The organism is Streptococcus sp. AS20 (genome assembly GCF_000524255.1).
In the GTDB taxonomy this organism is placed as follows: domain Bacteria; phylum Bacillota; class Bacilli; order Lactobacillales; family Streptococcaceae; genus Streptococcus; species Streptococcus constellatus.
The window spans coordinates 1-57,671 of record NZ_JANS01000005.1 but is presented as its reverse complement, the minus strand read 5'-3'; the positions used below and the strand labels follow the sequence as shown (position 1 = coordinate 57,671).

At 38.3% G+C, this 57,671-nt stretch carries 57 protein-coding genes and 2 pseudogenes (1 of these 59 running past the window's edge); 4 read left to right on the top strand and 55 right to left on the bottom strand.

From position 1 onward, the window contains the following. The 32 genes from HMPREF1514_RS01260 to HMPREF1514_RS01105 form a co-directional block, all read right to left on the bottom strand. Window positions 1-122 carry the 5' end (the start) of a head-tail adaptor protein gene (locus HMPREF1514_RS01260; protein ID WP_037596734.1) on the bottom strand. The gene continues 223 nt to the left of window position 1, outside the view, so the window shows 122 of its 345 coding nt (coding positions 1-122); its start codon is at window positions 120-122; its stop codon lies beyond the left edge, outside the window. After that, window positions 122-403 carry a head-tail connector protein gene (locus HMPREF1514_RS01255; protein WP_008282402.1) on the bottom strand — a complete coding sequence of 94 codons (282 nt, stop codon included), beginning with the start codon at window positions 401-403 and terminating at the stop codon, window positions 122-124. The genes HMPREF1514_RS01260 and HMPREF1514_RS01255 overlap by 1 nt, the downstream gene beginning before the upstream one ends. 8 nt (window positions 404-411) lie before the next feature. Continuing rightward, window positions 412-1,593 (bottom strand): phage major capsid protein, encoded by a 1,182-nt coding sequence (locus HMPREF1514_RS01250; RefSeq protein WP_037596731.1) that lies wholly within the window; start codon window positions 1,591-1,593, stop codon window positions 412-414. 13 nt (window positions 1,594-1,606) lie between these two features. Beyond that, on the bottom strand, window positions 1,607-2,290 hold the full coding sequence (locus tag HMPREF1514_RS01245) for a head maturation protease, ClpP-related (protein WP_037596730.1): 684 nt from the start codon (window positions 2,288-2,290) through the stop codon (window positions 1,607-1,609). Then, complete coding sequence (locus HMPREF1514_RS01240) at window positions 2,283-3,545, bottom strand: phage portal protein (protein WP_037596729.1); 1,263 nt, start codon at window positions 3,543-3,545, stop codon at window positions 2,283-2,285. The genes HMPREF1514_RS01245 and HMPREF1514_RS01240 overlap by 8 nt, the downstream gene beginning before the upstream one ends. A gap of 87 nt (window positions 3,546-3,632) precedes the next feature. Further along, window positions 3,633-5,225: a terminase large subunit gene (locus tag HMPREF1514_RS01235; protein ID WP_037596727.1), complete on the bottom strand. Its 1,593-nt coding sequence runs from the start codon at window positions 5,223-5,225 to the stop codon at window positions 3,633-3,635. Next, window positions 5,222-5,695, bottom strand: a complete 474-nt coding sequence (locus tag HMPREF1514_RS01230; protein WP_037596725.1) for a phage terminase small subunit P27 family — start codon at window positions 5,693-5,695, stop codon at window positions 5,222-5,224. Before HMPREF1514_RS01230 ends, HMPREF1514_RS01235 begins: the two co-directional genes overlap by 4 nt. 49 nt (window positions 5,696-5,744) lie before the next feature. Next, window positions 5,745-5,960 carry a DUF4314 domain-containing protein gene (locus tag HMPREF1514_RS01225; protein ID WP_037597235.1) on the bottom strand — a complete coding sequence of 72 codons (216 nt, stop codon included), beginning with the start codon at window positions 5,958-5,960 and terminating at the stop codon, window positions 5,745-5,747. 24 nt (window positions 5,961-5,984) lie between these two features. Then, a complete protein-coding gene (locus HMPREF1514_RS01220) occupies window positions 5,985-6,242 on the bottom strand; it encodes a hypothetical protein (RefSeq protein WP_232216465.1) in 258 nt (85 codons plus the stop codon). A gap of 89 nt (window positions 6,243-6,331) precedes the next feature. After that, the gene (locus HMPREF1514_RS01215; RefSeq protein ID WP_002904803.1) at window positions 6,332-6,556 is read right to left on the bottom strand and encodes a hypothetical protein; all 225 of its coding nucleotides are present in this window, start codon (window positions 6,554-6,556) and stop codon (window positions 6,332-6,334) included. After that, a complete protein-coding gene (locus tag HMPREF1514_RS01210) occupies window positions 6,531-7,799 on the bottom strand; it encodes a site-specific DNA-methyltransferase (protein WP_037596718.1) in 1,269 nt (422 codons plus the stop codon). Before HMPREF1514_RS01210 ends, HMPREF1514_RS01215 begins: the two co-directional genes overlap by 26 nt. A 9-nt stretch (window positions 7,800-7,808) precedes the next feature. Continuing rightward, window positions 7,809-8,231, bottom strand: a complete 423-nt coding sequence (locus HMPREF1514_RS01205) for a helix-turn-helix domain-containing protein (RefSeq protein WP_037596717.1) — start codon at window positions 8,229-8,231, stop codon at window positions 7,809-7,811. A 211-nt stretch (window positions 8,232-8,442) separates the two neighbouring features. Next, window positions 8,443-8,808, bottom strand: coding sequence for an HNH endonuclease signature motif containing protein (locus tag HMPREF1514_RS09085; RefSeq protein WP_037596715.1), 366 nt, complete (start codon window positions 8,806-8,808; stop codon window positions 8,443-8,445). A gap of 385 nt (window positions 8,809-9,193) precedes the next feature. Next, entirely contained in the window at window positions 9,194-9,859 is a 666-nt protein-coding gene (locus tag HMPREF1514_RS01195; RefSeq protein WP_232216470.1) for a DUF3800 domain-containing protein, read from the bottom strand. Window positions 9,860-10,279: 420 nt separating this feature from the next. Continuing rightward, window positions 10,280-10,510 (bottom strand): hypothetical protein, encoded by a 231-nt coding sequence (locus HMPREF1514_RS01190; RefSeq protein ID WP_232216464.1) that lies wholly within the window; start codon window positions 10,508-10,510, stop codon window positions 10,280-10,282. Between the two features lie 148 nt (window positions 10,511-10,658). Next, window positions 10,659-10,886 carry a DUF7678 domain-containing protein gene (locus HMPREF1514_RS01185; protein ID WP_000267706.1) on the bottom strand — a complete coding sequence of 76 codons (228 nt, stop codon included), beginning with the start codon at window positions 10,884-10,886 and terminating at the stop codon, window positions 10,659-10,661. 113 nt (window positions 10,887-10,999) lie between these two features. Further along, window positions 11,000-11,350, bottom strand: coding sequence for a type II toxin-antitoxin system PemK/MazF family toxin (locus HMPREF1514_RS01180; RefSeq protein ID WP_037596707.1), 351 nt, complete (start codon window positions 11,348-11,350; stop codon window positions 11,000-11,002). Between the two features lie 11 nt (window positions 11,351-11,361). Beyond that, window positions 11,362-11,850: a hypothetical protein gene (locus HMPREF1514_RS01175; RefSeq protein ID WP_037596705.1), complete on the bottom strand. Its 489-nt coding sequence runs from the start codon at window positions 11,848-11,850 to the stop codon at window positions 11,362-11,364. Beyond that, a complete protein-coding gene (locus tag HMPREF1514_RS01170; protein ID WP_037596704.1) occupies window positions 11,843-13,195 on the bottom strand; it encodes a DEAD/DEAH box helicase in 1,353 nt (450 codons plus the stop codon). Before HMPREF1514_RS01170 ends, HMPREF1514_RS01175 begins: the two co-directional genes overlap by 8 nt. After that, the gene (locus HMPREF1514_RS01165) at window positions 13,146-13,457 is read right to left on the bottom strand and encodes a VRR-NUC domain-containing protein (RefSeq protein WP_037596702.1); all 312 of its coding nucleotides are present in this window, start codon (window positions 13,455-13,457) and stop codon (window positions 13,146-13,148) included. Before HMPREF1514_RS01165 ends, HMPREF1514_RS01170 begins: the two co-directional genes overlap by 50 nt. A gap of 243 nt (window positions 13,458-13,700) precedes the next feature. Beyond that, window positions 13,701-16,055 (bottom strand): virulence-associated E family protein, encoded by a 2,355-nt coding sequence (locus HMPREF1514_RS01160; protein WP_037596700.1) that lies wholly within the window; start codon window positions 16,053-16,055, stop codon window positions 13,701-13,703. Between the two features lie 10 nt (window positions 16,056-16,065). Beyond that, window positions 16,066-17,997, bottom strand: a complete 1,932-nt coding sequence (locus HMPREF1514_RS01155; protein ID WP_037596698.1) for a DNA polymerase — start codon at window positions 17,995-17,997, stop codon at window positions 16,066-16,068. Window positions 17,998-18,032: 35 nt separating this feature from the next. Continuing rightward, entirely contained in the window at window positions 18,033-18,566 is a 534-nt protein-coding gene (locus tag HMPREF1514_RS01150; protein WP_037596696.1) for a DUF2815 family protein, read from the bottom strand. Between the two features lies 1 nt (window position 18,567). Continuing rightward, window positions 18,568-19,710: a DUF2800 domain-containing protein gene (locus HMPREF1514_RS01145; protein WP_051426764.1), complete on the bottom strand. Its 1,143-nt coding sequence runs from the start codon at window positions 19,708-19,710 to the stop codon at window positions 18,568-18,570. Then, window positions 19,694-19,993 carry a hypothetical protein gene (locus HMPREF1514_RS01140; protein WP_037596690.1) on the bottom strand — a complete coding sequence of 100 codons (300 nt, stop codon included), beginning with the start codon at window positions 19,991-19,993 and terminating at the stop codon, window positions 19,694-19,696. The genes HMPREF1514_RS01145 and HMPREF1514_RS01140 overlap by 17 nt, the downstream gene beginning before the upstream one ends. A 15-nt stretch (window positions 19,994-20,008) precedes the next feature. After that, the gene (locus HMPREF1514_RS01135; RefSeq protein ID WP_037596687.1) at window positions 20,009-20,476 is read right to left on the bottom strand and encodes a DUF7768 domain-containing protein; all 468 of its coding nucleotides are present in this window, start codon (window positions 20,474-20,476) and stop codon (window positions 20,009-20,011) included. A 218-nt stretch (window positions 20,477-20,694) separates the two neighbouring features. After that, window positions 20,695-22,470: an XRE family transcriptional regulator gene (locus HMPREF1514_RS01130; protein WP_232216463.1), complete on the bottom strand. Its 1,776-nt coding sequence runs from the start codon at window positions 22,468-22,470 to the stop codon at window positions 20,695-20,697. 755 nt (window positions 22,471-23,225) lie between these two features. Beyond that, complete coding sequence (locus HMPREF1514_RS01125; protein WP_037596681.1) at window positions 23,226-24,056, bottom strand: hypothetical protein; 831 nt, start codon at window positions 24,054-24,056, stop codon at window positions 23,226-23,228. A gap of 37 nt (window positions 24,057-24,093) precedes the next feature. Beyond that, window positions 24,094-24,897 (bottom strand): class I SAM-dependent methyltransferase, encoded by an 804-nt coding sequence (locus HMPREF1514_RS01120; RefSeq protein ID WP_037596679.1) that lies wholly within the window; start codon window positions 24,895-24,897, stop codon window positions 24,094-24,096. Between the two features lie 23 nt (window positions 24,898-24,920). Continuing rightward, a complete protein-coding gene (locus HMPREF1514_RS01115; protein WP_037596676.1) occupies window positions 24,921-26,258 on the bottom strand; it encodes a YcaO-like family protein in 1,338 nt (445 codons plus the stop codon). Then, on the bottom strand, window positions 26,240-26,878 hold the full coding sequence (locus tag HMPREF1514_RS01110; RefSeq protein WP_037596673.1) for a hypothetical protein: 639 nt from the start codon (window positions 26,876-26,878) through the stop codon (window positions 26,240-26,242). The genes HMPREF1514_RS01115 and HMPREF1514_RS01110 overlap by 19 nt, the downstream gene beginning before the upstream one ends. Before the next feature lie 170 nt (window positions 26,879-27,048). Then, a complete protein-coding gene (locus HMPREF1514_RS01105) occupies window positions 27,049-28,257 on the bottom strand; it encodes an MFS transporter (RefSeq protein WP_037596670.1) in 1,209 nt (402 codons plus the stop codon). Between the two features lie 390 nt (window positions 28,258-28,647). Between HMPREF1514_RS01105 and HMPREF1514_RS01100 the strand changes: the two genes are divergently transcribed. Continuing rightward, window positions 28,648-29,490: a helix-turn-helix domain-containing protein gene (locus HMPREF1514_RS01100; RefSeq protein ID WP_037596667.1), complete on the top strand. Its 843-nt coding sequence runs from the start codon at window positions 28,648-28,650 to the stop codon at window positions 29,488-29,490. A 303-nt stretch (window positions 29,491-29,793) separates the two neighbouring features. Then, window positions 29,794-29,958 carry an Rgg family transcriptional regulator gene (locus HMPREF1514_RS09790; protein ID WP_332252747.1) on the top strand — a complete coding sequence of 55 codons (165 nt, stop codon included), beginning with the start codon at window positions 29,794-29,796 and terminating at the stop codon, window positions 29,956-29,958. A gap of 171 nt (window positions 29,959-30,129) precedes the next feature. Here HMPREF1514_RS09790 and HMPREF1514_RS01095 read toward each other — a convergent pair. From HMPREF1514_RS01095 to HMPREF1514_RS01010, 18 genes and pseudogenes are all read right to left on the bottom strand, one after another. Further along, window positions 30,130-30,942, bottom strand: a pseudogene (locus HMPREF1514_RS01095) (recombinase family protein); the annotation flags it as partial. Between the two features lie 398 nt (window positions 30,943-31,340). After that, complete coding sequence (locus HMPREF1514_RS01090) at window positions 31,341-33,032, bottom strand: TaqI-like C-terminal specificity domain-containing protein (RefSeq protein ID WP_037596664.1); 1,692 nt, start codon at window positions 33,030-33,032, stop codon at window positions 31,341-31,343. Window positions 33,033-33,099: 67 nt separating this feature from the next. Next, window positions 33,100-33,651 (bottom strand): hypothetical protein, encoded by a 552-nt coding sequence (locus tag HMPREF1514_RS01085; RefSeq protein WP_037596661.1) that lies wholly within the window; start codon window positions 33,649-33,651, stop codon window positions 33,100-33,102. Window positions 33,652-33,965: 314 nt separating this feature from the next. Further along, complete coding sequence (gene rlmD / locus HMPREF1514_RS01080; protein ID WP_037596658.1) at window positions 33,966-35,321, bottom strand: 23S rRNA (uracil(1939)-C(5))-methyltransferase RlmD; 1,356 nt, start codon at window positions 35,319-35,321, stop codon at window positions 33,966-33,968. A gap of 73 nt (window positions 35,322-35,394) precedes the next feature. Continuing rightward, the gene (locus HMPREF1514_RS01075; RefSeq protein WP_037596655.1) at window positions 35,395-36,729 is read right to left on the bottom strand and encodes an LCP family protein; all 1,335 of its coding nucleotides are present in this window, start codon (window positions 36,727-36,729) and stop codon (window positions 35,395-35,397) included. A gap of 12 nt (window positions 36,730-36,741) precedes the next feature. Beyond that, window positions 36,742-37,575 (bottom strand): prephenate dehydratase, encoded by an 834-nt coding sequence (gene pheA, locus HMPREF1514_RS01070; protein ID WP_037596652.1) that lies wholly within the window; start codon window positions 37,573-37,575, stop codon window positions 36,742-36,744. Continuing rightward, window positions 37,572-38,048: a shikimate kinase gene (locus HMPREF1514_RS01065; protein ID WP_003068583.1), complete on the bottom strand. Its 477-nt coding sequence runs from the start codon at window positions 38,046-38,048 to the stop codon at window positions 37,572-37,574. The genes pheA and HMPREF1514_RS01065 overlap by 4 nt, the downstream gene beginning before the upstream one ends. Continuing rightward, entirely contained in the window at window positions 38,041-39,324 is a 1,284-nt protein-coding gene (gene aroA / locus HMPREF1514_RS01060; protein ID WP_037596650.1) for a 3-phosphoshikimate 1-carboxyvinyltransferase, read from the bottom strand. The genes HMPREF1514_RS01065 and aroA overlap by 8 nt, the downstream gene beginning before the upstream one ends. A 111-nt stretch (window positions 39,325-39,435) precedes the next feature. Beyond that, a pseudogene (locus HMPREF1514_RS09605) lies at window positions 39,436-39,602 on the bottom strand (L-lactate dehydrogenase); the annotation flags it as partial. Between the two features lie 174 nt (window positions 39,603-39,776). Beyond that, complete coding sequence (locus HMPREF1514_RS01050; RefSeq protein ID WP_003073067.1) at window positions 39,777-40,115, bottom strand: YlbF/YmcA family competence regulator; 339 nt, start codon at window positions 40,113-40,115, stop codon at window positions 39,777-39,779. 11 nt (window positions 40,116-40,126) lie between these two features. Next, window positions 40,127-41,233: a prephenate dehydrogenase gene (locus tag HMPREF1514_RS01045; RefSeq protein WP_037596644.1), complete on the bottom strand. Its 1,107-nt coding sequence runs from the start codon at window positions 41,231-41,233 to the stop codon at window positions 40,127-40,129. Window positions 41,234-41,243: 10 nt separating this feature from the next. After that, window positions 41,244-41,624, bottom strand: coding sequence for a DUF1634 domain-containing protein (locus HMPREF1514_RS01040; RefSeq protein WP_037596641.1), 381 nt, complete (start codon window positions 41,622-41,624; stop codon window positions 41,244-41,246). Further along, a complete protein-coding gene (locus HMPREF1514_RS01035; protein WP_003068574.1) occupies window positions 41,621-42,457 on the bottom strand; it encodes a sulfite exporter TauE/SafE family protein in 837 nt (278 codons plus the stop codon). The genes HMPREF1514_RS01040 and HMPREF1514_RS01035 overlap by 4 nt, the downstream gene beginning before the upstream one ends. After that, window positions 42,457-43,623 (bottom strand): chorismate synthase, encoded by a 1,167-nt coding sequence (gene aroC, locus HMPREF1514_RS01030; protein ID WP_037596639.1) that lies wholly within the window; start codon window positions 43,621-43,623, stop codon window positions 42,457-42,459. Before aroC ends, HMPREF1514_RS01035 begins: the two co-directional genes overlap by 1 nt. 33 nt (window positions 43,624-43,656) lie before the next feature. Further along, a complete protein-coding gene (gene aroB / locus HMPREF1514_RS01025; protein WP_037596637.1) occupies window positions 43,657-44,724 on the bottom strand; it encodes a 3-dehydroquinate synthase in 1,068 nt (355 codons plus the stop codon). 10 nt (window positions 44,725-44,734) lie between these two features. Then, window positions 44,735-45,589, bottom strand: a complete 855-nt coding sequence (locus tag HMPREF1514_RS01020; protein WP_037596634.1) for a shikimate dehydrogenase — start codon at window positions 45,587-45,589, stop codon at window positions 44,735-44,737. Then, window positions 45,579-46,256 (bottom strand): type I 3-dehydroquinate dehydratase, encoded by a 678-nt coding sequence (aroD, locus tag HMPREF1514_RS01015; RefSeq protein ID WP_006268264.1) that lies wholly within the window; start codon window positions 46,254-46,256, stop codon window positions 45,579-45,581. Before aroD ends, HMPREF1514_RS01020 begins: the two co-directional genes overlap by 11 nt. Beyond that, on the bottom strand, window positions 46,253-47,416 hold the full coding sequence (locus tag HMPREF1514_RS01010; RefSeq protein WP_037596630.1) for a class I SAM-dependent rRNA methyltransferase: 1,164 nt from the start codon (window positions 47,414-47,416) through the stop codon (window positions 46,253-46,255). The genes aroD and HMPREF1514_RS01010 overlap by 4 nt, the downstream gene beginning before the upstream one ends. A 245-nt stretch (window positions 47,417-47,661) precedes the next feature. On the opposite strand from HMPREF1514_RS01010, the gene HMPREF1514_RS01005 reads away from it, so the two are divergent. Further along, a complete protein-coding gene (locus HMPREF1514_RS01005) occupies window positions 47,662-49,833 on the top strand; it encodes an LTA synthase family protein (RefSeq protein WP_443030962.1) in 2,172 nt (723 codons plus the stop codon). 61 nt (window positions 49,834-49,894) lie between these two features. Here HMPREF1514_RS01005 and HMPREF1514_RS01000 read toward each other — a convergent pair whose 3' ends face one another. From HMPREF1514_RS01000 to rpiA, 4 genes are all read right to left on the bottom strand, one after another. Next, window positions 49,895-50,650 (bottom strand): hypothetical protein, encoded by a 756-nt coding sequence (locus tag HMPREF1514_RS01000; protein WP_037596626.1) that lies wholly within the window; start codon window positions 50,648-50,650, stop codon window positions 49,895-49,897. Continuing rightward, window positions 50,650-51,360: a purine-nucleoside phosphorylase gene (gene deoD / locus HMPREF1514_RS00995; protein WP_020997945.1), complete on the bottom strand. Its 711-nt coding sequence runs from the start codon at window positions 51,358-51,360 to the stop codon at window positions 50,650-50,652. The genes HMPREF1514_RS01000 and deoD overlap by 1 nt, the downstream gene beginning before the upstream one ends. A 181-nt stretch (window positions 51,361-51,541) precedes the next feature. Next, window positions 51,542-52,351, bottom strand: a complete 810-nt coding sequence (locus HMPREF1514_RS00990) for a purine-nucleoside phosphorylase (protein WP_037596624.1) — start codon at window positions 52,349-52,351, stop codon at window positions 51,542-51,544. 222 nt (window positions 52,352-52,573) lie between these two features. Beyond that, window positions 52,574-53,257 (bottom strand): ribose-5-phosphate isomerase RpiA, encoded by a 684-nt coding sequence (rpiA, locus tag HMPREF1514_RS00985; protein WP_003068551.1) that lies wholly within the window; start codon window positions 53,255-53,257, stop codon window positions 52,574-52,576. Window positions 53,258-53,604: 347 nt separating this feature from the next. On the opposite strand from rpiA, the gene mnmE reads away from it, so the two are divergent. Further along, a complete protein-coding gene (mnmE, locus tag HMPREF1514_RS00980) occupies window positions 53,605-54,978 on the top strand; it encodes a tRNA uridine-5-carboxymethylaminomethyl(34) synthesis GTPase MnmE (RefSeq protein WP_037596621.1) in 1,374 nt (457 codons plus the stop codon). A 187-nt stretch (window positions 54,979-55,165) separates the two neighbouring features. On the opposite strand, the gene HMPREF1514_RS00975 is transcribed toward mnmE, so the two are convergent. Then, on the bottom strand, window positions 55,166-57,671 hold a 2,506-nt coding region (locus HMPREF1514_RS00975), incomplete at its 5' end, for a GBS Bsp-like repeat-containing protein (protein ID WP_037596619.1).

Sequence of the window (57,671 nt, the reverse complement as noted above, 5' to 3'; positions counted from 1 at the left end):
ACCTTGCAGGAACACCACCTAGAAAACAATGGTTGCCACTGACTGTTTTCATTGCCAATAGCATCTTGCACAATGACTCGTTTTTCAAAGAAAACCCGTTTGCTTAATGGAGCTATCTTCATCAGAACACATCCCTTCTGTGAGCAGAAAGAAGAGCCTTGAGGAGTTCTACCAAACTCTCCTGCCCTCCTTCTTCTCGGTGCTCGTAAAGATAAGCTGTCCCAAACAAAACAATCGTCTGAAGGAAGTCAACTTCTTTCTCCTCCGTCACTTCCTCCAGATTCTTTCGTAGGATACTGGAACACAACTCTTCACTGGCAGAAATCATGACTTGAATCAAGTGGTCATCCTCTGAGTGTTCAACCCTTAGATAGTTCTTTGCTTCCTCCAAACTAATCTTCATGAGAAGCCTCATTTCATGGTCAAAACTTTAACCGCTTCATTCAGAATTAACTTACCATCCACACGCTGACTAGCAAGGAAGCCAACTTGACCACTTTCTGCATAGAGCTCATTCAGACGCTTAAAGGAACGTCCTTGACGGTCCGCAATCCAGTAGTAAGAAAAGTCACCGAAAGCCAAAACTTTCTTACCTGTATCAATCGTTGGTACAAAGCTAGAGGTGAAATAAGGACGATTCAGAATCATATCTGGTACACCAGCTTGAACAGATGGCTGCCAGATATAGTTGCCATTATTGTCCTTGAGTTTCCGTAAGGCTTTGACAGTCGAATCGTTCAAAATCCATACTGCATTTTTCCGATAAGGTGATTTAAGCGAGTGATACAAATCCATGACATCGTCAAAGGTAATGGTCGCACCACCACTAGTCGCCCCTTCAGTGACCGTTTGAAAAATTCCAATTGGCTTACCTGTTCCATCACCAATCAGAAAAGCTTCTTCTTCCTTCACACCAATACGACGAGCAAATTCATTAGCCATATAGCTTTCCAAATCAAAGACGGAATCATAGAGCAGCTCATCAGAAATCTTAATGGCTGTTCCAACCTTATGGGAACCAAGCGTTACTTGACTAAAGGTATCTTCTGATTCCTTGAACTTAGAGTTCTCATCCATCCAAGTGGCTTCACCGTTCCCTGACACAACTGGAATCTTCCGCTCCCCGCTTGAAGTCTGAATGACCGTTGCAAGACTCCGCATGAAGTTTTCTTCTTGAAGAGCCTGAATCAGGCGTTTCTCATATTCATCTGGAACCAAGTAACCGCCACGTGAGTCGTCTCCAATACTGAGGATATTTTCGATATCATAGAAGTTTTTCTTGCGGATATTGTTCCAAAAAGCTGTGTTATAGGCTTTAGAGGAACGTCCGCCTTTTGGATTTCCTCCGCCTACAGTTGGATTGGCGACAATGGCTTGACTAACCGGACTGGCTAATTCCTTGTCCAGTGCTTCCTGCCGCTCCAAGCGTTCAATCTCTTTACCAAGGCGAACAACCTCATCTTCCATTTCTTCATAACGGGCCGTATCTTCTACAGAAACCAGCCCCTTATCATCCCGACAGGTATCCAGAAAGCTTTTTGCTTTCTCCCATACCTGCGCTCGTTTTTCTCGCAATTGTAAAATTTTACTCATGGTTATTCCTTTCTTATTTCAAGAGTGACAACCGTTTCTCTAACTGAGAAACTGGTGTTTTGGGCTGAGGTTTTTTATCAGCCAATTTTAAAAGCAGCTGGTTGGTCACCGCTGCTCGACTAAACATCATACTTTGAACCGTCCCATCTTCATGAGGTGCAGGCTCATACAAAATAGAATCCGCAAACCCAAGTTCAAGAGCCTTCTTAGCATTAAACCAAGACTCAGCATCCATCAAGTGGGACAACTGTACCCGGGATAAGCTAGTTTTGATTTCGTAGGCATTGAGAATGGACTCTTTTACTTCCGATAACATCGCAATGGCCTTCTCCATTTCTTTGGAGTCCCCAATTGCGACCGTCATCGGATTGTGAATCATCATCATAGCTACCGGACTCATATTGACGGTGGTTCCTGCCATAGCAATGACACTGGCTGCCGAAGCTGCAATGCCATCAATATTGACGGTCACGTCATCTTTGTAGTCCATTAACATGTTGTAGATTTGGGCTGCCGCAAAGACATCTCCACCCGGTGAATTAATCCATAAGGTTAATGGCCCGGTGCCACTCATGAGTTCATTCTTAAAAATTTGCGGAGTCACATCATCATCCACCCAGGATTCACTAGCAATCGTACCATTTAGATGCAGCACTCGCCCCATTTCATTCTCGCTGAAATTCCAAAATTTATTCATGGCTCTCTCCTTTTTGATTTGTTTTCATAAATCCTCCTGCATCTTTTAACTTGGTCATATTGCCATTAATGAGATAAAGGTCACCGCCTTCTTCTGGCGGGATAGGGTTAAGTTCTTCTAGTTCTCGGATGTCGTTGGTCGATAGCCAGCCGTTTTGTCGGCCAATCGCATAGCCGTTCATTCGACTTTGGTAATCCCCACGAAGCAAGCCATCCACATTGAATTTAATGAAATGGGTCTTCTTTTCTTCCGGCAGCAGCAAACTTTTCTTAAGGGCTTGTTCAAACCGAACGACCCAAGGGTCCAGAGTATATTTGACAAACTCAAGAGATTGTTGCTCAATATTCGAAAAACTGGACTTCTCTAAATCTCCTACCATGTGCGGTGGTATCCGAAAGAGACGCGCAATCTCATTGATTTGAAATTTACGGGTTTCCAAGAACTGTGCTTCTTCAGGCGGTATCCCAATTTGCTTATAGCTCATCCCTTCTTCCAGGACAGCTACCTTATGAGCATTTCGTGTCCCCTGATAGACTGCATTCCAGGAATCTCGGACCTTAGCAGGGTCTTTTAAGATACCCGGGTGTTCGAGAATTCCACCGGGGTTAGCACCGTTGCCAAAGAAACTAGCGCCATATTCTTCACAAGCAAGCGTCATACCCACCGCATTCTTCGCCAGAGCAATCGGAGAATAACCAATCAGACCATCAAACCCTAATCCCGGAATATGAAGCACTTCTTCTTGCGATAAAACAATGCTTCCCTTTTCCTGAAAATTAGGATTATCTTCCTCATAGCGATTGTAAACATAAAAGAGCTTACCCTTTTCACTTCGGTGAACACTCATCTGATCCGGCAGCAAAGGATACAGTCCAATCACCTGACCTGAACGGTCACGAAGAATCTGAGAATAGGCATTTCCCCAGATCAAGAGATGGCTCATCAAGGTTTCCCGAAAGACAAAAGATGTCATGTCAGGATTCGGCTCATCATGCAAAAGCGTGTAAAGGACATGTTCCGTATCCTTTGCTTTTCCTCCTTCGGTGTATCGATAAACATGGAGAGGTAAAGATGCAATGGTCTCTGACAGAATCCTTACGCAGGCATAGACCGCTGTCGTTTGTAATGCCGTCCGTTCATTGACCGTTTTCCCACTCGTGGTTCGACCAAAGAGTAGCGAAAAGTCATTCCCTTCATACTTATTTTTGGGCTCTCCCCTCTGTCGTTTTAGTCCTAATTGTTCCAATATTCCCATAGTCATCTCCTTCTCTAGGCATGAAAAAAAGCACCTCGCTTGAGACGCTTTACATTCATTCTTTCAATTGTAGAAAATCTAATAAATTTAAAAGGATAAGATTCCTCGCTCATCATAAATACTACCGTCATTCTTTTGATGTCGAATGCACCTGTCTAAAGCCATAATGGTTGCGACAATCCCGTCAATCTTTTCGACAGATTTTTCTTTATCAGGCTTAATATTTCCGGCTGGGTCCTGTCTCATGACTACGTTTTGGGCCATCCATTTTAGGACCGGATGACCTCCATGCTGGATTTTACCTTCCATCATGAGTTTATAGTACTCTTTGGAAGGTGGACTCATGTCCTTATAGCCCTGACCAAATGGAACCATTATTAAGCCCATGCCCTCCAGGTTCTGAACCATCTGTGTCGCATTCCAGCGGTCATAAGCAATTTCTCTGATGTGGTAGATAGTGGAGAGTTTTTCAATGAACCGTTCAATAAAACCGTAATGAACGACATTCCCTTCTGTGGTAAGAAGAAAGCCTTGCTTTTCCCAGACATCATACAACACATGATCTCTTCTGGACCTGAGAGCTAGTGTATCCTCAGGCAACCAAAAGAAAGGTAGAACCTGATAGTTCTCACCTTCATGTCTAGGTGGAAATATCAGTACAAGAGCCGTAATATCTGAAGTGGAAGATAAATCCAGACCAGCATAGCAATCCCTGCCTTTTAAACTCTCCACATCAATTTCCTGGCTCCCTTTATCATAGATATGTTCCGGAATCCAAGTCACTGCTGAATTGGTCCAGATATTGAGTCGCAGCTGCTTGAATATATTCTCTTCTGCTGGGTTATCTAAGGCATTCAGATAGGCTTCCCGAACCCGGTCAATTCCAATTGTATGGCCGAGTGAAGGATTAGCCTTTAGCCAGTTCTCTTCATCGTTCCAATCATCTTCTTCTGAAAGGCCATAGACAACTGGATAAAAGCTACTATCTTTTTTTCGCCCCTTTAGTATATCTAAGGCCTTGGTATGCAGTTCATAGCAGATGGAGTTTTTGTCATTTCCTGCTGTCGTGATAATAAAAAAGAGGGGCTGCTCCCTGGCATCACCACTCCCCTTGGTTAAGACATCGTATAAATGGCGATTGGGCTGAGCATGAATTTCATCAAAGACTAAACCTGATACATTGAGTCCATGCTTGGTTCCAGTTTCAGCCGATAACACTTGATAGAAGCCTGCATTGGAATAATTGATGATACGTTTAGTGGCACCCATGACTTTGGAGCGTTTTTCTAAAGCCCTGCTCATCAAAACCATTTGCTTGGCCACATCAAAAACAATAGAAGCCTGATTTCGGTCACAAGCCGCTCCATACACTTCTGCACTGGCTTCCCCGTCTGCGTATAAGAGATAAAGAGCAATCGCAGCAGCCAGTTCAGACTTCCCATTCTTTTTGGGAATCTCTACATAGGCCATCAGGAACTGTCGATTCCCATCTTCCTTTACTATACCAAAAAGGTCACGTACAATTTGTTCCTGCCATGGTAATAATAAGAATTTCTGTCCCGCCCAGCGCCCTTTGGTGTGGCAGAGATTCTGAATGAAGGTTACTGCCCGGTCTGCCTTTTTCTCATCATAATGAGAAGTTGGAAGCATGAAGGGAGAAGGGATATAGTGATACGTCATAAGCGCCCTCCAAGTAAATCTTCCATTTCATCTCCTGACCCCACTTCTGTATTCATTGAAGCCAGCCGTGTTCTGGCAGATGGAGTTAAACCAAACTGCTCACAGAACTTGAGCATGATTTTGAGATTGGTCTGAGAAATGGAAACCTGTGGCACTTGTTGGAGATAGCCATTGGGAGTTTTGATGATAGAGCCGTGTTTTGAAAGAAACTCTTCTGCTTCCTTCCAGCGTGCATAAGCTTGGCAGTAACCCGCAAAAGCCGTCATATCCATATCGGTTAAAAGTCCCAACCCTTCCAGGATTTTGCCCATACGCTTCCATTCTTTTTTGGCATCTTCTTCAAGCCAAGAAGGGCATCTAGGAGCTTTCTTCTTAGGCTGAATTTCATTCTTTGGGAGTGGACGCTTGCCAGGATTCCCTTCTAAGATTTTTAAACTAGTTGGTTTGGGCTTTCTGCCCTTCTGTGCCATGCCCTCACCTCCTTCAGCCCACAAGAAAAAAGCCCGAAGGCTTTATTTCTTATGAATCGATTTTCTCGACTTCATCAATACCATGCAACACATGGAGTTGCCTTCCATTGTCCCATTGAACAATCAAGGAACCAATATCATCCACATCCTTGACTGTTCCGAGTGTACCGATAGGCACTGCGTTCGGGTCCTCCATTTTGAGAAGCCTTACCCGAGTCCCAGCAGCATACCGTTTTTTTAATAATTCTACAATCTTCGCATTCACCATTTCGCTATCTCCTTACTTTCTCTAAGTGAAAGAAACATCTTTCCAGATACGATGAGTATCCTCAACAATCAGCTGCATTTCCAGATCAGTTATTTTTCTACTCATATCGGTTTCTTGAATGGAAGTTAGTAAGTTATGAACCTGGGTAGCTTCTTCCTGTTCTACACTGTCCAACTCTCGTTCTTGAGTCAAGGTTATAAATCCTTTGGATAAGAGGTCTAAGCGATTGTGGGCTTGTTCCAAGATGAGGTTGGCTTCTGCACTTGAATAGAGCATCATATGTTTCTCCTTTGGGGGATTTAATTTGGTCAATGGTATAATACCTCTAATCTGCATATTTATCCAGTTATAATAGATAATTATTATGCTTAATTTTGAAATTTTGATTCGAGTTCTTTCATCGCTTGGTCCAAATACTCTAGTTCCAAACATCCAAATTGTCTAGTCTTACGAGCACGCTCTATAGCGTTCCTCAATTCCTGTACTCCAGGAGAATCTTGTGATAAGTCAACCAATTGTTCAGACAGTCCCTTGAGATATTGGAGGGCTTCTGTTTCCGTCACCTTCTTATGCTTCGCTTGTTTCCTTCTCATACTCACTAACTGCTTCTTCAAAAGCTAAGGTCTTGCCCTCACGGATTAGCTGCACATCTGACTTTTCCGTCGCTTCCATATAACGTTTGACAATAACATCCACAAACTTCTCATCCAATTCAATACCATAACAAACCCGACCGGTCTGATCAGCCGCAATTAAGGTAGAGCCACTGCCTAAAAATGGGTCCAGGATAAGTGTCCCTCGCATGGAAGAATTCTGAATCGGATAAGCCATAAGCTGAACAGGCTTCATAGTCGGATGCTCTTTGCTGGATTTTGGACGGTCATATTCCCAAATGGTCGTCTGCTTTCTATCAGAAAACCATTGGTGTTTTCCTTTTTGTTTCCAGCCATAGAGCACAGGTTCATGTTGCCACTGGTAAGGGCTTCTACCTAATACCAGGGCATTCTTTTTCCAAACGCAACAACCGCTCAGATAAAAGCCAGCGTCCTTAAAGGCCTTTCTGAAGTTCAGCCCTTCTGTATCCGCATGGAAAACATAGATGGAAGCATCATCCTCCATGGACTGTTCTACATTGACAAACATGTTAAAAAGGAACTGAAAGAAATCTGCATCGGACATATCATCATTTTTGATTTTACCCGCTGTTTCTTCCACATTAACATTGTAAGGAGGGTCAGTTACGACAAGGTTGGCCTTCTTATCTCCCAGGAGAAGCTGATAAGTTTCTGGCTTTGTAGAATCACCACAAATCACTCGGTGTTTCCCAAGATGCCAGATATCTCCTTGTTTCGAGATAGTCGGCTTTGTCAGCTCCCCATCTACATCAAAGTCATCTTCTTTCACTTCCTTGTTGTGAACTTTAGAAAATAGCTGATCGATTTCCGGGACTTCAAAACCGGTTAGGTCTAAATTGAAATCCGCATCTTGCAAGTCCACCATCAGGTCTGCGAGAAGTTCTTCATTCCACGCGCCTGTGATTTTATTTAAAGCAACATTCAGGGCCTTTACCTTATTCTCATCATCAATCCGAACCTGAACACATTGAACTTCTTTATAGCCTAAGTCAGATAAGACGGTCAGTCGTTGATGACCGCCAATCACAGTACCATCGTAGTTAACAATAATCGGTTCAACATAACCAAACTCCACAATGGACTTCTTGATTTTTTCGTATTCCTTATCACCTTTTTTCAACTTCTTTCGTGGGTTATAAGCTGCAGGTTTTAATGTCCCAATGGGTAAAGTGACCCACTTCATATCTTGTGTAACTTTCATACTACCTCCTTAGTAAAAACGAGATTGAATATAGCAGGCATGGCTGCAAAACTTCCGGTTCGCATTGCCGTATGATAAAAAAGACTTACCGCAATGTTGGCAAGTCAATTCATAGTAAGCTGTATTTTGTTTCTGGTGTAACTCTGGATGGTCCTGCCACCAGTATCTCCGACAGGCATCCGAACAAAACTTCTTAGGTCGCCCAGTTCCTTTGGGGATAAAGGTTTCTTTACAGTGAAGGCAACAAGGAAGGCCACTGGCTTGGTCTTTTATCATCTTTGTGACGGCATTTCGATAGCCCAAAAGTTCTGGGTTTCGTTTGCAGTAATTGCGAACAGAATCCCTAGACAAACCGACTATCTTTCCAATTGATTGGTATCCCAAACCTTCAGAACGTAGTTTTCTAATCTGTTTTCGTTGAAAATCGTCCATTTCTGCCTCCTTTCTTTACTGAAATATCTCTAACCTTTTAAAACATAAAACGAAAGAAAAATAAGCCATAATATCTTGTTACAGCTTGTTTCTCAGTTATTTATTTCTTCAAAAAATATACCCCTTTTGCATTTTGCGAAAATGCACGTTTGAGGGGGCCACGGTCTTTTGAGAGGCAGTTGACAGAGGTTTTATCCCCCCCTCCCCCTCACTAAAAATCATATCCATAAATTGGAGTATGGTCTTCGGTCATGGTTTTATGGTCATGACAGGATTTACAAAGAGGTTGCCAGTTGCCCTCATCCCAGAACAATTTTTGATTTCCTCGATGTGGAACGATATGGTCCACCACCGTCGCCCGCCTGTAACGATTCCGATTCAGGCACCGTACGCAAAATGGATGAATCTTCAAGAAACGAAGTCTGGCTTTGTTCCATCGTGAATCGTACCCTTTTGCCTTTGTGGACTTTACTTCCAGTGAATGAAGGTGGCTATGTTCCTCACAATACTTAGAACCGTAAGGCACTAGGCTTGGACAGTTTGAATGCTTGCAAGGCAGAGCGGGTCGTCTTGGCATGGCCTTCACCCCTCTCTATATTCTTTCACATCTTAATCATATCACAACATTTCGTGCAAAGCAGTACCGACTTAGTACCGTATTAGTTCCGGGGTAGTTCCGCATTAGTTCCACCCTAGTACCAGGATAGTTCCGTCTTTTCGATTTTTACAATTTTTACTTGACAAATAAAAAGAGTTCTATCTCGCAAAAGATAGAACTCTAAATATTATGATTCACTTTACTCCTTGAATAGTAATAAAAAAGCACCACTGAGGGTGCCCCATCTGAAGGTGACGTACTTAACATACGCTTAATTGCTATAATCACATTTCAGATGTTTAAACAGTGTAACAATACCTGTGACTATATTATACAGCACATGCATTACTTTATCAAGTGAAAACTACGGTAATTTTAAAAATGTATGATTTGGTATATTTCTCAATCCTATTAATTTATTTTCATAAGAGTTCCAAATTCTATTAGCAAGGATATCCGCAGCTTGTATTAAATAATCATTTTCAGAAACGCAAGATTTGGTGTGAACTATAAACTCTCCCTCTAAAATAGGTCGATGGAAAATACCATAATTAAAGTTTGTAATGCCGTGTCTCAATTCTTCTAAGATACCATCGCCAAGTCCATATAATCCATTTGTGGCAAAACCTTGCTGGTCTATATTTACAAAAAGCTCAATATCATCATTTTTATCAATCAATTCTTGATGTAGCATTTCTTTGAATAAATTTTTTACTACTCGTTTTAATGCATAATCCTTGAATCGCTGTCTTGATTTCTTATCTATCATAATAGAGCTTTTAATCTCTGATAGTTTAACTACAACTGAAAAACTAATCTCGTCCTTTAAAACTTTATAAAGTGCGTTTTTATGTTTCCGTTCAACATTTGAAGCCTTCAATTCTCCACTAACATGTGTTGATTTTTTAATTTTTGTATTTAGTGTTCGGTAACGTTTTTTTGCTGAAATCTTAGCTTCATCTGAAATAAAACAAAAACCCGCATATACAAAATAATTGTGATTAGAATGAAATACTCCTGAATCATCGATAAAAATTGAAATTTTCTTTAACTATTTTTCCTCATTACATAATATCTATCTAATTATATCATAAAAACGCCTTGAATTAATAGAAAAATCACTGTGCTTCAAGTAAAACAAATAAAAAAATATGGCCTACAGCAAGCTGTAAGCCATTTATTTTAGTCGGTTTATTCTGGTGTTTGCCACCCGCTTGGCTCTTATGTCCAAGATTAAATATCGGATTTAATTTTGGTGTCCGCCACCCGCTTGGCCCTTATGTCCAAGATTAATATCAGATTGACCATGAGCCGACCACTCAAATTAAAAATTCTCATTTCACACTCGGTTAATTTTTGTTTACCAACAAGTCAGAACCGTCACTTGTCTCATCAAAGTGATGACATGAGAATATCTCATCTACATCATATTATACGTTAAGTAGACCTATTACGCAAATGAAAAACAATCCAAAGAACAACGAACCATGCGCCTGTAATAATTCTCCATTATGTATGCTGCCATATCTGAGATGGCTTCCTTTGTCACTGGCATAACCTGCATGTTGTAGGTTTGTTGATTATAAAGTGTTAAAAATTGAACCTTGATATGGTAGATATAAACTCTTGAAGCAAATAAGGTAGATAGGATTTCAACTTCTAAGATTTTCAAGTGTAGCACCTCTTTCTGTTGATATTTCTAGTATAACTCAAAACAACTGATCAGGGATTGCTATCCTCTCAAATGTACAAAAAATGCCTGAAATGACCATTTTTTGTATATCAGACATTTTTAAGGCAGAAACTTCAAATATTTCTGCGCTCTATATTTAAGCTGGAAAACGTTCTAGAATCTGGTCCAAAATTTCTTCTAGGCTTTCATCTTCCGGATACATTTCCCAACCTCTGTCGTAACTAATGACTTCCTCACCGTCTACGTCCACTCCCAGTTTAAAGATGCGTCCGTTGTCTATTCCATCCTCGAAGGGTTCAGTGCTTACCTTTGCTAGGTAAACCACCTTTCGATTGTGACTTGTAAATATTCCTTCTTGCCACATGTTTCTGCCTCCTTTATTTTTTTAATGGCTTTACCCCTTTTCTTTTTTGTAAGTGTATGTTAACGTACTACTCTTTATTTATCAAGTGATTAGCGAAGATTATTCAAAAATTTTTAAACTCCTATCTGCACCCGTAAAGCCCGGTCAATCCGCACCAGCCAGGCCTCTTCTCGAATGGTCATGACCTTATTTTTTAACTGAAATTTATCCACCGTAAGAACCTGCTCTGCCAAAACCAAGCTGGACCACTTGAGCCCTTTGAAAACTTTCTTAGGGAGGTAGACGTGAGTAGGCAGGTGCTTTTTCTTATAAATCTGCTTGGTTAGGGGAACAACCGTAACCAAATGAGAATGGTCATTAGCCTTATTATTGCTGACGACGATGGCTGGTCGAATCCCCTGCTGGATGTGACTGTTTTTCTGATTTCCAAAATCTACATAATATATATCGCCTCGTTTGCACATATGGTTCTCCTCTAACTAAGTAAAAAATCTTCTAGTTGCTGGTTTCTGATAGCATAAATCAAACGGAGTTCCTTAACAGCCTTCTGCTTCCATCTACTAATAGTACTCCGGCTGATATGGTACTTGACCATAAGGTTGTCCCAGCTTTCTGACTCAATAACTAAATCCGTCACAAATTCTGCCAAATCATCCGGAAGCTGACTGACAGCCACTTCAAAGAAATGCAATTCCTGAACTAAACGGCAGTAGCGCTTTGATAAATATTGATAAAGCTCCCGATTGGCTTTTTCTGTTTCTTCCTTGTAGGACAAAGCAATGACCTCACTGCGATAGGGATTCTTACCGGTTTGCACCTTTGGTTCATCAGACCGACCATAGACCATGGTGTCCAGCATCTCGTTTTCTGAGATGCCGACAAACTGGTCCAACTGGCTGCGTAAGAGCTTCATCTCCTTTTCCAGGTTCTTGTAATCATAGAAAAGGCTCTCTATTTTATCCATCCGCTTCCTCCTCTCTCAATTCATATTTGACGGCATCAATCAGGGATTGCTGAGAGATGTCCTTTTCTTTCAATCGTTTCATGACTTGTTCGTCCATTGTGCTCTTTGTAATGATGTGGTGAACAACCACCGTTTCTTTCTGTCCCTGACGCCAGAGCCTGGCATTAAGTTGCTGGTACAGCTCCAAAGACCAAGTTAAGCCAAACCAACAAATGGTATGGCCGCCGGCTTGAAGATTAAGCCCATGACCGCTGCTTGCTGGGTGAATCAAGCCAAGGGGAATCTTTCCCTTGTTCCATTCCTCAATATCCTGATTGCTTTGAATCACTCTAGCTTCTGGAAAGCGTTCCTTGATGCGTTTCAAATCATGCTGGAACCAATAAGCGACTAACAAAGGCCGGCCATTCATACTCTCCACCATTTCTTCAAGAGCCACTAACTTCTGATCATGCAAGAGTACAGTATCCCGATTCTCATCATAAATCATGCCATTGGCCATCTGCAGTAATTTATTCGAAAGGCTGGCACTGTTTACGGCATCCAGCACCTGTCCTTTAAGTGAAACCACCATTTCTGCTTTGAACTCCTTATAAACCGCCAGCTCTTGCTCCGACATCTCAACTAGAACTACATTGTCCACTCGTTCTGGCATATTAAGATAATCGACTGCCTTCATCGAAATCGTCATATCCGCTATCTTGTCATAGATGGCTTCTTCTGCGCCATCCTTTGGCTTATAGGAAAAGATAACCTGACCGTTTCGTTTGTCGGGGTCAAAATACTGATTGCGAAAAGCTGTGATGAAGCGTCCTAGACGCTGTCCGCCATCTAAAATCCCAATCTCAGAAAATAGATCCATAATATTTCCAGGGGTTCCAGTCAAACCGACCATGCGCTTGATTCTAAATCGAACTTTCCTAAGAGCCTTGAAGCGTTTAGCCTGATAAGACTTAAAGCTAGATAGTTCATCAATCACTACCATATCAAAATCAAAGAGTTGATTCTGAATCAACCAGACGACATTTTCTCGGTTGATGGTATAAATAAAGGCTGCGCGTGTTAAAGCGGCCCTTCGCTCTGTTTCACTGCCAATGGCAATGGAAATATCCAGCCCCCTTAAATGTTTCCACTTATCTAGCTCACTCTTCCAAGTATGACTGGCTACTCGAAGCGGGGCAATGACCAGGACTTTTCTGACCTCAAATGAATCCAATATCAAATTCCACAATGCCGTTAAGGTAATCACGGTCTTTCCCAATCCCATATCAAGAATCAAACAAGCTGTCTCATGCTCCTCAATGAATCGAGTCGCTACCTCTTGATAAGGATGTGCTTTGTATGTCATCTAGTATTTCTCCAATCTTTCCTTTATCGTTCAATAAATAAACTAGAAAACCTAGCTTTCTTAACTGCTCCATGCGCCTGACCTGAATCTTTCTGGGCTTTTCTCCTGGGGCTTTTAACTCCACAAAACCAAGCCTGCCTTGAGGTAAAATCACGATTCGATCAGGCACCCCTACCAAGCCAGGCGAGACAAACTTCATGGCAAGACCACCCCGCTTCTGACTTTCTAGTCTCAGTTTTTCTTCAATTTCTCTTTCTCGCACTTCTTCTCCTCCCAGGGTTTCCGATAGGGGTTGCCAAAAGGGTTCAAACTCCTTACGCGCGTACGGGTGCCCATTACCCCTATTTTACTAGTAGTAACACTACTCTCTTAGAAAAGATAGGCAACTAAGGAAACTAGTACTAGAGAAACCACTATTGGCAATAGCTTTGAGCAGTTTCCCATTTGGTTGCTAAAAGGTAAAATCGAAAACCTGTGGAAACCAACTAACGGTTCCCAAGTTGCCTTACGGCACCCGGACAAACGCACGCTGAGTGCCATACAGGGAAAATTTCATCTTACCAGTCGTGTTTCCAGTGTACTTATTCCAGCCACCGATTTTATTTAGAATCCCTTCAATCTCATAGGAATCAGCCTTTTTGATATTCTGCCGTTCCTTGCCAAAGCACTCACACCAAATTTCCATAATGCAGACCCGCTCACGTGGCTCTATCCCTTTCAAAGTCTGACTGCCAAAGTCGCTCCCAGCCAAGAAAGTCCGCCTCTCATATAAATCCATCTTAGCCCAGGTATCGGGCAATAAGGTATCCAGGTACTCAGCTACAATGCCTTCTCGGTCGTCTGATTCCATAGCTTCCTGCCGCTCCTTATTTGCTTCATTTTCTGCTTTTCCTTTTAGAAATAGCTCTTCTCCTGACTCATAGTAGACCTTGGCTTCCGCCCATAGCTGGTCCACATCAACCAGTTCCCAGGGCTTTAACTGACTGGCATCTGATACTCGAATCGGCCAAAATCGTCGATTTCCGGTCACATCCCGAAGAAACCCACCTTCAGAGTTCGTGGAACCCACAATAATGCAAGTGCGTGGGTGACTTTCGACATTCACCCCATAGGCTTGACGGAACTTATCATCCTGTCGAGATATAAAGGATTTGACGGTCTCCACATCCGTTTTTCGAATTCCTGTCATCTCAGAAATTTCTAGAATCCAATAGCCCTGGAGCTTTTCTGCCGCAGTCTTATCCCGCATGTCTGAAATCGCCAGAGAATCCGAGAACCACTCTTTTCCTAGCTTGAGAAAGAAGGTTGATTTTCCTATCCCCTGAGGTCCATTTAGTACAAGAATAGAATCAAATTTAATACCTGGTTCATAAATTCTTGCTATCGCAGCCACCATGGTTTTTCTCATGACAGCTCGTGTATAAGTTGTGTCCTTTGCCCCAAGGTAAAGAATAAGAAGTGAATCAATCCGCTCAACCCCATCCCAGACCAAGGGTTCTAAATACTCCTTAATGGGATGGTAGAGCCGGTAAGAAGTCACCACAGCTAAAAGAGCATCCTTGAACTTGGTAGGTGACCAAATACCATAGACACGCTCAAAGTAGAGTTTGGCATTAGCTAAGTCCGAATCATTCCAGCCTGGGCGTGACCGTCTCCAAGGTAGCTCTCCAATCACATCAATGACATTCTTGAATTCGTTGTAGACAATATTTTGAAGGTTGGGGTCAAAATGGAGAATGGTCGCAATGTTGGATAAGGTATCCTTAACCTGGCCAGTCTTATCCAGCTCCAAGCTCGCCTGCCAATTCTCCGTATCAGCGAATTCTAGAGTCGCATCTGCTAAGCGCTCTTTTGCCAGTGTCTCCTTGGTCACATCATCTTTTAGGACAAAGTCCTGCATAGCCTTATAAGACGGTTGCTTAGCTGAATCTTTCTTTTCCTCATCATCCTGATCACCAAAGAGATGCAGGCGAACCAGGTCAAAAGCCGATAAAAGCCTGTGACCATAAGGGTCGGTCGCATGATGGCTATATGCAAATTTGTCATCATAAAGAACAACCCCAGCACTAGTTGTGGCATGAATATAATCAAAACGACCTGGAATGTTGGAAGGTTTGTAAACATCTCCTAGAAATTTTTCAATTGCTTCTGTAATGGTGTAGGTTCGGTTAAAAGCCCCAATCAAACCAGATTTCCCAAGAGGGTCTGCTTGTTTGGCAATGGACCGCTCCAGCAGCTTGTTCTGCCGGCTGGATACAGGCCACTCAGTCGTATCTTTCCAGTTCTGATAGCGTGCTAGAACCGTGTCCGGACTGAGAAAGTCACCCTCCAATTTTCTGAAGACAAATTCTCCATCTTGCGAGGTTGAAGGCCAATACATGAGGCGACTTGGTTCATAGGTTGTATCATCAAATAGCTCCATACCGATATCTTCAGCCACTTTTCTGGCAACAGCCTGGTATTCCTCAGCCGTTACTTCCCGAGATAAGGGGATAATCAAACGTAGCCTTGGATGCTCTTTGGTATGTTTATGCGTTGAATAGAAATAGGCAAAGAAAGAAAAGAAGAGTTCGACTTCATCCATAATGCCAGGTGTCGCAAAATCCATATCTAACGTCAGAGCCGAGCGAGACAACACCGCATCTTTCTTTCGTCTTCCTTTGTCAAGCTTTCCTAAAACAAAGCCGCCGACATCTTTAATGTTATCTTGTTTTGATTTCACTAGTTTCTTATACTCTGCAACGGTCTCAGCCGTTCGGATAGTGGTTGAAATGCGGGCTTCAAACTGCTCCAAGCTATAACTGGTTTGCGTCCAAATCTTATCAGTTCGTTTGTTTCCTAATGAAATGGTAAGTTCCATTCTTTCCTCCTTAATCTTTCTTATAAAATTCACAGGCATAGCCGTCGGCTCGTAAAGGCAGACCTTCGGCCCAGTCTGGCTTTGTGGCAAGTAGCTGGCAGACTGTTGCCACACTCTCTTCTCTCACTTCTACCACCACTTCATCATGCACATGAAGAACAATAGTTAATCCCTTTTGCTCGAGCTGCACCATGCCATAGGCCAATAAATCTCGGGCGATACCCTGAACAATATTTTCCACTAACTTTGGTCCATAGGTCTCAAGCCTTGTCCATTTCTTACTCTCTCCAATCCCTTCATAGGTCAAGCCGGGCTTGCCAAATGCGTTCATTCCCATGCGAGGTTTAACATAGGCTAATTTACGACCTGAAGGCAACGTAATAAAGAGCATTCCCGATTGATAACTAATGACTAGATTCTTTATTCTCCTTGCTTCTCTTGTTTCATAAACCTGCTTAGCAGCCCTGTCTATTTCCCACCAAAAAGCTACAATATGTGGATTGGCTGACCGCCACTGATTGACGAGTGGCTGCAGCTCCTCTTCTTCCAATCCCATTTCCAGCGCCCCCATAGCAGTCAAAGCGCCGACTGACCCACCATAACCAAGAGCCAGTTCTGCAATCTTACCTTTTTGACGAAGATGACTATTGGCCCCATGCTTTTCAACTGGTACTCCAAACATAGAAGATGCGGAAGCGCAATAGATATCCCCGCCCTGTTCAAAGACTTCTAACCGCCAAGATTCCCCAGACAGCCAAGCCAGCACTCGGGCTTCAATCGCCGCGAAGTCAGCAACGATAAACTGATGACCTGTTTTAGGGACAAAGGCAGTCCGGATGAGTTCAGAAAGGACACTCGGGACATTCTCATAGAGAGTATCCAAGGTTTCAAACTGCCCTTCTTTGACAAGCGTTCTAGCAAGGGACAAATCCTTGAGTTTGTTCTGAGGGAGATTTTGTACCTGGACTAACCGTCCAGCCCAGCGGCCGGTACGGTTTGCCCCATAGAATTGCAGGAGACCGTGTACCCGACCGTCAGAGCAAACACAGCGTTCGATAGCCCGGTATTTCTTGACGGAGGTCTTGGACATCAAGAGACGCAGCTTTAACATTTCAAGGACTTCACCATCTGCTTCTTTGAGATATTTCGTCACCTCTTTCTTTCCCAGCGAATCCATGAAGATTCCCTGCTCTTTCAGCCAGCCTTTTAATTGAGAAACGGAATTCGGATTTTCTAGGCCACTTAGCTCATAGGCGCGCTTCGTCACTTGCTCCTTATAAGAGAGGTCACAAAGAATGGCCTGTTCAACCAACTCCTGGTCTACTTCTATGCCTCGGTCATTAATTTCCTGATCCAACTGATAGAGAAGCTGCTCACTATCAAGCAAGGAATAATTTCTTAAACGCTCTCTAATAGCTTGTTCCACCTCTACATCTCGCTTGCAGTAACGTTTAAATAATTCCCAGTCCTCAGGGGCATGATGGGGAAAATTTCGTTCACGCATGCCATTTGATTTCGTTCCTTTACAGGGCAGACAGAAATAGCGAATCAGTCTGGCTCCTTCTTTCATCTTTTGTTCTTCTATGTTGAGAATTCGGCCGACTCCTTCAAGGGATAATGGTAGGCCTAGACTTGCTGCAAGCACTGCCGTACAGGACCAGGACTTAGCTGAGAGATGCTCTCCTAGAAACTTGGAAAGACAGACCCTCTCAAAGTTGGCATTGAAAGCTGTTTTTATAATGGCTTCATCTAATAGAGCTAAGAGTATCTTCTCCGGAATCTGCTCTCCCTGAGCCAAGTCTACCACCTGCGTTTCGTTTTCATCCTCCTTATAGGCAAAGAGCAAAATCTCAAATGCCAAGCTATCCACATAGCGATAGACACCGCATTTTGTTAAGTCTACATCTGAATAAGTTTCAATATCAATGCTTAGAGTTTTCATCCGTCCTCCAATAGGTAAAGAGGTGGAGACCCACCTCAGGCTAGAAAGTCGTCATCATCAACGGTTCCGAATTCATCTTCTGCTCGAACTCGGCCACCTAGTGGCTCTCCGTCTTTCAGTTTTTGAATGTTTCCAAGGCCAGCTGCCACCCCACGATTGCCATTGGAATTAAAGCCATAAAAGGTCACAGAAACCCGACCATAACAACCTGAATAGACTTCCGCCTGATCCAGGATTGGTTGAACCTGCTGGTCTACGACCTGCGGCTTTTGTTTGGAATTACAGTTAATGAAATAACTATTGACATAAGCTTCATCATCCGGCCGGTCAATATCTCCATCTCGGAGTGGAAGTTTCAAATTGGCTGGAATCTTCCCTCCAAATTTTGAAATGGCTTCTTGCTTTGCTTGTTCCACGGCTTGTTGGATTTTCTGAATCGTGGCCTTATCGCTCTTTGGAATAATAACTGATACAGAATATTTCGGTTCTGAACCATTGATAGATTGCGGTTCCCATACATTAGCATAGGACAGACGACCCGGTACAATGACTTTTGTTTCTTTTGACATATTAGTTTCCTCCAAATTCAGCTGCTGCTGGAATATATTCTTTTCGTTTATCACTTTCAGGAACAAGAGTTAACTTGCCCTGAGGTTTACGGACCAAGTGACCTAATACTCGATTAAATTCTTTCTTGCCCATTCGTTTCTCCAGTTCAGTTAGAGAAACTAGACTTTGTTTATAGATATCGGTGATTCCCTCTGCTTTCGCAAGTTTGGCTACCTCATCCTCGTCGGTAAATTGACGGATAGAGCGACCTTCGACCAGTTTAAATCCATTCCATGATTTATGAGAATTAATGGCCACCTTGGTCGCAAAGTCTTTCACCTCTGTTGCCCATTTGACGAGGTCATCCACATGAAGAAGAATTTCTTCAATTTCCCTATCCGTCAAAAGATGAGGGGAAGCTAACTGGAATCGTTCAAGCTCTTTATGATAGTCCATCCGTGCCCTAAGAACGGCATTACAAGGAGAGAACTGACACCAAGGACCGTAGGTGATTTCTCCTTCTCCTTTAAAGGCCAATTCAGCCTTTGGTTTCAGCTCCGTCTCAGCCCACTCTACCAAATCTTCTCGCTGTAAAATGGCAGTTGAGATATTACCTTTTCGTGGCTGAAAAATGGTCATTTTGACATCCTCAATATCATAGAGAGCATCATAGAGTTCCAAGGCTCCCAGAGCATAGAGTTTCATCTGCGGATTGTTCTCGGCTTCAACTAGCACCCCTTTGCCATACTTAAAGTCCACGACATGAAGGGTGTCGTCTGCCACAATGACGCAGTCAGCAGTCCCAAAACCTTCTGGAACATAACGGGAAAAGTCAACTTTCTGCTCAATGAGAATAATTGTATCACTCGTTCCTTGTTTCAGTTGTTCTAATTCATCTAATATGAAGGCGACATAGTCCTCCGTAGCTTGTTCCATCTCAAGAGTCAGCTCACCTTCCGGTTCTTCTGCTTCTATCTGAAGTGCGCTTCTCAGCTTATACTCAGCTAGAGCATGGGCCAGCGTCCCCTCTTCTGCCGCAGGATTAGTCTTGTGTTCAAAGAACTCCTCCAAGCGAGCAAGAGGCGGCACCGTCAGCCAACGATGGCTTGAAGATGCTGATAATAGTGCGTGTTGTTTTTCTGCCATATCATAGTCCTTTCGCATCTTCTAACAGAGAAGGATAATGCTTCTCTTCTACCGCCGAGAGCTTGTTAGCCCCGTACTGTTGAAGCAAGTCCCGCACCTGTTCTGTTTTCCCAGCTCGGGACTTCTCAGCCAGAACTTTACGGATATCCTCAATAGTAACAGTTTGTGCGACAGGCTTTTCTACTTCTTCTAATGACTTCTCAACGGTCTCTAGACTGAAAGAGCCACTTAGCTCCTCTAAGCTATCTGCCAACAAGCGTAAGTTCTCCACTACAATTTCTAATTTTTTCATTTGAGCCATGCCATTTCTCCTTTCTTACTCTAGGAACATGCTGGGAAACTTAGACCAGACAGATTCTTTTGTACTCCTTTGAGTACCTTCTCCAGCATACCGGACCTTGTGTCCACTGCACTGAATCGCAAATAGGGACTCAACCCGATCATCAATGTCCATGGTATAAGGATTGATAGGCTGACCATTCTCATGGAACAGTCGAAAGGGTTTCCCTAGCTCTTTTGCTGTATCAATCTCATACTTCATTCCTTGAGAGATGGTGGGACCATAGACCCAAATCTCATCGCACCGCTTTAAAAGCTCCTGCCCCATGGTTAGCCCTTGAATTCGCTCTTCAGGATTTCGGTCATTTAAGAACTGTGTCAAAAGTAAATGTGGAGCAAGGGGCACATAACCAGCTTTGGAAGCTTGCTTAGAATAAGCAATGGCCTTCTTTTCATTTTCTGCAACATTCCCTCGGTAGGGTGAACAAATAAATACTGTTTTCATTCGAAAAATCCGTCCTTCATCATTTTTTGGAGTTACTATCGATGGCCATCTCCAACTCACAAGACTAGTATAGAACCATTTGGCGAAAGACAACAGAGCAAAAAATGAAGGGTTTTAAACGGAAGAATGTAGTTTTAGAGGTCTCCACTTACATAAAAAGACTATTAAAACGCAAAAAAAGAACCCCTCAAAAAATGAAGGGTTCAAAAGAAAAAATTTTAAATTGTCTTCATATTCATGGATTCTAACATTTGGTTGACTTCTTCCACTGATAGATGATAACAATTTCTTAGAATCATTTTATAAGCACAATGGTGAGGAACCAGGTCGTTGAAACGGTGTGTACTCTTACCAATGAGATCAAAACTAAAATCTGGATAGAGTTTTAATGCGATACACACAGCAATTATTTTCTCTAATTTACCATTTTTTCCATGAAGAGTTTCCATTTTTTCAATAGTAGAGACACTGACACCGCTGTATTCTTCTAGCTTTTCTCGAGTGCAATTCTTTCGTTTCCGATGAAAGCGCATGGTTCCACAAAAATGATTGGGAAGGGATTCCATTATGCGGATTATCTCAGGAAAAATCTTACCTGTGTACTCAGGAATTGGATGAGCATCAATTAAATATTCAGAGAAGTCCAGCTCCACTTTTAGCTCTGGATAATTTCCTCGATACAAGATGTAGTCATTGAAGTCCTTTGGACTAATGCTTCTCTTGCCCTTGTAGTGAATATCAAATACCAGGCAACATTCATCCATATGGGAATAAGCGTAATCCGTCATCTGGTAAACACCCAGCTCCGTCATTTTGACATACTTCTCATTGTTTAGGCAGAAATGGGAATCTACATAAACGTATTTCCCTGAATCCATTATCGTTCTAAACTTTTCATTCTTAAAGTTCAGAAAGCACGCATTGTTAAAAGAGATGGTAAAGGTCTGATTGTTTTGAATCGCATCCGCTTCACAGGTATAGCTTTTGATGTATTCATTACCCACATACTTATAGATGCCTTCAAACTCAGTATAGCCAAGCTGCATCATTCGAATTTTAACAGCCCAACGAGACACTTGAAAGAATTGAGCTAAGTCATCAATCACCTGTTCAAACATGGTGATTCTTTCGTCTTCATCAAAAACTAAGGAATACTTAAGAAACAGTTCTTGCACCATCATTTTCGTGGTTTTCCTTGGCATTAGAATCCTTGCTGCAATGCCATTGGCCTGCCATTCCATCCAGTCATAAGCACTCCACTTACCTTCTTTAATAGCTGAGCGATTTAAACGGCTGGAAATCTTCATATCTTGACTACCAAACAAACTCTTATACTCATGATGAGTACGATGCAATAGCCAATGGACGCATTCATGAATGATCGTGTTATTAAAGCTGCCTTGATTTCTAAGACCTCTCACTTGGGGATCGACCAATACTGTTCCAGCTTTTACAGTCCGTTCTACCTCCTGGTCATGATTATAGAAAGTCACTAGACTATCCTTGAATACTGTTTCGCCAAAAATTGACCCATCTAAGGAAAGAATTCCCTCTTCAATTACAATTCCAATTTGCTCAACAAAGTCATAAATAGGTAAAGCCATAGGAGCATTTAGCATTTCAGGACAATATTTTTCTAAAATACTTTCTGCAATTTTGTCCATATCCTTAGACCGTACATACGGGACAAATTCTTTTGAATAATAAGGAATAGGACCTTTTTGCTCTGTCTTTACATACGGTTTAATATTGACAATGCTAAACTGATGTACTCCATTTTCCAGTAGAAATTTAATCTTCACCCTTAACCAAAGCTCAGTGCTGTCTTTATCATACCCGTACCGAGTATAGCCGCCAATTTCTAGATCTCCAATAACTAGAAGTTCAGATACAATAAAGTCCCCTTCCTTATTAACGGTCAGAACATTTTCAACGGAGAATTCCTCTAATTTCGCATAATTAACTTGGTTAAACAGAAACGTATATAGATCCAAAGATCGCCTGTTTTCAGATACATACGATCTGATTTTATTAAAAAACTGATTATAAAATTTATCCTGGAGAAAACTCTTAAACGACATAAAAACCTCTCTTTCATAAAAATCTTTCTCCCATATAATTTTTATATTTTCTATTTCACAGTCCAAACGAAAACTGCTTTTTTATTTAGTTGCCAAGTATAATTATATCAAAAAACAATCCATATACTAACTAGTTTGGTAAAATTATTTAAATTGAGACAGAATAAACTGAATCGCCCTCTTAGGATTTCGAATCAATTTTATATACTCAGCTTCCTCAGCCGCAATTAGTTTTATTCTTAAAGCATCCGTATCTTTTTTGATATCATCATAATAGGCCTTAACTTGTGGAGTCAGAACAACAACGTCATAGTATAGTATAATTTCATAATGAGAATCTTGCAGAAGAAATATTAACTCCCAGCTCCTCAGTTCCTTCTTTATAGGAATTTGCTAACATCGCAGAAGTTTCCGTACTCGTACAAAAAAACTAAAACTTTTAACTCTTTCTCTAAAAAATGGATGACCATCTGGTCACTTAAATCATTTCCTTTAATGCTATGAAATCCTTCTATGCTAGTATTTAGTATGTTCCCCGTAGCAAGCCCCCTCTCTCTACTTTCTCAACTACTTTATCCATGAAGAATCACTTTCTATAAGGTATATACTTGATTTGGAATGTCCGATAGCAATACTTGGATAACTTTACTTTTCTGGTCATAACATTTTTAAAACTGATATAAATTATCCAAAAAGCTTAAATTTGATCCAGGAATAATAGAAAAAATTACCTCATTCACTCCAAATACTTCCAATTCTCTTAGATACAATTTCAGAATTTCCTCTGTCATAACTAAGATATCTCTATCTTCAAACTGAATAATTTCTATTTTCTTCACTGCATTATTAATACTAATAGGTAAAAACATAATTAGTTTCTTGTTCTTTATTTTTTGTTTCAGCTTAGAAATATCCTCTAAATTACTTAACCAAATAATATTACTATCAATCAATTTGTCAAATTTATTAACCATGTCAATATTTTTTGTAGCTATAGCTAATCTAGGAATCTGTTTTAAAGCACCCATAGAATAGTAATGATTCTTTAGATTGATACGTCCATCCTGTTCCAAATTATTGAAATGATGATTATATTCAGTCAACCAAAATTCAAGGTTTAAACTCTTTTCACTCCATGAAATATTTGAATCTTTAAACAATAACTCTTTCTCTCCACTGCCAACTCCTATAATTAAATTTTCTGTATTAACTAAGTTGCCCAAAGTTATTAATTCTCTAATAGTTAACATAATATTTCTAAAAGAAGTGTTTAGAACTCCAATACCTAATTTTAAAAATCCATATTTAGATAATACATACTGAATAGCTAACAGGGGGTCCATGGCTATGCCTTCATCGCTATCTCTTTTCTGAGTTGCCGGTAAATCTCTAAACCAAATCCTTAACTCATTGATGTTCTTTAGCTGATTTAGGCGATTCAGCTCATCATCTATATTAAAATTCCTATCCAAAGTAGGTAACATAATTCCATATTCCATTTTTATACAATCTCCATTCAATGTTCACTCTGATAAATTATAGTATTTGATTTTTATAAAACGAATTTCCAACTTTTGCAATAAATACTACTTCCGATTCATCAGCTAAAGCTACATAACTCTCTATTTCTTCTATCATTTGTAAATAGTTGTCAGGTAACATATCTTGTTTTAATCGTTTAAATAATTCATTATTTTTCTGAAAATTCCAATAAGATTGTAAATTAGAATAGCGTATAGAATATTTCTTTGATTTATGAGAAACACGTTGCAATGTACATTCTACAATACTATTCTGAATATGTTTTTCATATAAATATTTATTTTTCATGTTGAAGAACCGTTTGGCTTTTTCCAGTACCTTACCCTCATTTGCGTACCTATTAATAATTTCATTTATATGTTTTATATTTAATAGACTATCATTTGGTTCCCATTCACAAATTCCAAAAATTCCATCTGGTTCCAGTATTTGTGAAACATTTTCCAATATTTTTTTTCTATCAAAAAAATGAATAGCAAACATTATCATTACCGCATCAAATTTCTCTGTATTAGTTGAAAAAAAACGATTAATATCCTCTACTTTGAAAGTAATATTTGAATATTGTAATTGATTTAACTTTTCTTTTGCATACGCTATTGACTTTTTATCAATATCAATTCCAACTATTTTGCAAGGCGAATCGACAGTACTAGATAATATAAATGCTTCTAATCCTACTCCACAAGCTAAAATAAGTACATTTTGTGGATGATATTGAGCAAATTGTTGTACGAATCCATATCTAGCGTCATGTAATGCGTATTTCCAATCTTTAAAAGTAATACTATTATCCAAAATAGAATGCCTCCTTATCCATTTTAGCTATGAGGTAATGGAAATAAATTTGGTAACTTATTACCTAAAGTTTGTTGTAATCTCTTGTTTCCTAGCAGAGGAAAAGCTGTAGGCATATTAGCTAACATTTTAGGAGCTATACATCGAACGACGCTCATGCCTGCTACTTCTATATCAGACGTTGTAATATTTGCCATAAAAACATCAATTTTTTTATCTCTAAATTCTTTAATCAAGAATTTTTGTTGTTCACTTTCTGTTAAAGAACTATTTATATCTAAGTACTCACTAATATTTTGGTAAGATGTTGTATTAAAAAAACTCATAACCTCATCATAAGCAACCGTATCCAAAAAGAATTGTGTATTTTGGAGTAAACTTATCATATCAGAATAGTCTTTATTATACACTTTAGTATAATTTCTATCTCTTTGAAAATCTTTGACACCAAACATATCTTGGTAGTTTTCTTTCCAGATAAATCCTTTTGGATCGGATAAATTAAAACTAAACATACGTAACTGATATGCTTCCATCAAGGCTTTTTCACTGGCCTGTTTAATATTAAAATGACAAGAAAAACCAACTGTGACAAATTTATTCTCATAATCGTTCAACACACATGCTACTGTATACACTGAAAATTCAGTAGATAGTAGTAAAAACTTAAGAGCAATTCCTTTTGTTTCCGATTCATTTATTACGTCGCTCAATCTATCTTTGGAATCTATTATCAACTCTTTTGCTGGCTTTCTTCCTATCCACCAAAGCATCGTCGCATCTCTTTCAATAATTTCTAACAAACTATTTATTATGGCATAATTAACAGTTGAACCTGCAGACAATCCTGAAAATAGTATGGGTAATCTATTCCCTTTGACTTTTTTATTTTTTTGATAACTACGATAATCAACATATACTACATCTGCAGGTAGATAACAGTTCTCATCTTTTACTAGGTTTATCATTGGAACCCACTCTACTAAAACTGACTCATCTACCCCGAAATAAGTATTTATTTTCTCCAATTGCTCTTTGGTAAATTGTAAAAATTCCTTTGGATTTAAAAAATTATAACCTCTTTCTAACATTTCAACTACACTCGCCTTCAATAAATCGTCGGGAACATGATTTCCACAATATCTTTCAACCCCTTCTCCTATAGCAGACTTAATAGCCTTATCCTCATCGAAGCTATAACCTGTACTAATTTTATCCATCGGCCAATTCAACAACCTTGATACATCATTAAGTAAACATGTATACGCAAACATAGAAGACGGTTCCCCATGCCTATTCTCCACTTTGTATACATGTTTCACTAAACCAAAAACCTCATCTACTACATCAAAAATAGCCATTTCCACTCCTCTTTTATTTTTTCTTTTACAACTGGAAGAGATGTATACTGTACAAAACTCATCTCATCAGTTCGAATATCAATCTTTCCGGCCATAGTCTCTCTTGATTCAGCCAGTTCAATAAAATCAATAAATAATTTTCTATATTCACTAGATTCAAATATAGTTTCCGACATTAACTGAGGATATTTTCGCTGATTTTGCATCATTTCTATATAATATTTATAAAATTTGGAAGATGATAATACTCTTATCACGTAATTATCTATTTCATCCTTAGAATACAAAACTGGACTAATTAATATATAATTATCAAGTGTATTTAGTATTCTAATCTTTCCTTCATTCTCTAATAATGTATTTAATGAGTATATATCAAAATATTTGCATTTACAAATGTATGTCGGGAGGCTAAAATTTTTAGTTACAAATGAATTGGAAAGATCAATAAATTGACTATTTTTTAATATATCAAATAAATTATCTGATATACCTTTACATAATTGATTATAAAAATCTTCAAAATTCAAATGAATAATAACCTTTTTATCTGTTTTTCTATCCCATATCAACGTTCTTCCATCGTAAGGTAAAACATGGACAGTACTTTTTAAATACACTTTAGTCCTCCTTTCCACTCCAAAAAGCAGCACTCAAGTTTACATGAGTACTGCTCCTCTAGACTAATCAGCTTCGTAATATGCAGCAGCATGATGACAATTTGCTACATAGGACATAACAACTTCTTCAAGTTCTTCAAAAATAATTTTTTCTGATTTGTTCATATTCATTACTCCTCAATTTTAAATTTGATGATTTTTCTATTTAATAATATCCAAATAGTTACGATAGCGTATATAATAGTTGCAATCAGGTAAACAGCCTGTATACCAATCCGACTACTTAAATAGCTAAATATTGCCAAAGAGCCAGATGAAGTAATCGTTAATATTAATTGCCGTAGAGAAAAAACACGTCCTATCGAATAAGTAGGGGACTTCTCTTGTATTAATGATTGTTGCACCAAATCTCTAATTTGATACGGAATGCCAATGAAAAAGTTAATAACAAGAGCCAAGAAAGCTACTTTATTAAAAGCGTATATACCTGTAAAAATAGCAACCAAAAGTGATGAAAAAAAGATAACCTTTCCCCCCAACTGAGAAATATACTTAGAGTATCTAATGCTTATAATTCCTCCTACAATTGAACCTACAAAGTAAGCAGCTCCTTGAAATCCCCACCATTCCTCTGATAAGTTCAAAAAACTCGTCGTGAAAAATAATAGAAAAGTTTGCGTCCAAATCACATTAGCAATTGATTCACATGTGTCCATAATGGTTATATTCCACAATTCAGTAATATGGAACAAATCATACCATCCCTGCTTCAATCTCTCAAAATAAGAGAGTAAATTCGTTTGCACTCTATCTTTTGTATCTATTTTCTTCAAGAGCCACAAGGATATAGTAATCATCAAAATAATCACACAAAATGCCGCAAAAGGATTAAGTAATAGAACAAAAGGTATTCCAAATGTCCAAGTAGCAGTTTGAAATACTTGAATGACAGTATAGAAAATACCATTTAAACGAATTCTATCCTCTTTAATTATATCTGCAAGCAATACACCTTGCGCAGGAGAAATAGCACTATCTAATAAACTCAATAAAAATTTTGATATTAACACAATGTATATATATCTATAAGTACATATGAGTAGTATAATAATAAAAACTTTGGCTATCAATGCTCCTAGCATAATCCACTTTGCTGAGATCTTGTCAAAAATATTTGAAAGTAGAATACTTCCTAATATTCGTGAAATAGATCCAACAACTAGAATCATACTTGTATCAAATAGCGATTGACTCATTTGATATACAAAGAGAATTAAAACCATATCTAACAATATTCCAGCAAGAATGATAAATACTTGGGCTGTTAGAAACTTTAAAAATGACTTACTAAGTTTATTACTTTTTATTTCTGTTCTCACAACTATCCTTTTTCAAATATTCATTTAGTTTAGAAAAATCACAATATTTTACTAAATACTCTTTAAATTAATAGTTAACATGCAACGTCTTATCTATAATACATTGGTATCACTCCCTCCTACATCGTGTTACTTCATTAAGATGTCTTAAAAATTAATTGTGCATTTTATCTTTTTAGTAGTAGTAAGTCTTTGGGGAATCCCAAAGACTTAAGTGTACACCTAAGCACTCTATCCACCTACAATAATTATGATATCCAAAAATAAAAGCGGTATTGGTAAATATTTGGTAAATTTTGAAATCTTCAGCATCTTATTTCTCCTTTTTTCTTTTCTATATTGTACAATAAAGAAAAGAAATTAGCATTTTTGTTGTGAAAGTGGGAATATATGAAATTCGATTTAGGAAAAACCCTTAGAAAAATTCGTAAAGGAAAACAAATTAGCATTAGTTCTGTCGCTGATGAACATTTATCAAAATCACAAATTTCTAGATTTGAGAGAGGCGAATCTGAGATATCTTGTGCTAGGTTAATAAATATTCTTGATAAACTTCATATATCATTAGAAGAATTTTTGATAATACATAATAACGATTTTGGAAAATGTGAAAACTTTATGAATCTTATAAAACATATTCGTGAAGATTATACCCTACATCGTGTTACATCACTCAAGGATATACTATATTGTAATAGTGATTTAACAGACTTTGATAGGACAATGTTAAAATCAATTATATATGCTCTTGATAGCTCCCATAAACCTACTGGCGAGGAATTATTAAAATTAACAGATTATCTTTTCAAAATAGAAAATTGGGGTTATTACGAAATAATATTACTAGGAAACTGTGTCCGAACCATAGAGTATTCTTCTTATTTTTTACTAACTAAAGAAATGTTGAAAAATTATATATACTCCTCTTTAAATAAAACAAATAAAAAATTAGTAACCCAACTTGCTATTAACTGTTTAATTGCAAGTATAGATGCTAAGAAATACAACAATTGTAGATTTTTAATCAAAGAAATATCTAGCTTACTAGATAACGAACTAAATTATTATGAACAAACTGTATTCTTATATGCTCAAGGATACCTCGAATTTGCACAAGGAGCTCACTCTGGAATATCCAAAATGAGAGATGCATTACAGATTTTTGATATTCTAAACGAGAGTTCAATTAAAAAACAGTACGAGGATCATCTTTCCTCACTTATTGATAAATAATAAAAGTGAATACTACATTTACTGAACATTCATCATTAAAAGAACTAAACTTTAATAATTTGAGACTTTTGGAAATTTTATTTAAGAGTGGATGCATAGAACAAATGGATACACTAGATAGCAGCATACAACCTACAGATAATGAAATACTCCAATTAACGGATTATCTGTTCAAAGTCTAAAAATGGAAGCTATTATAAAATCATACTACTTAAAAATTATGCTATAACTATTGAGTACACTTTATTTTTCCTATTAATAAAAGATTAGTTACTCAACTCGCTATTAATTGTTTGATATTAAGTGTATATAAAAATCAATATAATAACTGAAATTAAAAAACTTTTAGCTAATGAATTAAACTTCTATGAAGAAACTGTATTCCTTTATACTACTGAGTATTTCGAATTTAAAAAAGATTCAAATAATAGTATAGCTAAAATGAAGCAAGTTATCCAAGTATTTTAACTTTTGGTGAGAATAATTTAAAAGTTCAATATATCAGACATTATTCTAAATATATACAAAAAATTAATTTTTTAAATTTATATCTTTTCTTTACGATATAATTAGGAAATTTCAACTCATTCACAAGTCTTTGCCAAGGCTTTGATTTCCTTCTAACCATTTTTCCTTCTATTTTTCATTTCTAAGGATATTGTAGATGGCAAGATTGGACCAGTTTTCTAATCCAGTAACCGTCGGAATATGGTTGGCCATTAACGATTCAGCAATATCACGCGCAGTTCTGCCATTCATATAAGAATCGTAGATATACCTTACTACCTTGGCTTCCGAATCATCAATTACGATTTGACCATACTTGTCCTTAGTATAGCCAAGTAGATTATGCGTTGGGATGATTGGGATACCGCGTTTGAAACGCTCGATAATAGACCAAGTAATCGAAGCACTCTTCTGCTCACTCTCGCCTTGAGCTACTATAGACATAACTCCTAACACCAGCTCACCTTTGGTATCCAGCGTATTTAGATTAATGTCTTCGATTAAAATACCTACTGGATGAGGTAAAGCTTTCAGCTCTCGGTAGATGCTAATGAAGTCAAGCTGGTTTCGAGCAAAGCGACTGATACTCTTGACCAGTATCAAATCGATTTTCCCTTGCCTGCAATCTTCCAGCATTTTTTGGAACTGCTCACGCTTCTTAATGGTTGTTCCAGACACACCCTGATCAGCATAAATGCCTGCCAGCTCCCAATTAGGTGTATTCTGAATCCGTTCCATATAAGTTTGTTTCTGCAGTTCAAAACTACCAGATTGGGATTCATCAAAAGTGCTCACCCGGCAATACGCTGCAACACGAGTCTTTTGCTGTCCCAAACTAGCATTCTGCACAACTGCTGGAATGACCTCAACGGTTCTTTTGGACTCAAAAGCATTGCGGATGCGCTCTTGCTTCTTCGTTAATTTCTTAGAACTCCTTCTGACCATTTTTCCTCCTTTCCAGAAATCTGCACTATTATTATAAACGAGTAGTCAATAAATCATTAAAATTTAACTAAGGCTATTCAAAAAAGAGGACCTAAGTTTTGAACCGGTCCCCCTCCCACTATGTTAGCTAATATTATCCCTTACAGTTGACAAATAGCAAGAAAAACAAATTAAAAATTATTCTAGTAAAAAGAAATAAAATACTTAAAAAACACAAATTCTCCTTGACAGAGAACCCACCATGTTAGTAATCTATCCTTTTCGGACGAACATCCTCATGTATTCGCTATATTCAAAGAGAGTATCGGCCACAGCCTTACCGCAATCATAAAAAGTTGGAACACTTCAAGTCGAACTTATTATTGGCGGCATTATCAATTATGAAACGAATTAGCCTATTAAACAGGCATACGTTTACTATCTAAATCAAAAACTCCATAAACAATATTGTCAATTTCTTCTTGCTTATCTTTTCCATCATAGATAATTTCATCAACTAAAGAGGTTAGCAGTTTATCAGTTTCTTCATCAATCTGCGGAAAAGGCAACTCAGATAAATTCCCTCTAAGAACTTTAAGTTCCCCAAAAAGTTTCTCATAGATAAACTGGTACAAGCTAGAATTCAAAAATGCTAACACAGTTTTTGTAGACATTCCTAAAATATTAGGAATTAAAATATTAGCACTATTTAAAAATAAACTAGCCGAATCATCATAAGCAAACATTAACTTATTTGAAACAAATTTATAGACCAGCTTTTCATCGGCTCGATAAATTTCATCTTTCGCTACCTGCTGAAAAGAATCCCTATCATATAAGACATATTTCTTTGCTTCTCTAAGTCTGAATTTTTCAATCTCTTTACCGGTATAGATCTTTTCCAGTAAAGGCCCTTCGGAAGACTTCAACAATTCTTTATTGTTTCCCGTGACAATACCTAGTGCCCACTGACTATTCGACAAGGAATAGACGGAGCGATCTAAAACTTGTTTAATAACTGCTTCCTCTTGTGGTTTCAAAAGCGCAAAAACTTTATTTTTAGTATGTTCAAAAGAAGAATAACTAACATAGAACTCTTCCATTTTACTTCGAACCCTGATTTGTGTTACAGTGACGCCCTTCTTAAAATTCATACTTATAAAATTGGTCATAACGCCAGTAAATGATGAACTATACTGATGGATCTCATTCAAATCATGATTCGAAATTATAAAATCTCGTATTATTGTATGAGATTTTACATTAAGAATTGATTCTGGAAATAAAAAATTTATTTGCCCCTCATTTTTCAATAAATTATAGGCTTTAACGAAAAATTGTACAAAAGATTCTTTAGAGTTGATTAAATTCGTGACCGACTTAGACTTATTCCCCCAAGGTGGATTCGTTGCGATAAAATCAAATTTCGTTTCATTTTCAAAAAGATTATTAGCAATTAAAAAATCTTTACAAATTATATTAGGAACGAACTCAATATCTCTGTATGTTAGTAATATATTAATCTTTGAAATGAATGCTCCAATGGGATCATTTTCTATCCCGTATAATTTTGTAGGGTCGGCTGTTTTCACTCTCGTTAAAAATGCCCCGCTACCGCAACACGGATCTAAGAAGTTAGAATCTTCATCTAGTTCAAACTCAGATAACATATCATCGACAATTTCTTTTGGTGTATAATATGAGCCTTTTTTATTTTTATCACCTTCTGATAATAAGCTCTGATATAAGCCACCAAGAATATCAGAATCCTTAGTAAACTTTGGAATTTTTGACTCAATTTGTAAATTCTTAACAGAAAATTGGTTTTCAAAGTCACGGAGAATTTCTTGAACAGTATTACGTTCATATATATTCGCATCTTGAAGTAAATTAGTAGCAACATGGTAGATAATATCTGGAATATTGAGATCACCATAGACTTCAGAAACTTCTTTAATGAAATCAAAAATAATGTCATCAGCTATGTATTCAACCGGAATTATTCGTTTTATTGATTTTTGTTTATTAGCAAAACTCTTTAATTTTCCATCAGCATTAACAGATAGTCTATCCCAATTACGCTTTGTTGCATCAGAAATTATATTTTCCATAAATAATATTCTTCCTTTCAATCGTGTGTATGATACCTCAACCCACAGTGATTGTCAAGCAAATTCTTTACTTGTTTGGTAAAGTTAACAGAAGATCATAAAGCTCTTCATAGTTCACCCAACGATATAAATGATTATCGAGATGATACTTGATTGTTTTTTCGTTTAGATGAAACTGACCTTCTCCTTCATTTCCACGATGTTGTTTATCTGAATAATTAGGCAATGAGAATACATCTTCACTATTTACTAGAAATATAGCAATCCTATCTTGGAAAAATAACCCATAATATAAAATGTCAAACTCGACAGTTTTGACCTGCTGAATATTACAATCGAATTTTTCAGTAAGAATATCATGGCTATCAATCATTCTATGCTCTACTGTAGAATTAAGAATTTGTTGAATGACATTACTCTCAGTGATAGTCTCTTTATTTTTTCTCATCACTGTTGAAAATTTAACTTCGATACGATTCAAATATGAGTCCGTTAAATCATAAGCCAAGTTCCCAGACATATCTACTTTAATCAGGGCCTTAATCATATACTCAGCAACCGTACCAAATCTTCTTGTACGGAGAGAAAAAATACCTTCTTTAAAGTCTTGAAAATTCATTATACAATCCTCCATTGATAATAATTCATCTACTAGTTTTGTAAACAACTAATTATATCACATTCAATTTATAAAAAATAGGTATAAATTATCTGTTTCACAATGTAGCACGAATTTACACATTCTAGGTTAAAAATATTATCCTTTAGCCTATGAAAACAAACATCCCACCTATGGGTTTGTAGGAATAAAATCAGTCACTTTCTTACAAGTACTTCCACAAACTTAAGTACGGCTATAGATTTTATACTTCCCCCATAAAGCAAAAAGCCCTGTTATCAAGGCTTTCAAGAATCCCTTTCGCTAAAAGGTTCTCACTCTTTCACCAGCAGAGCTACACACTCGACGTGATGCGTTTGAGGAAATAAGTCAACCGGCTGGACTTTCTTCAGTTTATAACCCAGTTCTTGGTAGAGCTTGATGTCACGCGCCATGGTTGCTGGGTTGCAGGATATGTAGATAATTTTCTTTGGTTCCATACTAACACTGGATTCGATGAAGCTTTCTGTCAAGCCTTTTCGTGGTGGGTCAACCAGAATAACGTCTGGCTTGATGTCTTGCTTACTCCAGTTAGCCATAGCATTTTCTGCTGAATCACAAACATAATGGGTATTAGTAATGCCGTTGATTTCTGCATTCTTTTGGCTATTTTCGACAGCTTCTGGAATCACTTCTACACCATAGACCTGCTTGACCTGCTTAGCGACTGACAGACCGATAGTCCCGATGCCTGAGTAAGCGTCAAGCACCACATCATCTGCTGCCAGCTCGGAAAAGTCAATAGCTGTCTGATAAAGTTTTTCTGCCATCTCAGTATTAACTTGGTAAAAGGCTGGCGCAGCAATCTGGAAGTCATTATCCAGCATGCGATCTGTGATATAGTCGTATCCATAAAGTGTCCGAAATTCCCATCCGAAAATCGCATTGCCCGGCTGGTCGTTGATATTCTGCATGATGGACTTGATAGTTGGGAAAGCCTCTGTCAAACGTTCAATCAACTGCTCCACTCGGAATATTTTAGGCCGAGTTGTCACTAGAATTACCATGATTTCCTCTGAATAATGGCCACGGCGAACAACTAGATTGCGAATGAGACCAGTCTTTTCCTGCTCATCGTAAGGTTTAAGGTCAAAGCGACGGAGCAAGTCACGTGTAAAGAGGATAACTTGGTCAATGACTGGATCCTGAATATAGAAATCTTCAATCGGCAGGAGGTCATGGGAATTTTTACGGAAAAATCCTGTTTCCAGCTGGCCATTGACACGGCGGACAGGCACTTGAGCCTTATTGCGGTAGCCCAGCGGCTGCTCCATACCAAGTGTCGGCGACACTTCAACATTGGACAAACCAGCAATCTTATAGAGACTGTCTTTGACTTGCTTGCGTTTGAAGGCCAGCTGGGATGGATAGCTCAGATGTCCCAAGTCCGCAATTCCCGTACGCAGATAAGCCATATCAAGATTCTCATTACGCTGGTCTGAAGTGCGAAGAAACTCCTCTACTTTACCAAAGCCGATTTTTTTATTGACCTTGAGAACCCGCATAAGGATTTTTTCACTTGGTAAGGCATTTTCTACAAAGAAAACCAACCCTTCTGCCTTAGCTATTCCTGCACCATCATGACTCAAATCTACAATTTCAACTTCTATCACATCATTCTTTTTTAACATATTTTCTCTTTCTATCTGCTCTGCCATTTCCCAAAAAAAGAAAGCGACAGAATTATCACTTTCTATTATATCATTATCTGAGTCCAAGTTTTGCTAATTTAGTCTTATAAGCTTCAAAATCAACAAGCAAGCCTTGACCACCATACATATCATAAGCATCTATCCAATCACCATTTTTAGGAATAGTCATCTTTTCAACACCATTACGAGCATTGGTAAGAGAAGATAAGCCATGTGTTAGTAAAAAGCTATAGGGAATATTTGTCGAAGTTAACGCAAAGACTTTTCCAAGTGCTTCAGATCCTGTGAACAGTTTCGTTGGGTCTTTTATTTGCTGAATAATCGCACTCATCACCTCTTGCTGGCGACGGGTACGTCCAAAATCTCCCTCATCATCTTTACGGAAACGCGCATAATTCAAAAGCGTACGACCGTCCATTCGTTGTTTGCCAACCTTAATCGTCTGCTCTGGAACCACGCCGTCTTTCATATTAAGATCATCCGGCACCCGAACTTCACTCACTTTTTCGCCATTGATAGTTGAAAAGTTCGCATTCATTTCAACACCATTTGGAAAAAGTGTATCAATCGCTGTTGCAAAGGTCGAAAAATCAACCAAGGCATAATATTTAATGTCAATATCAAAGTTATCTTTTAACACTTGGCGTACTAATTCAGCGCCTTGATTCTTATTTTGCTCTCCAATGGCATACGCTACATTTAACTTTTGATCATAACCCGATCCTTGGCTGACTTCATCAATGTGAACGAGCGTGTCCCTCATGAAACTGACGAGTTTCATTTTTTTATTTTTTCCACCGACATTTAAGACCATGATCGAATCTGTCCGCGTTTCAGAAGAAGATTGTCCAATTCGTCCATCTGTACCCAAAATAAGTATATTCACGCCGTCTTTTGTATCTTTCCCATGAAAAATCTCTGTTTGAGCAGCTTTTGCATTTGGATTGCTTTTAGAGGTGTTCAAGCCTTTTATAAACATAAAAAGCATCCCTCCAATAATCAACACCACAATAAGTGCTAACCAACCTAGAATCCGCTTCACACGTAATTTTCTATGTCGTTTTTCCTTTTTAGGCTTGGGCGGATTTTCTACATTTTCGGTTGTATAATTTGGTATGCGTTCAATTTTAGCTCGTTTACTACGGCGACTTCTTTCTGGATATTGAGGTAATCCTTGTTCAGTATAGCCAAAATTCTCAGGAACCTGTTGGTCAGAAAAGTTACTTCTCACTGCTCGAGCTGGCTCTATTGTTTGGTTTCCTTCTTGCTTGCTAAGAAGATATTGATACTCTTTTTTCTCGCGTTCATTTAAATAATGGATATTTTTGTAAAGATAGTCCAGTCTCAACTGCTCATGGTGGCTGAGATTATCAGATTTTTTACCCATGATTTCTCCAATCTACTTTTCTGAAATGGTATAAACAGTATAATTTCCTAAAATTTTATAAGTAATACCAATTGTTTCTAACTCTTTTATCGCAAATGATACCAAATTCGCTTTTTCATTATTGATATCCACAATGAAAAAATATTCTCCCAAGGCTGTCTTCAATGGACGGCTTTCAATCTTTGTCAAATCAATTCCCCGCCATGCAAAAGTTGCAAGGGCTTTGTATAAAGCACCAGGTAGATTATCTGGCAAAGTTAAAGCGAGCGTCATTTTCTTTTCCTTCGGATACAATGGCAAATCCGAGATTGACTGTCCAAGCAACCAAAAACGAGTGAAATTCTCATCCATTTCTTGAATATCCTCTGCAATAATCTGCAAATCATATTCACTGGCTGCAGTTTTAGGAGCAATGGCTGCATAATTTTCTTCAGGATGTTGAGCCACAAAACGGGCTGCATAAGCTGTGCTAGCTGTTATTTCGATTTTAGCTTGTGGATAATGCTGACGGATATATTTTTTGCCTTGCGCAATTGCCTGCGGATGAGAAAAGATTTTTTCTACTGGCTTCTCAGTTGCTGTAGCCAATAGCTGTTGTTGTATCGGTTGTACAACTTCCGCCACAGCATAAATGGCAGCCTGATGAAAAAGATAATCCAATGTTTCATGGACACTGCCTTCAATTGAATTTTCAACCGGCACCACAGAATAATCTACTTCACCTATTTCATAAGCCTTTACAACATCTGTGATATTTTCAAAAGCAACTAAAGTATCTGCTGGAAAGGCTTCTTGTGCCACATGATGAGAAAAAGACCCTTTCGGACCTAAAAATCCAATTTTCATTGCAACACCTCCACAATTTGTTTTGGTGTCAAAGTAGTCACATCAATAACTTTTGTAGCTACTTCTTCATACCAAGCCTGACGTTGATTAAAAAGACTTTTTAAATCAGCTTTGCTATTGTTCAAATAAAGCGGGCGCTGGTGTTTCTGATCTTCTTCAAGGCGCTGGTAAAGTGTCTCAAAATCCGTTTTCAAATAAATGTTTTCAGGATTTTGTTTTAATAACTTGCGATTTTGAATACTGCTTACGATTCCGCCACCGGTTGAGATGACTTGTTCTGACTGCAGCAATTCTTTTAATAATTCACTTTCTCTTTGTCGAAAAGCTTCTTCACCATACCGCTCAAAATATTCTTTAATCGGCATCTCTAGTTTTTCTGACAAAAACTCATCCATATCAATAAAATTCTCATCTAACAAGCTAGCAATTGTTGATTTTCCAGCCCCCATGAAACCAATCAAAATTTTAGGCATGAAGTAAATCCTCCAAATCATGAAAGAAATTCGGATAACTCGTATTGATAGCTTCGGCTCGTTCCAGTTCTACTTGATCATCGTTTACCAAAAGAGCTGCAATAGCTGCCATCATACCAATTCGATGATCGCCAAATGTATTCACTTTAGCACCATGAAAAGGGCTTTCCCCTTTGATGATCATGCCATCCTCTGTCGGAGTAATATCGGCTCCCATGCTATTTAGTGTATCTGCCACAACTTGAATACGGTCTGTTTCTTTTACTTTTAGTTCCTCTGCATCACGAATGACCGTTTGCCCTTTAGCTTGAGTAGCTAAAAGTGCAATGATGGGCAATTCATCAATCAAGCGTGGGATAATTTCTCCACTAATTTCTGTGCCAACTAATTCAGATGTTTCCACCGTCATAGTTGCAGACTTAGCAATATTGTCTATATCCGCCACACTTAACTTCCCACCCATTGCTTGAATGACATCCAAAATGCCAGTCCGCGTTTCATTGATTCCAACATTTTTCAAAATAATCTTAGAATTTGGAACAATAAGTCCTGCCACCAACCAGAAAGCTGCACTAGAAATATCTCCTGGTATTACAACATTCTGTCCTATAAACTCTTGTCCACCCTGAATACGAATTTCCTTACCATTGATAAAAATCTGACCACCGAACTGCTCAATCATATCTTCTGTATGGTTACGGGTCATCTCTTTTTCAAGAATGACGGATTCACCTCGAGCTTGCAAAGCAGCAAATATCAAAGCAGACTTAACCTGAGCAGAAGCCACAGGTAATGTATAATGAATTGGTTGTAAGGTCTTATTTCCATGAATCGTAAGCGGTGGCAGGTCACGATTGGTTTGCCCAGCGATTTGGACTCCCATTTGACGGAGAGGAATTGTTACACGATCCATAGGACGTTTCGATAAGCTATCATCGCCAACCATTGTTGCTGCAAAATCCTGTCCAGCCAGTACGCCCGAAATCAAGCGAATGGAAGTACCAGAATTTCCCATGTTCAGTGTATTTGTAGGAGCTTTAAGGCCAGCAAAACCCACCCCGTGAATCGTTACTACATCGCCATCATCGTCAATCCGAACACCTAAATCGCGAAAGACTTGCATGGTGGATAGAACATCTTCCCCTCGCAAAATATCATGAATCGTTGTGACTCCTTTAGCTAAACTACCAAATATAATTGAGCGATGACTAATAGACTTATCCCCTGGCACATGAATGCACCCTGCTAACCCACTTGCCTTTGTTCGTAATTGCATAGAAAACCTCATACCTGATCCTTTTTACATATTGTACCATAAAAAAAGGAGGGAAACAAAAGTGAGTGGGAGAAGACTTCATTTCTTCAGATTCTACTTTTCCTCAACCTCTTAAGACGATAAACTTTCTAAAAATTTTTGCTTGATGAATTGTGCAGAACGAGCTAATTTTCATTTTCTTCTTCTGTTAAGTTAAGTTGAACTTGTTCCAGAATTCCCTCACGTCCTACAATGGCTGGATATCTCAAATAGGTGTCTAATAGTTGATAATATACTGAAAATTTGTCCAGTAGATATAATTCATTATACTCAGAAATCATTAAAAAACAAGCATTTTCCAAAAACATGCAGAAAATTCACATATTTCTGGAAGAGACTTGTTTTACAAGGTTTATTCGCCCTGACCAAAAAAGCTGATTCAAAATTTGAATCAGCCAACCTGTGTATATTGTTTATTTTAGCAATTCTTGAACTGGATCAAAAATGATACGTTCAATGTCCGCCAAGTAAATAGATAATTGCTGTTGTTTGTTGAAAAATTCAGTCAGAGCAGGATTTACTTGAATTTTTTCCCCAAAGGATTTCATCTTATCTTGTACTTCTTGCGTGGGCATTTGACCTGATTGTGCCATCGCTTGCAATTCTTGTTGAAAAGCTAGATAATCCTTTAAAAGAGCTTTCGCTTCACTATCAGCATCTACTGCTTTTTTACTTTCGACAACAGCTTTGTACTCAGGAAGGTCACGCAGAGTACGGCTAAGTTCATTTGCTAAATCATAAATATTTGACATAGTCTTCCTCCTTAATCTAAAAAGACTGGATAATGTGTCTTTTCTCTTATTATTTTAGCAGATTTTTCCAAATCTTCACGATTTTTAAAGGTGATTTGGAGAATTCCGTTAATGTCTTCACGATTTTCTTCGTTGATGTGAATGTTAACAATGGACGTTCCTCTTAGAAGTTCTAGGATACCTAAAATAGCATCTTCTTCATCAGGAACATTGATGAAAATGTCATAAAAGCTATCCACACCAGCTCGTTTATGAATTTCCATAGCTTTTCGGACCTGTCGCCCATGTTGAAAAAATTTCCAAATTAGATCTTCATTTTTATTCTGAATAGCACTTGAAATAATATCTAATCGCTTCTTAAAATCCTCTATTCTCTCTAAAATAGCATCTGGATTGGTCAACAAAATCGAAGTCCACATGCTTGGCTCACTCTCTGCAATCCGCGTCATATCACGAAAGCCTCCAGCAGCGAAATGTTGTGTCATTTCGTGCTGTTGAGTATATGCAGCTGCTTGATCCATAAGGCTCGAAGCTAGAATATGCGGAAAATGACTAATTTGGCTAGTTACATCATCATGCTCTTTGGCATCAATCTCGATAAACCGAGCATGCAAACCCGATAAGAGATCTTTCATTTCCTCTATCGTGCCATCTTTCGTCAAATGAGACGGAGTAAAAATATAATAGGCATTTTCAAACAGATTCACATCTGCTGCACGAGCACCCGTTTTATGACTACCTGCCATAGGATGCGCACCTACAAATCGGATATCTTTCTCCCTTAGAGCTTCTTCAGCAGCAGTTACAATTTCAGCTTTGGTAGAGCCTACATCTGAGATAATAACAGCTTTTTTTAAATCTAGAGTGGCTAATTGCCGGATAAACTCAATCGTTTGCTTGATAGGGATAGCAAGAATAATCACATCTGCCAGAGGAGCAAATTCAGCAAACTGGTTGGTCACTTTATCCACTAAGCCTTTTTCAAGGGCGATCTTTCTTGACTCTTCTCCACGATTATAGCCTAATATGATATAGTTTGGATGACCACGTCGAATTCCAAGTGCGATTGATGATCCAATCAAACCAAGACCTGCAATGTAAATAACTTTCTTTTCCATGCTCACTCCTTTACTTTGGTTCAATGATAAACCCTAGAACAATCGACACCAAAATAATAATCATAACAATCGCTGTGAAAATCATATACATTTTATCTTTTGTTTTCAAAAAAATGATAAATGTCGAAATCACTCGAAAAATTGGTGTCAAAATAAGCATAAAAGATCCTAGTAGCATAAACGTTACTGCATCAAAAATGGAATGGCTCTTCACGTAGTCAACTGGATTAAACTGTTCTAAATTCCCTAAAGAAATCACCTGCTGCCCACTAAAAAAGTAAAAAATCAGACCAAGGAACATAAAAATAAGGGACAGTAAAATTCCTACGCGAAGAATTTTCCCCATTACCAAATCCAGCTGCTCTTTTTCTTCTCGCATCTTATCTGTCATTTCATACCTCGTATAAACATTTGCATACCAAGAGCTAACAAAGCAACAAGAAAAATCCATCGCAAAACTTTTACAGGCACATATGGCATGATGCGGCTTCCGATAAAAGATCCGACTAGAACACCTAAGGCGATTGGTGTCACTAATACCGGATTGATTTGTCCTACAAAAAGATAAAAGATGGCTGAAGCAGTTCCTGTAACTCCCATCATAAAATTAGCGGTTGCTGAACTAGCTTTTAAAGGCATTTTCATCACCGTATCCATAGCTAAGACTTTAAAGGCGCCTGCGCCAATGCCTAAGAGAGCCGACATAACGCCTGCAAAAAACATAACAACGGAACCACCTGGAACATTAGCTACTTGGTATTTAATCGTCCGATTTAAGCCTTTATCAAAATATTCCCCACTGAGATTTAGTTTTTCAGCAATAGCATCATTTTGACTAGGTAAATGCTCTTCTTTTTTAGAACGAATTTTCTGGTACATATTAAATGCTTGAAAGAGCATAAGAGCTCCATAAAGTAAAAAAAGAAACTGTGAATCTGTTATCACTGATAACACCGCACCTACAAAGGCGCCTAAAGTTGTAAAAATTTCTAAAAACATAGCAATCCGTAGATTGAGCATATCATCTTTAAGATAAGCAATAGCAGAGCCTGAACTAGTTGCTAAAACTGCAATAATAGAAGCTCCTACCGCATACTTAATGTCTACTCCAAATAAGAGAGTGAGTACAGGCGTGATAACAATTCCGCCTCCAAGTCCTAATAAAGCCCCCAAAATCCCCGCAAACAGTCCTACGAGTAACATGGTACAAATATAAGTAAGCATTAAAAACCTTTCACATAATCACGGTATTGTTGAACTGCTTCTTTTAATTCGTCTAGGTTATCCGAAGAAAATTTCTCCAAGATCTCCGTTGCAAGTACTGTTGCAACAACAGCTTCCATTACTACACCAGCAGCTGGCAAAGCAGTCGGATCACTCCGTTCTACTGTTGCCTTGTAAGGTTCGTGTGTTTCAATATCAACACTCATAAGTGGTTTATAGAGAGTTGGTATCGGCTTCATCACTCCGCGTACTATGATAGGCTCTCCGTTAGTCATGCCACCCTCAAAACCACCAAGATTATTGGTACGACGAGTAAAGCCATCCTCTTTAGACCAGAGTATTTCATCCATAACCTGACTGCCCTTAAGCCGCCCTGCTTCAAAACCAATCCCAAATTCCACACCTTTAAATGCATTAATAGAAACTACTCCTTGAGCAATTTTAGCATCTAATTTCCTATCCCACTGAACATAAGAACCTAGTCCAACTGGCACACCACCGACAATGGTTTCAACAATTCCACCAATGGTATCGCCATCTTTCTTTATCTGATCAATATAGGATCTGATTTCCTCTTCCCGTTCTGGGTTGACAATCGAAACTTCTGACTGACGAGCACGTTTCTTGATTTCAGAAACGGTCAAATTTTCCGGAATTTCAACATCAATACCACCAAAACTTACAATATGACTGGCTACTTCAACTCCAATTTCTTCTAAGAGTCGCTTAGCAACAGCTCCTACTGCAACCCGCATGGTCGTTTCACGTGCAGAAGATCGCTCCAAAGAATTGCGCAAGTCATCAAAACGGTACTTCATACCTCCAACCAGATCTGCATGACCCGGGCGAGGCTTGGTAATCTTACGCAGTTCTTTTTTTTTGTCGTTCACATCTGCCACATTCATAATGTCCAACCATTTTTGATGATCCAGATTCGTCACATTGAGTGTAATCGGCCCGCCCATGGTTCGCCCGTGACGAACACCGGAAGTAATTTCCACTTTATCACTCTCTATCTTCATGCGAGCTCCACGACCGTATCCGCCCTGACGGCGTTTGAGTTCTAAATTGATGTAATCTGTCGTAAGAGGAAGTCCAGCCGGTACTCCCTCAATGATAGCTGTTAAACGCGGCCCATGTGACTCCCCAGCAGTTAAATATCTCATTTAGTTACCTCGTATTTTATATACACTAAGCTCTTATTTTTCTAAATAATCCTTCATTTCTTCTAAAGGAATCTGATAAATGGTTGCCGTGCCCAATTTTGGAACAAGAACCAATTTAATTATCTTTCCTCTAGCTTTCTTATCATGAAGTAAAGCTTGATAGAGTTCTTCCTGACGCCAAGGTTGGTAATCAGTCGGGAGACCAAACTTACAACACATCTTCTCAATCTCTGTGGTTATTCCCTTAGGCATTAGTTCTTCTTTTTCTGCCACGCGCGCAACCTGGACCATTCCAATAGAAACAGCTTCTCCATGCATGACTTTTCCATAACCTGCAGTCGCTTCTACTGCATGACCAATAGTATGCCCAAAATTTAGATAAAGACGCACTCCATTATCAAGTTCATCTTCTACTACTAATTTGCGTTTGACATTGCAAGAATGATAAATGATACTTTCTGCGTGCTCTAAAATAGACTCTGGACTACCGTCCATATCAACCAGTTCCTTCCACAACTCTACATCTTCAATTAAACCATACTTGATAACTTCTCCCATACCTTCAATCAGCTCCCGTTGTCCCAAAGTTTTTAAAACATCTGGATCGATCAGAACTCCATCTGGCTGAGTAAAAGTTCCCACCATGTTCTTTGCCCACGGTGTATTGACACCCGTTTTCCCACCGATTGAAGAATCTACTTGAGCAGTCAAACTAGTCGGTATCTGTACAAAATGAACACCCCGCATATAAGTTGAAGCAGCAAAACCAGCTAAATCACCAACCACGCCACCTCCTAAGGCTACAATACCATCGCTACGGGTCAATCCAACTTTTGCTAAAAATTCATAAACGTTAGTAACTGTTGTTAAATTTTTACTGGCTTCACCTTCCAGAAAATTAAACACAAATACTTCAAAACCTGCAAGCTCTAAACTACGTTTGACTGTTTCGGCATATAGACTTGCCACATGATTATCGGTGATGACAACAAGCTTTTGAGCTGACCACAAACTTGCCAGCCATTCTCCAGCCTTTGCTAAAATCCCCTTTTCAATGACAATATCGTAAGGATGATTGGGGAGGTTCACATTTAACTTCATAGGCAACTCCTTAATTGTACTCCTGTTCCAATGCCTGCCAAATTTCCTTAGTTGGCATATCTTTTCCTGTCCACAATTTAAATGCTTCCGCGGCTTGATACAGTAGCATACCTAAACCATTAACGACTTGCACATTTTGTTTTTTTGCCCATTTTAAAAATGGTGTTTCAAATGGCTGATAAATCACATCCGCCACAAGGAGTGATTTTGATAAACGAATAGTGCTAGGTACGGGTGATGTCTTTTCGTCCATCCCTAGACTGGTCCCATTGACCAACAAAGCGGAAGTATTAAGCTTTTCTTGCAATAATTCTCTTTGTTCTAATGGTAACACTGAAATTTTCGTGCTAGCTGCCTGCTGAATTTGTTTCATTTGCTGTAAAACACGCTCAAAAGAAGTTTTCCTCGTAAACACAAAAATCTCATCAGCACCTTCTAAAACAGCCTGTACAATAATGGCTGTTGCAGCTCCACCAGCCCCAAGTATAAGCATTTTTTTGCCTTTGATGACAAAAGATGGCAAGCTCATAAAAAATCCCTTACCATCTGTATTATAACCAATTAATTTCCCGTTTTGATTTACGACAGTATTCACTGCCCCTATCATCTGTGCAGCCGGTGTGAGCTCATCTAAAAAAGGAATCACAGCCTGTTTATAAGGCATAGACAAATTAATTCCAAACATATTATAGCGGCGAATATTTTCAACAGTCGTTTTCAAGTCATCTTCTGAAATTTCCCAAGCTACATAAACTCCATTAACGCCCGCTTGCTCAAATGCCGCATTATGAATAAAAGGAGAAATACTATGTTTGATTGGATTGGCAACAACTGCCGCTAAACGAGTATAGCCGTCAATTTTCATTCAAAATCTCCTGAATTTGTTTCATATTAGCAAGAGAAATTTGCCCTAGAGCACTAGACTCATCTAAACTAGCAAAAGACCAGCTTGAGCCTGTCAAATCCGCTGTTATTCGTGAAATTTTTCCAATTTGTCCCATAGAAATCGTCACAAAATCCTGATCTGGATTCAATGTTTTAAAGCCACGCGTATAGTTCATCAAATCCAGTACATCTTGCTCACTATGCGCCATAACAGAAACTTTTACTACTTTTGGAGTCAAACTGGTCAATTCGGATAAAATTTCCATCATATTTTCAGGCGTTTCTTCAAAATTGTGATAACTCAAAACAAGATTTGGAAAATCCAACATTTCCTCAAATCTATCTTTATGAGAAAAATATTCAAAATCAATATAATCGGGTTGATATATTGTTGAAACTTCCTTAATGATAGAAATATATTCATCATCCGTCAATTCAATCTTTCCACCCTCCCCAATTGTTCTCAGAGTGAAAATCAATTCACGACCAGCAAATTTTTCAAAAATAGCAGGCGCAACAGTCAGAATATCATCTTTTGCTAAAAAATCAGCGCGCCATTCAATAATATCCGCGTCATTATAGCGCAAACTATCAATATTTTGCGCTTCTTCTAAATTTTTAGGCATCACTGATACGACTAATTTCATTTGTCCACCTTAATGGTAAATACCTTGAGGTAATTACTTCTTTCATCTTTCTTATTATAAGTAAAATCTGCTGGCAAACCGTATTCTTTCAGATAACGGTGCTTGCTTCCTGCAAAACCTTTTTCAATTTCTTTTTTAAACTTACTACGTGAAATATTTGCGGCATTCGTACTAGCAATAATCATTCCGTGAGGATTTAAAATTTCTAAAGACTGAGCAATCAACTTATGATAGTCCTTAGCCACTGAAAAAGTTTGTTTTTTATTTCTTGCAAAACTCGGCGGGTCTAAAACAATCACATCATAGGTCAGACCATGTCGCTTTGCATATTTAAAGTAGTCAAACGCATCCATCACAAAAAATGTATGATGACTCAGATCCAAACCATTCTCTTTAAAATGTGCTTCAGATAGCTCACGACTCCGTTTTGCTAAATCGACAGAGGTCGTCTGACTTGCTCCTCCTATGGCTGCCGCAACCGAAAAAGCTGCCGTGTAAGAAAACATATTTAATAGAGACTTGCCAGTTGCTAGACCATCTGCCAGGCTACCACGAACCTCATGCTGGTCAAGGAAAATTCCTGTCATCAAGCCATCGTTTAGAAAGACTTGATACCGAACACCATTTTCTAAAATAGTGAAAAAAGCCGAAGCCTCCTGCCCATACAAATGAGCAGACTCAACATCTAATCCCTTAAATCGAATTTTCTCATACGCTCCTGCAACTTCTGGGAAAACGTGTTGAAACGCTTGAACAACGGTCTCTTTCATTTCGTAAACAAAGAGATTATACCAAGAAAAGACAGCATAGTCTTGATACAAATCTATTGTAAAACCGCCAAATCCATCTCCTTCTTGGTTAAAAAGACGGTAAGCTGTCGTCTCTTCAGATTGTTGATAAACTTGTCGCTTTTCTTTAGCACATTGGAATAGCTGACAGAAAAACGAGACATCTAAAGTTACTTTCTTATGTGAAATAAACCACCCAATCCCTTTGTTTTGCTCCGATAAGTATCCGATGCCTATAAATTGTCCTTTTGTATTTGCCAATTCTACGGCTTGATCATGAAAAGGAAGAGAAGGGAAATCTTGTTTTTCTAAAACAAATTGTCCTTTTTTTATCTTTTTTTCGGTGTAAGAAGGAATCGTAAGCTGTTTCATAAACTCTATTATATCAAATGTTATGAATTTTCTCAAAAAAATGTACTGCTTATTACAAAATGATTGCAAGAAAATGGTGATTTGTAAAACTTCTATTTATTTTCAGTCTATAAAAGTTCTACTCTGTTTTTTATCTGATAAAAGCAAATGCGACATTTTAAATTACCTACTTAAAACGAAAATATGTTATACTTAATAGTGAAAATTTTAGGAAATAAGACAAGGAAGTACAATTTGTGAAAAATATGACTAGGAAGATACTCAACTTCATGAGTACAAGACTAGGTTTTGTCTTGACCTTACTGACTCTTTATTGGCTTAAAACCATGTGGGCCTATTCTGTTGATTTTAATCTTGATATTCAAGGTGCATATCAAGTCTTTCTCGCTATGATCAATCCTATCCCATTAGGGTTGTTATTAATTGGGCTAGCGCTTTACATTAAGAAAACCAAGATTTTTTATATTCTAGCCCTTTCTCTTTACACTTTATTGTTTGTTTGGCTCATTTCAAACTCCATCTATTATCGAGAGTTTAGTGATTTTGTCACTGTCAATACTATGCTGGCTTCAAGCAGTGTTTCTGCCGGTCTAGGAGAAGCTGCGCTTGAATTATTTAGAGTGAGTGATTTGATTTACATCATTGATTTTCCAATTTTAGGTTTTCTTTTTTATAAAAAATGGATTCGATTGGATGACCGTTCTTTTAATAAGCGAGCTAGCTTTGCCATTACCGCACTATCTAGTATGCTCTTTTCTGCCAACCTCTTTTTAGCAGAAATTGACCGACCTGAATTGTTAACGCGCGGGTTTTCAAATTATTATGTTGTCCGTGCATTGGGCTTACCTGCTTTTCTTGGGTATAGCGCCAATCAAACATACAGTGCCAATAAAGAACGCTCCAAAGCAAGTGCAAATGATTTGAAGCCTGTTGAAGAATATGTCAAGTCACACTATGCGGAGCCAAATAAAGAATATTATGGTATTGCTAAAGGAAGAAATGTCATCTACCTTCACTTAGAAAGTTTCCAACAATTCCTGATTGATTATAAATTGAAATCTGAGGGTAAAGAATATGAAGTAACACCTTTCCTTAACTCACTTTACCATTCAAATTCAACTTTATCCTTCTCCAATATCTTTAATCAAGTCAAAGCCGGGAAGACTTCTGATGCCGAAACTATGCTAGAAACTGGTTTATTCGGTCTCAATCAAGGTTCTTACATGGTAAACTATGGCGGCACAAACACGCAGCAAGCTGCTCCATACATCCTTTCAAAAAACGGTTATAATTCTAGTGCTGTTTTCCATGGAAATGCTGGTAGCTTCTGGAATCGAAATACCACCTACAAACAATGGGGATATAATTATTTCTTTGATGCAGCTTATTTCTCCAAACAAAATAAGACCAACTCTTTCCAATATGGTCTGAATGATAAGATTATGTTCAAAGATTCCATTAAATATCTTGAACATTTGCAACAACCTTTCTATGCAAAATATATCACCGTTTCTAATCACTATCCTTACACTACTAGTTTGATTGGTGATGAGACTGGCTTCCCGCTTGCGACAACAAAAGATGAAACCATTAACGGCTATTTTGCAACAGCAAATTATCTGGATTCTGCGGTTAAATCATTCTTTGATTATTTGAAAGCGTCTGGACTTTACGAAAATTCCATTATCGTACTGTACGGAGATCACTACGGTATTTCAAATTCTCGCAATCCATCACTTGCACCACTACTTGGCAAAAACTCTGAAACTTGGTCTAGCTATGACAATGCGATGCTCCAAAGAGTTCCTTACATGGTAGTGATTCCTGGAATGACAAAAGGAAAAATTGTCAATACTTACGGAGGACAGATTGACCTCTTACCTACTTTGGAACATTTGCTCGGTATTGACTCCAAACAATACTTACAAGTTGGACAAGACTTATTGTCACCCAAACATCAACAAACTGTTGCCTTTCGTTCATCAAATTATTTCGTGACTCCTAAGTATACAAGCTACAGTGGACGTACTTACTATACTGAAACAGGGCAAGAAATTACCAATCCTGATGAAACAACCAAAGCAGAACTTGAAAAAATTCGCAACACAACTAATGAACAGTTGAAGATGAGTGACTTGATTCAAACAGGAGACTTGCTTCGCTTCTACAAAGGAAATAATTTAGGAAAAGTGAATCCTAAAGACTATTCTTACACTAATTCACTTAAATCATTATTGTCCATTGAGAAGAAAAAAGACACCGAATCTACAAGTCTTTATAGCAAACGCGGTGGAAATTCAACTGTTGATTTGTTCAATTCACCAAGTTATCGAGCTCTTCATCCGGAACAATTTGAATCAACGAGTAGTAACAGTTCTTCCTCATCGACAGAAGAATCAAGTTCTTCATCTAAATAATTAAAAATCCCATACAAGCCATTAAATTTCTTGTATGGGATTTTATAATGGAATGAAACATTTAATCAAGAAACGTTTTGATGACTTGATTAACACGATCAAAATAAAACTGCTCTTTATCATAAGTGATACCGGTTGCTTGTGCTAGCAAAATCAATATTTCCATAAAAAATTGAGAAGAAAACCCGGTAGTGGAGTACAATTCTTCTTCATCAAAATGCTTAATCAAATGTGCCAAAGGATTTCGAACAGATTTCTCCAACTTTCGCAACTCTTTGACCATTATTTTGACTTGCTCTGACAAATCCAGTAGCAAAATCAAACTGGCTAGACTGGAAGAATGAACAGTGCTTTCGGCATGAAAAGTGCTCAAAATGGGGTGCCCTGTATTTTTCATCTTTTCAAAATTCCAACGATCGTAACTCGCTTCTCGAGAATTATGAATATAAGATTCAATATCAGGAATTTCCATCTTGATCAAACGCATAAAAATCCTATAAATAGCTGGACTAACGGCACGAATAAAATCAATCACTTGTTCATTTTTAAGCTTCGCTTCTAAATCATAGAGATAATTTGCTAATTGCTCATCTTCCTCAGACTCATGACAAAAAAGTTGAAAATCATTTCTAATTTCCAACTGACATTCCATAGCAGGGCGGATATTTAACTCTCTCCGTTCTGCCATAATATACAAAAGTTCAATTAGCTTTGATCCTGCATCGTTCAATCTTTGAGCTAATTTATAGGCATGAGCATAATCATAGCGAGAAATAGCATACACTATCTCTTCTTTTAGATCTAAATTTCCAAGCATCACTCTGAAATAATCGTTTCTAAGCCGACTTTCATCATATCTGTGAAAGTCGTTTGTCGTTCTTCTGCTGTTGTATCTTCATCTGGATTCACCAAGCTATCTGAAATAGTCATAATACCGAGTGCTTCAACATTATATTGAGCAGCTAAATAATAAAGAGCTGCCGCTTCCATTTCCACAGCCAGAACCCCCATTTTACCAAGTTCGATATTTTTTTCACCATAGTTTGAATAGAAAACATCTGATGATAGGACATTTCCAACATGCGTTGTCATACCAAATCCCTTAGCAATATGATAAGCCTTATCCAACAGATGAAAACTTGCAATTTGCGGAAAATCATATTGAGGCCAATCATTACGAATGATATTTGAATTTGTCGCTGCTGCTTGCGCCAACACCAATTCACGTACATGAACATCTTTATTCAACGAACCAGCAGTTCCTACACGAATTAAACGTTTCACACCGTAGTTCACAATCAATTCATGCGCATAGATAGAAATGGACGGAATTCCCATTCCAGTTCCCATCACACTAACACGATGACCTTTATAAGTCCCTGTATAACCAAACATGTTGCGAACTTCATTGAAACACACAGCATCTTCTAAGAAATTTTCGGCAATAAATTTAGCACGAAGTGGATCTCCAGGTAGTAAAATTTTATCAGCGATTTCGCCTGGTTTTGCTGCAATATGGATTGACATAATTAAGATACCAAACCCGTAAAAATCTGAATCAAAAACAATCAAAGTTATCAATTTCTTAAAAACTTTTTCTTTTCAGAATGGATTTTGTACAGGTTTTATTCCTTTCGTTTTAATTGATTATAGAAAAGCGAAAATAAAGCAAGCTCCACTCTCCTTTTCTTCTAAATTTTAGTTATTTTTACAATTCTGCAAGGATTGCTTTTACAAGTCCTTTGAAGTCTTCTTTGATTCGTTCAGTCACTTCCACCACTTCTTCATGGTTTAGCTCGCTTTGGAAACCAGCTGCAAAATTGGTGATAGCAGAAATTCCCAATACTTTCAAGCCTGAGTGGGCTGCCACAATTACTTCTGGAACAGTTGACATACCGACAGCGCTAGCTCCTAAGGTTTGGAAAGCGCGGATTTCAGCTGGCGTTTCATAGGTTGGACCGGTAACACCCAGATAAACTCCTTCTTTCAAGTCAACACCTAATTTTTCGGCTACAGCATGCGCTTTTTCACGATAAACTTTTGTATAAGCATCAGACATATCTGGGAAGCGTGGTCCAAATTCGTCTAAATTCGCTCCAATTAGAGGATTTTGTCCAGTTAAATTGATATGATCTGAAATAGCCATTAAAGTGCCGGGACCATATTCAACTCCTCCAGCAGCATTTGTGACAATAACACCTTCACAGCCTAGTGCTCTCATCACACGAACAGGGAATGTCACCACTTCCATCGGATTTCCTTCATAAAAATGGAATCGTCCTTGCAAAGCTAATACTTTCCGACCTGCTAAATCACCATAGACCAATTTACCGGCATGCCCCACTACTGTTGAGCGACCCCAATTGGGAATATCTGCATAGTCAATACTGACAGCATTTTCAATCTCACCAGCTAATTCTCCCAAACCAGATCCGAGAATCAAGCCAAATGCTGGTACAGTAATTCCTTTGTCTTTTAAAAACTGTGCTGTTTCGTTAATTTTACCCATTAAATTCATATCATTTCTCCTCACTCTTATCATTTATTTCCCTTTTAGCATTTTGTCTGTAAGGGTAGTGAAATATTAAGCTATTTGTGACATTTGTTAGAACAACTTATTTATATACTCTAACATTTTTACTTTCATAAAAATCAGCATTTAATGTAGTACCAATTCAGTCTGAATCCATGACAACGACATGAAGATAATTCCATGTGACATAAAATTTTACTCTCCTTTTTATTTTGCTTTAGTTGATTTTAAAATTTGCACGCCATTTTTTCCAGCAACAATGACCATATCCACCATTTGATTAAAGAGTCCATGTTCCACAACACCGACTACATGATCTAATTCTCGCCCAAATTCAACTGGATTTTCAATCACACCTAAGTCAAGATCGATGATAAAATTCTGCATATCAGTGACATAGCGCTTGCCATCTTTTTCACGAAATGATGGTTTGTAGCCTGCATGTTCAAAGCGACGAAAAAGCTGTTCTGCACCATATTGCACCACTTCTACCGGTAATTTGAACGCACCTAATTCATGAACCATTTTACTTTCATCCACTACCCAAATGTAGGTCTTTGTTGGAGTTGCAACAACCTTTTCCATAAGCAGGGCGCCACCGCCACCTTTGATACCATTAAAGTCAACGTCCACTTCATCAGCTCCGTCAACTGTCACGTCTACTTCTGCTACTTCATCAATCGCTTTCAATGGAATTCCCAAATTTCGAGCTTGTTCGCTTGTCTCACTTGAAGTAGTGACAGCAGTAATATTTAACTGTTCTTCCTTGATACGGCGGCCAATTTCTTCTACAAAATAATAGGCAGTCGAACCAGTGCCTAAACCAACTACCATTCCATCTTTCACATATTCTGCAGCTTTGATTCCTGCCATTTTTTTGAGGTTTTCCATTTTTACTCCTTTAATCAATCTGCTTCTAGTATACCATGATTTAGCAACTTTAGCACAAAAAAATGAAACCACTTTCTTGTAAAATTATTATTTTTTACCAAAAATTCTAAAAGCCGAATATTCCTTTTTTCTTTATGATAAAATGTTAAAAATCCTTAATTTTTTCTATTATAATTTGATATTGCAAATGAATAACCGAATAATCTTTTTTATTTAGTTTATCTTGTTGAAAAAATGATGAAGAGCTATCTTGACTAAAAATAGCATGTGAAAATCTTGCGACAAGCATTGTTTTGCGTTACAATGAATAGAGAGTACATTTGAATACATTATATAAGGAATAAATGATGATTACTAAAGAATTTGATACGATTGCCGCTATCTCGACTCCTCTTGGTGAAGGAGCTATCGGCATTGTTAGACTAAGTGGAACAGAGAGCTTTGCGATTGCCCAAAAAATCTTCAAAGGAAAAGATTTAAGCAAGGTTGCCAGCCACACACTTAACTACGGTCACATTATAGACCCTCATTCAAACCAAGTGCTAGATGAGGTCATGATTGGAGCGATGCGTTCTCCCAAAACATTCACACGCGAAGATGTGATTGAGATTAACACTCACGGAGGGATTGCTGTGACTAACGAAATCCTCCAATTAGCTATTCGAGAAGGAGCCAGAATGGCAGATCCTGGTGAATTTACCAAGCGAGCCTTTCTCAATGGACGTGTAGATTTGACACAAGCTGAAGCGATCATGGACATTATCAGAGCAAAAACGGATAAAGCTATGAATATTGCCGTCAAGCAATTAGATGGTTCTCTATCCGATCTCATCAATAATATACGTCAAGAAATACTTAACACGCTGGCTCAAGTTGAAGTCAATATTGACTATCCAGAATATGATGATGTTGAGGAAATGACGACCAAACTTCTGTATGAAAAAACGGCTGAATTTGAAGAACTTTTAACTCAACTTTTAAAAACAGCACGCCGAGGTAAAATTCTGCGTGAAGGAATTTCTACCGCTATTATCGGTCGCCCTAATGTTGGCAAATCTAGCCTTCTCAACAACCTTTTACGTGAGGATAAGGCTATTGTGACAGATATAGCTGGCACCACTCGCGACGTCATTGAAGAATATGTCAACATTAATGGCGTGCCATTAAAATTGATCGATACTGCCGGTATCCGTGATACAGATGATATTGTCGAACAAATCGGAGTAGAGCGATCCAAAAAAGCTCTCAAAGATGCTGACCTTGTACTTCTTGTGCTAAATGCAAACGAGCCCTTAACAGAACAAGACCATAAACTTTTAGAAATCAGCCAAGACACCAATCGTATCTTGCTACTGAATAAGACAGACTTGGACGAAAAGATTGAAACTACTCAACTCCCAGCTGATTTTATCAAGATTTCGGCTCTTCAAAATCAAAATATTGATAAAATTGAAGAACGAATCAATCAACTTTTCTTTGAAAATGCTGGCATTGCAGAACAAGACGCTACTTATCTTTCTAACTCTCGTCATATCTCTCTAATCGAAAAAGCTATCGAAAGTCTTCATGCTGTTAATGAGGGACTAGATTTGGGAATGCCGGTAGACTTAGTTCAAGTCGATCTAACTCAGACGTGGAGAATCCTCGGCGAAATCACAGGGAATGCAGCTCCTGATGAACTCATTACTCAGCTTTTCAGCCAATTTTGCTTGGGAAAATAACAAAAGATAAATTCAGTTGAAAACAATCAAACTCTATGATTTTTTCTGTAGAAGTCATAGAGTTTTTTATTGTGTTCATAAAAAATAGAGTGATTCAGGCAATCCGAGTTGTCTGAATCACTCTTTTCTTATAAATTAATAAAATATCAAAATATATATTCTTCATTCTTATCAGAACAAGTACAACCTACGCTCTGATTGTCATAAATGGTGATCCCTCTGTATTGTCAGTTGGATCCAAACTCCGTACTCTAAATAAATAATCTACTGAATAATAGCCATTATTACTAGCATTATAAGGATCCATTACATAGGTCATTCCGTTGTTATAACCTTTCATGATTAATTCATGTGTGACAGGATAATTTGCAAACACGCTGGTTCCTACTGCACCAAGCACATGATGTCCCATAGCAAGTGCTTCTCGCACAGCTGCAGTTGACCCTAAAGTCTCTGTTTTTAGACCCCAATGCCGTGCTGCTAATACAATTCCGTGGCTCGTTGTTCCGTAACTTCTCTTATTAAATTCATTCGTAGAATGATAGAGATAATCGGCCACAGTCGTTGGCAAGACAGTCTGGCCTGTAATACCAGAAATTGCCATAGCGACTGTCGTTGGAACGCAGCCTGTTGCAGCAAACGTATAGCCACCATAAGTTCGTCCTGCCCAACGACTATCACGTTGAGAATAATATGGCGTTTCATAGACTCTTCTGTTAACTTGAAGTTTAATTCCCCCCACACCAACTAATTGACCATCATTTTGGACATAATATAGATGGACATTGTATTCACCAGTGGAGTTTTTATGATTACTAGCATTGACAAATAATTTATAAGTTCCATCAGCTTGTTTTGTGGCTGTGTACCAACTAACATCATCTTGTCCATTGACACTAGACCAAGTTGGTAGTTTCACTTCACGAACACCATTGGGACTGAAAACATTAGATACGACAACTTCAAAAGTTCCTGTGTTGGGATTGTTGTTTTGAATAGTGATTTTTCCAGTTGGTTTCAGCTTATCTGGAGAAATTGTGACATTGGTTGATGTACCACCTACTCCAATCAATGTTCCATTATTTTGAACATAGTATAAATGAACATAATATAAACCGGTCGAATATTTATGATCACTGGCTTTGACTGTGACTTTATAGGTTCCATTGACTTGCTTTGTAGCAGTGTACCAAATAATATCATCCTGCCCATTGACACTAGACCAAATTGGAACACTAACTGCTTTCACTCCACCAGCTGGATTGGAAACTTCTGATACAATCACATCAAAGGTCCCAGTATCAGGATTATTATTGGCAATAGTAATTTTCCCTTGTGGTTTAGCAATGGAAACATTGGTTTTTGTTCCAGTCACACCCACCAATTTACCATTATTTTGGATATAATATAGATGAATATTATACTCACCAACCGAGTTTTTGTGATTACTTGCCTTAACAGTCACCTTATAAGTTCCATTGGCTTGCTTAGCTGCTGTATACCAGATAATATCATCTTGTCCATTGACACTAGACCAAATTGGCAACTTGACTTCGCGTACACCGTAAGGATTAGAAACATTGGACACGATAACATCAAAGGTCCCAGTATGAGGATTATTGTTTTGAATGGTAATTTGTCCTTGTGGCTTAGCTAAAGAAACAACTGTTTGTGTCCCTGCTACACCTACTAATTTACCATCATCTTGTACATAATAAAGATGAACATTGTATATGCCTGTTGAATATTTATGATCACTAGCTTTAACCGTTACCTTATAGGTTCCATCTGCTTGCTTTTTAGCAGTATACCAGATAATGTCATCTTGACCATCTACATTAGACCAAGTCGGTAATTTTACCTCGCGAACACCATCGGGGCTGGAAACACCTGATACAATCACATCAAAGGTTCCTGCATTCGGATTATTATTCGTAATTGTCAAAGTACCTTTAGGACGAGCCATCGAAACAGTTGTCGTTGTTCCAGTCACTCCTACTAACTGACCATCATGTTGAACATAATATAGATGAATATTATATTCACCTGTGGATCGTTTATGATCAGTTGCTTTAACGGTCACCTTATAAGTTCCATCAGATTGTCTAGCAGCTGTATACCAAATAATATCATCCTGTCCACCATCACTAGACCAAACTGGAACACTAACTGTCTTCACTCCACCAGCTGGATTGGAAACTTCTGAAACAATCACATCAAAGGTTCCTGTTTCAGGATTATTATTAGCAATAGTAATTTTCCCTTGTGGTTTAGCAATAGAAACATTGGTTTTCGTACCACCTACACCAACTAATTGGCCATCATTTTGAACATAGTAAAGATGGATATTATACTCACCAACCGAGTTTTTGTGATTACTTGCCTTAACCGTTACTTTATAGGTTCCATCAGCTTGTCTAGCAGCTGTATACCAAATAATATCATCCTGTCCATTGACACTAGACCAAATTGGCACACTGACTGTCTTCACTCCACCAGCTGGATTAGAAACACCTGATACAATCACATCAAAGGTTCCTGTATTGGGATTGTTGTTTTGAATGGTAATTGTTCCTTTGGGCTTACCAATGGATACAGTTGTTTTCGTTCCAGTCACACCAACTAATTGGCCATCATTTTGAACATAGTAAAGATGGATATTATACTCACCAACCGAGTTTTTGTGATTACTT

Coding starts and splice junctions, on each gene's coding strand:
- HMPREF1514_RS01035 (WP_003068574.1), bottom strand. CDS start 42,457: ATGCTTACTTATATTTGTACCATGTTACTCGTAGGACTGTTTGCGGGG.
- HMPREF1514_RS01135 (WP_037596687.1), bottom strand. CDS start 20,476: ATGAAAACAGTATTTATTTGTTCACCCTACCGAGGGAATGTTGCAGAA.
- HMPREF1514_RS01220 (WP_232216465.1), bottom strand. CDS start 6,242: ATGATGCTCTATTCAAGTGCAGAAGCCAACCTCATCTTGGAACAAGCC.
- deoD (WP_020997945.1), bottom strand. CDS start 51,360: ATGTCAATCCATATTGCAGCAAAACCAGGCGAAATCGCTGATAAAATT.
- HMPREF1514_RS01235 (WP_037596727.1), bottom strand. CDS start 5,225: ATGACGTATCACTATATCCCTTCTCCCTTCATGCTTCCAACTTCTCAT.
- HMPREF1514_RS01090 (WP_037596664.1), bottom strand. CDS start 33,032: ATGGAAAATATAATTTCTGATGCAACAAAGCGTAATTGGGATAGACTA.
- HMPREF1514_RS01010 (WP_037596630.1), bottom strand. CDS start 47,416: ATGAAACAGCTTACGATTCCTTCTTACACCGAAAAAAAGATAAAAAAA.
- HMPREF1514_RS01085 (WP_037596661.1), bottom strand. CDS start 33,651: ATGAATTTTCAAGACTTTAAAGAAGGTATTTTTTCTCTCCGTACAAGA.
- HMPREF1514_RS01240 (WP_037596729.1), bottom strand. CDS start 3,545: ATGGGAATATTGGAACAATTAGGACTAAAACGACAGAGGGGAGAGCCC.
- HMPREF1514_RS01160 (WP_037596700.1), bottom strand. CDS start 16,055: ATGGAACTTACCATTTCATTAGGAAACAAACGAACTGATAAGATTTGG.
- HMPREF1514_RS01065 (WP_003068583.1), bottom strand. CDS start 38,048: ATGCCTAAAATTTTGATTGGTTTCATGGGGGCTGGAAAATCAACAATT.
- HMPREF1514_RS01180 (WP_037596707.1), bottom strand. CDS start 11,350: ATGTGCAAACGAGGCGATATATATTATGTAGATTTTGGAAATCAGAAA.
- HMPREF1514_RS01140 (WP_037596690.1), bottom strand. CDS start 19,993: ATGGCTCAAATGAAAAAATTAGAAATTGTAGTGGAGAACTTACGCTTG.
- HMPREF1514_RS01125 (WP_037596681.1), bottom strand. CDS start 24,056: ATGGAATATGGAATTATGTTACCTACTTTGGATAGGAATTTTAATATA.
- HMPREF1514_RS01040 (WP_037596641.1), bottom strand. CDS start 41,624: ATGACAGATAAGATGCGAGAAGAAAAAGAGCAGCTGGATTTGGTAATG.
- HMPREF1514_RS01245 (WP_037596730.1), bottom strand. CDS start 2,290: ATGAATAAATTTTGGAATTTCAGCGAGAATGAAATGGGGCGAGTGCTG.
- HMPREF1514_RS01005 (WP_443030962.1), top strand. CDS start 47,662: ATGACTAGGAAGATACTCAACTTCATGAGTACAAGACTAGGTTTTGTC.
- HMPREF1514_RS01050 (WP_003073067.1), bottom strand. CDS start 40,115: ATGTCAAATATTTATGATTTAGCAAATGAACTTAGCCGTACTCTGCGT.
- HMPREF1514_RS01230 (WP_037596725.1), bottom strand. CDS start 5,695: ATGGCACAGAAGGGCAGAAAGCCCAAACCAACTAGTTTAAAAATCTTA.
- HMPREF1514_RS01045 (WP_037596644.1), bottom strand. CDS start 41,233: ATGGAAAAGAAAGTTATTTACATTGCAGGTCTTGGTTTGATTGGATCA.
- HMPREF1514_RS01255 (WP_008282402.1), bottom strand. CDS start 403: ATGAAGATTAGTTTGGAGGAAGCAAAGAACTATCTAAGGGTTGAACAC.
- HMPREF1514_RS01185 (WP_000267706.1), bottom strand. CDS start 10,886: ATGTGGCAAGAAGGAATATTTACAAGTCACAATCGAAAGGTGGTTTAC.
- aroA (WP_037596650.1), bottom strand. CDS start 39,324: ATGCAATTACGAACAAAGGCAAGTGGGTTAGCAGGGTGCATTCATGTG.
- HMPREF1514_RS01150 (WP_037596696.1), bottom strand. CDS start 18,566: ATGTCAAAAGAAACAAAAGTCATTGTACCGGGTCGTCTGTCCTATGCT.
- HMPREF1514_RS01145 (WP_051426764.1), bottom strand. CDS start 19,710: ATGCGAAAGGACTATGATATGGCAGAAAAACAACACGCACTATTATCA.
- aroB (WP_037596637.1), bottom strand. CDS start 44,724: ATGAAGTTAAATGTGAACCTCCCCAATCATCCTTACGATATTGTCATT.
- HMPREF1514_RS01250 (WP_037596731.1), bottom strand. CDS start 1,593: ATGAGTAAAATTTTACAATTGCGAGAAAAACGAGCGCAGGTATGGGAG.
- HMPREF1514_RS00990 (WP_037596624.1), bottom strand. CDS start 52,351: ATGAATTTAATGGGTAAAATTAACGAAACAGCACAGTTTTTAAAAGAC.
- HMPREF1514_RS01075 (WP_037596655.1), bottom strand. CDS start 36,729: ATGGGTAAAAAATCTGATAATCTCAGCCACCATGAGCAGTTGAGACTG.
- pheA (WP_037596652.1), bottom strand. CDS start 37,575: ATGAAAATTGGATTTTTAGGTCCGAAAGGGTCTTTTTCTCATCATGTG.
- HMPREF1514_RS01000 (WP_037596626.1), bottom strand. CDS start 50,650: ATGCTTGGAAATTTAGATCTAAAAGAAGAGATAGTGTATGCTATTTCT.
- HMPREF1514_RS01020 (WP_037596634.1), bottom strand. CDS start 45,589: ATGAAAATTGACGGCTATACTCGTTTAGCGGCAGTTGTTGCCAATCCA.
- aroD (WP_006268264.1), bottom strand. CDS start 46,256: ATGAAATTAGTCGTATCAGTGATGCCTAAAAATTTAGAAGAAGCGCAA.
- HMPREF1514_RS01210 (WP_037596718.1), bottom strand. CDS start 7,799: ATGAAAGTTACACAAGATATGAAGTGGGTCACTTTACCCATTGGGACA.
- HMPREF1514_RS01175 (WP_037596705.1), bottom strand. CDS start 11,850: ATGGATAAAATAGAGAGCCTTTTCTATGATTACAAGAACCTGGAAAAG.
- mnmE (WP_037596621.1), top strand. CDS start 53,605: ATGATTACTAAAGAATTTGATACGATTGCCGCTATCTCGACTCCTCTT.
- HMPREF1514_RS09085 (WP_037596715.1), bottom strand. CDS start 8,808: ATGCCAAGACGACCCGCTCTGCCTTGCAAGCATTCAAACTGTCCAAGC.
- HMPREF1514_RS01155 (WP_037596698.1), bottom strand. CDS start 17,997: ATGAAAACTCTAAGCATTGATATTGAAACTTATTCAGATGTAGACTTA.
- rpiA (WP_003068551.1), bottom strand. CDS start 53,257: ATGGAAAACCTCAAAAAAATGGCAGGAATCAAAGCTGCAGAATATGTG.
- rlmD (WP_037596658.1), bottom strand. CDS start 35,321: ATGTTAAAAAAGAATGATGTGATAGAAGTTGAAATTGTAGATTTGAGT.
- HMPREF1514_RS01100 (WP_037596667.1), top strand. CDS start 28,648: ATGAAATTCGATTTAGGAAAAACCCTTAGAAAAATTCGTAAAGGAAAA.
- HMPREF1514_RS01115 (WP_037596676.1), bottom strand. CDS start 26,258: ATGGCTATTTTTGATGTAGTAGATGAGGTTTTTGGTTTAGTGAAACAT.
- HMPREF1514_RS01215 (WP_002904803.1), bottom strand. CDS start 6,556: ATGAGAAGGAAACAAGCGAAGCATAAGAAGGTGACGGAAACAGAAGCC.
- HMPREF1514_RS01170 (WP_037596704.1), bottom strand. CDS start 13,195: ATGACATACAAAGCACATCCTTATCAAGAGGTAGCGACTCGATTCATT.
- aroC (WP_037596639.1), bottom strand. CDS start 43,623: ATGAGATATTTAACTGCTGGGGAGTCACATGGGCCGCGTTTAACAGCT.
- HMPREF1514_RS01205 (WP_037596717.1), bottom strand. CDS start 8,231: ATGGACGATTTTCAACGAAAACAGATTAGAAAACTACGTTCTGAAGGT.